63 protein-coding genes (2 of these 63 running past the window's edge) are annotated in these 57,671 nt (G+C 40.3%); 32 read left to right on the plus strand and 31 right to left on the minus strand.

Annotated features, from left to right (window positions below; all coding sequences use genetic code 11):
* The 4 genes in view from E4T92_RS00860 to coaBC are tightly spaced (at most 51 nt apart) and all read right to left on the minus strand, a layout consistent with a single transcriptional unit that may run on beyond the window.
* On the minus strand, positions 1 to 205 hold the 5' portion of the coding sequence (locus tag E4T92_RS00860; protein WP_077542858.1) for a YheU family protein. 14 nt of this gene lie to the left of the window's left edge; the window shows 205 of its 219 coding nt (coding positions 1–205); the start codon lies at positions 203 to 205; the stop codon falls past the left edge of the window.
* A 21-nt stretch (positions 206 to 226) separates the two neighbouring features.
* A complete protein-coding gene (gene slmA, locus E4T92_RS00865) occupies positions 227 to 883 on the minus strand; it encodes a nucleoid occlusion factor SlmA (RefSeq protein ID WP_135093050.1) in 657 nt (218 codons plus the stop codon).
* A 3-nt stretch (positions 884 to 886) separates the two neighbouring features.
* On the minus strand, positions 887 to 1,342 hold the full coding sequence (gene dut, locus E4T92_RS00870) for a dUTP diphosphatase (RefSeq protein ID WP_135093051.1): 456 nt from the start codon (positions 1,340 to 1,342) through the stop codon (positions 887 to 889).
* Positions 1,343 to 1,393: 51 nt separating this feature from the next.
* Positions 1,394 to 2,596 carry a bifunctional phosphopantothenoylcysteine decarboxylase/phosphopantothenate--cysteine ligase CoaBC gene (coaBC, locus tag E4T92_RS00875; protein WP_135093052.1) on the minus strand — a complete coding sequence of 401 codons (1,203 nt, stop codon included), beginning with the start codon at positions 2,594 to 2,596 and terminating at the stop codon, positions 1,394 to 1,396.
* Between the two features lie 178 nt (positions 2,597 to 2,774).
* Here coaBC and radC point away from each other — a divergent pair, with 178 nt between their 5' ends.
* The 13 genes from radC (at position 2,775) to E4T92_RS00940 (ending at position 14,634) form a co-directional block, all read left to right on the plus strand.
* Positions 2,775 to 3,437, plus strand: a complete 663-nt coding sequence (radC, locus tag E4T92_RS00880) for a DNA repair protein RadC (protein WP_135093053.1) — start codon at positions 2,775 to 2,777, stop codon at positions 3,435 to 3,437.
* Positions 3,438 to 3,649: 212 nt separating this feature from the next.
* Positions 3,650 to 3,886: a 50S ribosomal protein L28 gene (gene rpmB, locus E4T92_RS00885; protein WP_005542826.1), complete on the plus strand. Its 237-nt coding sequence runs from the start codon at positions 3,650 to 3,652 to the stop codon at positions 3,884 to 3,886.
* Positions 3,887 to 3,897: 11 nt separating this feature from the next.
* Entirely contained in the window at positions 3,898 to 4,068 is a 171-nt protein-coding gene (gene rpmG, locus E4T92_RS00890; RefSeq protein ID WP_005613503.1) for a 50S ribosomal protein L33, read from the plus strand.
* A gap of 71 nt (positions 4,069 to 4,139) precedes the next feature.
* A complete protein-coding gene (mutM, locus tag E4T92_RS00895; RefSeq protein ID WP_077542863.1) occupies positions 4,140 to 4,955 on the plus strand; it encodes a DNA-formamidopyrimidine glycosylase in 816 nt (271 codons plus the stop codon).
* A 168-nt stretch (positions 4,956 to 5,123) separates the two neighbouring features.
* Complete coding sequence (locus E4T92_RS00900; RefSeq protein ID WP_135093054.1) at positions 5,124 to 5,723, plus strand: hypothetical protein; 600 nt, start codon at positions 5,124 to 5,126, stop codon at positions 5,721 to 5,723.
* 269 nt (positions 5,724 to 5,992) lie between these two features.
* Positions 5,993 to 7,513 (plus strand): ammonia-forming nitrite reductase cytochrome c552 subunit, encoded by a 1,521-nt coding sequence (gene nrfA / locus E4T92_RS00905; protein WP_194199150.1) that lies wholly within the window; start codon positions 5,993 to 5,995, stop codon positions 7,511 to 7,513.
* Between the two features lie 68 nt (positions 7,514 to 7,581).
* Positions 7,582 to 8,220: a cytochrome c nitrite reductase pentaheme subunit gene (gene nrfB, locus E4T92_RS00910; protein WP_135093056.1), complete on the plus strand. Its 639-nt coding sequence runs from the start codon at positions 7,582 to 7,584 to the stop codon at positions 8,218 to 8,220.
* Positions 8,217 to 8,894 carry a cytochrome c nitrite reductase Fe-S protein gene (nrfC, locus tag E4T92_RS00915; protein ID WP_135093057.1) on the plus strand — a complete coding sequence of 226 codons (678 nt, stop codon included), beginning with the start codon at positions 8,217 to 8,219 and terminating at the stop codon, positions 8,892 to 8,894. The genes nrfB and nrfC overlap by 4 nt, the downstream gene beginning before the upstream one ends.
* Positions 8,891 to 9,856 carry a cytochrome c nitrite reductase subunit NrfD gene (gene nrfD, locus E4T92_RS00920; RefSeq protein ID WP_135093058.1) on the plus strand — a complete coding sequence of 322 codons (966 nt, stop codon included), beginning with the start codon at positions 8,891 to 8,893 and terminating at the stop codon, positions 9,854 to 9,856. The genes nrfC and nrfD overlap by 4 nt, the downstream gene beginning before the upstream one ends.
* Positions 9,857 to 9,942: 86 nt before the next feature.
* A complete protein-coding gene (nrfE, locus tag E4T92_RS00925; protein WP_135093059.1) occupies positions 9,943 to 11,847 on the plus strand; it encodes a heme lyase NrfEFG subunit NrfE in 1,905 nt (634 codons plus the stop codon).
* Positions 11,847 to 12,377, plus strand: a complete 531-nt coding sequence (locus E4T92_RS00930) for a DsbE family thiol:disulfide interchange protein (protein ID WP_135093060.1) — start codon at positions 11,847 to 11,849, stop codon at positions 12,375 to 12,377. Before nrfE ends, E4T92_RS00930 begins: the two co-directional genes overlap by 1 nt.
* Positions 12,374 to 13,429, plus strand: a complete 1,056-nt coding sequence (gene nrfF / locus E4T92_RS00935) for a heme lyase NrfEFG subunit NrfF (protein WP_135093061.1) — start codon at positions 12,374 to 12,376, stop codon at positions 13,427 to 13,429. The genes E4T92_RS00930 and nrfF overlap by 4 nt, the downstream gene beginning before the upstream one ends.
* On the plus strand, positions 13,426 to 14,634 hold the full coding sequence (locus E4T92_RS00940; RefSeq protein WP_135093062.1) for an NAD(P)/FAD-dependent oxidoreductase: 1,209 nt from the start codon (positions 13,426 to 13,428) through the stop codon (positions 14,632 to 14,634). The genes nrfF and E4T92_RS00940 overlap by 4 nt, the downstream gene beginning before the upstream one ends.
* A gap of 163 nt (positions 14,635 to 14,797) precedes the next feature.
* Here the strand turns inward: E4T92_RS00940 and era are convergent, their stop codons facing one another.
* The 7 genes from era to E4T92_RS00975 form a co-directional block, all read right to left on the minus strand.
* The gene (era, locus tag E4T92_RS00945; RefSeq protein WP_135093063.1) at positions 14,798 to 15,706 is read right to left on the minus strand and encodes a GTPase Era; all 909 of its coding nucleotides are present in this window, start codon (positions 15,704 to 15,706) and stop codon (positions 14,798 to 14,800) included.
* A complete protein-coding gene (gene rnc / locus E4T92_RS00950) occupies positions 15,703 to 16,386 on the minus strand; it encodes a ribonuclease III (protein ID WP_135093064.1) in 684 nt (227 codons plus the stop codon). Before rnc ends, era begins: the two co-directional genes overlap by 4 nt.
* Position 16,387: 1 nt before the next feature.
* Positions 16,388 to 17,437 (minus strand): signal peptidase I, encoded by a 1,050-nt coding sequence (lepB, locus tag E4T92_RS00955; protein WP_135093065.1) that lies wholly within the window; start codon positions 17,435 to 17,437, stop codon positions 16,388 to 16,390.
* Positions 17,438 to 17,445: 8 nt separating this feature from the next.
* A complete protein-coding gene (gene lepA, locus E4T92_RS00960) occupies positions 17,446 to 19,242 on the minus strand; it encodes a translation elongation factor 4 (protein ID WP_135093066.1) in 1,797 nt (598 codons plus the stop codon).
* A 234-nt stretch (positions 19,243 to 19,476) separates the two neighbouring features.
* Positions 19,477 to 19,764: a hypothetical protein gene (locus tag E4T92_RS00965; protein ID WP_077542875.1), complete on the minus strand. Its 288-nt coding sequence runs from the start codon at positions 19,762 to 19,764 to the stop codon at positions 19,477 to 19,479.
* Positions 19,764 to 19,997: a hypothetical protein gene (locus tag E4T92_RS00970; RefSeq protein WP_135093067.1), complete on the minus strand. Its 234-nt coding sequence runs from the start codon at positions 19,995 to 19,997 to the stop codon at positions 19,764 to 19,766. The genes E4T92_RS00965 and E4T92_RS00970 overlap by 1 nt, the downstream gene beginning before the upstream one ends.
* A gap of 3 nt (positions 19,998 to 20,000) precedes the next feature.
* A complete protein-coding gene (locus tag E4T92_RS00975; RefSeq protein WP_135093068.1) occupies positions 20,001 to 20,501 on the minus strand; it encodes a DUF805 domain-containing protein in 501 nt (166 codons plus the stop codon).
* Positions 20,502 to 20,631: 130 nt separating this feature from the next.
* On the opposite strand from E4T92_RS00975, the gene E4T92_RS00980 reads away from it, so the two are divergent.
* Positions 20,632 to 20,973 (plus strand): helix-turn-helix transcriptional regulator, encoded by a 342-nt coding sequence (locus tag E4T92_RS00980; protein ID WP_077542878.1) that lies wholly within the window; start codon positions 20,632 to 20,634, stop codon positions 20,971 to 20,973.
* Positions 20,974 to 21,021: 48 nt separating this feature from the next.
* Here E4T92_RS00980 and grcA read toward each other — a convergent pair whose 3' ends face one another.
* Positions 21,022 to 21,405 (minus strand): autonomous glycyl radical cofactor GrcA, encoded by a 384-nt coding sequence (gene grcA, locus E4T92_RS00985; protein ID WP_077542879.1) that lies wholly within the window; start codon positions 21,403 to 21,405, stop codon positions 21,022 to 21,024.
* A 266-nt stretch (positions 21,406 to 21,671) separates the two neighbouring features.
* Between grcA and ung the strand changes: the two genes are divergently transcribed.
* Positions 21,672 to 22,331, plus strand: a complete 660-nt coding sequence (gene ung / locus E4T92_RS00990; protein ID WP_077542880.1) for a uracil-DNA glycosylase — start codon at positions 21,672 to 21,674, stop codon at positions 22,329 to 22,331.
* A gap of 46 nt (positions 22,332 to 22,377) precedes the next feature.
* Here the strand turns inward: ung and tadA are convergent, their stop codons facing one another.
* The 6 genes from tadA to ampD all read right to left on the minus strand — a co-directional run bounded on the left by tadA (position 22,378) and on the right by ampD (position 27,029).
* Positions 22,378 to 22,881: a tRNA adenosine(34) deaminase TadA gene (gene tadA / locus E4T92_RS00995; RefSeq protein WP_347876294.1), complete on the minus strand. Its 504-nt coding sequence runs from the start codon at positions 22,879 to 22,881 to the stop codon at positions 22,378 to 22,380.
* 8 nt (positions 22,882 to 22,889) lie between these two features.
* Complete coding sequence (locus E4T92_RS01000; RefSeq protein ID WP_077542882.1) at positions 22,890 to 23,741, minus strand: thymidylate synthase; 852 nt, start codon at positions 23,739 to 23,741, stop codon at positions 22,890 to 22,892.
* 9 nt (positions 23,742 to 23,750) lie between these two features.
* On the minus strand, positions 23,751 to 24,557 hold the full coding sequence (gene lgt / locus E4T92_RS01005; protein WP_135093069.1) for a prolipoprotein diacylglyceryl transferase: 807 nt from the start codon (positions 24,555 to 24,557) through the stop codon (positions 23,751 to 23,753).
* A gap of 5 nt (positions 24,558 to 24,562) precedes the next feature.
* Positions 24,563 to 25,360 (minus strand): sulfite exporter TauE/SafE family protein, encoded by a 798-nt coding sequence (locus tag E4T92_RS01010; RefSeq protein WP_135093070.1) that lies wholly within the window; start codon positions 25,358 to 25,360, stop codon positions 24,563 to 24,565.
* A 3-nt stretch (positions 25,361 to 25,363) separates the two neighbouring features.
* Entirely contained in the window at positions 25,364 to 25,948 is a 585-nt protein-coding gene (gene rppH, locus E4T92_RS01015; RefSeq protein ID WP_077542885.1) for an RNA pyrophosphohydrolase, read from the minus strand.
* A gap of 511 nt (positions 25,949 to 26,459) precedes the next feature.
* Positions 26,460 to 27,029: a 1,6-anhydro-N-acetylmuramyl-L-alanine amidase AmpD gene (gene ampD, locus E4T92_RS01020; protein ID WP_135093071.1), complete on the minus strand. Its 570-nt coding sequence runs from the start codon at positions 27,027 to 27,029 to the stop codon at positions 26,460 to 26,462.
* A gap of 122 nt (positions 27,030 to 27,151) precedes the next feature.
* On the opposite strand from ampD, the gene E4T92_RS01025 reads away from it, so the two are divergent.
* The 7 genes from E4T92_RS01025 to E4T92_RS01055 are packed head-to-tail and all read left to right on the plus strand — an operon-like array spanning position 27,152 to position 31,980.
* Positions 27,152 to 27,589 carry a prepilin-type N-terminal cleavage/methylation domain-containing protein gene (locus E4T92_RS01025; protein ID WP_077542887.1) on the plus strand — a complete coding sequence of 146 codons (438 nt, stop codon included), beginning with the start codon at positions 27,152 to 27,154 and terminating at the stop codon, positions 27,587 to 27,589.
* Entirely contained in the window at positions 27,586 to 28,977 is a 1,392-nt protein-coding gene (locus tag E4T92_RS01030; protein ID WP_135093072.1) for a GspE/PulE family protein, read from the plus strand. The genes E4T92_RS01025 and E4T92_RS01030 overlap by 4 nt, the downstream gene beginning before the upstream one ends.
* Position 28,978: 1 nt before the next feature.
* Positions 28,979 to 30,202, plus strand: a complete 1,224-nt coding sequence (locus E4T92_RS01035) for a type II secretion system F family protein (RefSeq protein WP_135093073.1) — start codon at positions 28,979 to 28,981, stop codon at positions 30,200 to 30,202.
* A complete protein-coding gene (locus E4T92_RS01040) occupies positions 30,199 to 30,888 on the plus strand; it encodes an A24 family peptidase (RefSeq protein WP_135093074.1) in 690 nt (229 codons plus the stop codon). The genes E4T92_RS01035 and E4T92_RS01040 overlap by 4 nt, the downstream gene beginning before the upstream one ends.
* A 9-nt stretch (positions 30,889 to 30,897) precedes the next feature.
* Positions 30,898 to 31,518 carry a dephospho-CoA kinase gene (gene coaE, locus E4T92_RS01045; protein ID WP_135093075.1) on the plus strand — a complete coding sequence of 207 codons (621 nt, stop codon included), beginning with the start codon at positions 30,898 to 30,900 and terminating at the stop codon, positions 31,516 to 31,518.
* On the plus strand, positions 31,511 to 31,717 hold the full coding sequence (yacG, locus tag E4T92_RS01050; protein WP_135093076.1) for a DNA gyrase inhibitor YacG: 207 nt from the start codon (positions 31,511 to 31,513) through the stop codon (positions 31,715 to 31,717). The genes coaE and yacG overlap by 8 nt, the downstream gene beginning before the upstream one ends.
* Complete coding sequence (locus E4T92_RS01055) at positions 31,714 to 31,980, plus strand: GNAT family N-acetyltransferase (protein ID WP_135093077.1); 267 nt, start codon at positions 31,714 to 31,716, stop codon at positions 31,978 to 31,980. Before yacG ends, E4T92_RS01055 begins: the two co-directional genes overlap by 4 nt.
* Positions 31,981 to 32,005: 25 nt before the next feature.
* Here E4T92_RS01055 and pyrG read toward each other — a convergent pair whose 3' ends face one another.
* The 7 genes from pyrG to E4T92_RS01090 form a co-directional block, all read right to left on the minus strand.
* The gene (gene pyrG / locus E4T92_RS01060) at positions 32,006 to 33,640 is read right to left on the minus strand and encodes a glutamine hydrolyzing CTP synthase (RefSeq protein WP_135093078.1); all 1,635 of its coding nucleotides are present in this window, start codon (positions 33,638 to 33,640) and stop codon (positions 32,006 to 32,008) included.
* 225 nt (positions 33,641 to 33,865) lie between these two features.
* Complete coding sequence (gene fucP, locus E4T92_RS01065) at positions 33,866 to 35,155, minus strand: L-fucose:H+ symporter permease (protein ID WP_135093079.1); 1,290 nt, start codon at positions 35,153 to 35,155, stop codon at positions 33,866 to 33,868.
* Between the two features lie 45 nt (positions 35,156 to 35,200).
* Positions 35,201 to 35,848 carry an L-fuculose-phosphate aldolase gene (gene fucA / locus E4T92_RS01070; RefSeq protein ID WP_135093080.1) on the minus strand — a complete coding sequence of 216 codons (648 nt, stop codon included), beginning with the start codon at positions 35,846 to 35,848 and terminating at the stop codon, positions 35,201 to 35,203.
* 20 nt (positions 35,849 to 35,868) lie between these two features.
* Entirely contained in the window at positions 35,869 to 36,303 is a 435-nt protein-coding gene (gene fucU, locus E4T92_RS01075) for an L-fucose mutarotase (protein ID WP_135093081.1), read from the minus strand.
* Positions 36,304 to 36,314: 11 nt separating this feature from the next.
* Positions 36,315 to 37,748, minus strand: coding sequence for an L-fuculokinase (gene fucK / locus E4T92_RS01080; protein WP_135093082.1), 1,434 nt, complete (start codon positions 37,746 to 37,748; stop codon positions 36,315 to 36,317).
* A gap of 122 nt (positions 37,749 to 37,870) precedes the next feature.
* Entirely contained in the window at positions 37,871 to 39,640 is a 1,770-nt protein-coding gene (fucI, locus tag E4T92_RS01085; RefSeq protein WP_135093083.1) for an L-fucose isomerase, read from the minus strand.
* A 228-nt stretch (positions 39,641 to 39,868) separates the two neighbouring features.
* Positions 39,869 to 40,618: a DeoR/GlpR family DNA-binding transcription regulator gene (locus tag E4T92_RS01090; RefSeq protein ID WP_135093084.1), complete on the minus strand. Its 750-nt coding sequence runs from the start codon at positions 40,616 to 40,618 to the stop codon at positions 39,869 to 39,871.
* A 120-nt stretch (positions 40,619 to 40,738) separates the two neighbouring features.
* Between E4T92_RS01090 and glmU the strand changes: the two genes are divergently transcribed.
* Entirely contained in the window at positions 40,739 to 42,109 is a 1,371-nt protein-coding gene (glmU, locus tag E4T92_RS01095; RefSeq protein WP_135093085.1) for a bifunctional UDP-N-acetylglucosamine diphosphorylase/glucosamine-1-phosphate N-acetyltransferase GlmU, read from the plus strand.
* 34 nt (positions 42,110 to 42,143) lie between these two features.
* On the opposite strand, the gene accC is transcribed toward glmU, so the two are convergent.
* From accC to menB, 5 genes are all read right to left on the minus strand, one after another.
* The gene (gene accC / locus E4T92_RS01100) at positions 42,144 to 43,490 is read right to left on the minus strand and encodes an acetyl-CoA carboxylase biotin carboxylase subunit (RefSeq protein WP_135093086.1); all 1,347 of its coding nucleotides are present in this window, start codon (positions 43,488 to 43,490) and stop codon (positions 42,144 to 42,146) included.
* A 59-nt stretch (positions 43,491 to 43,549) separates the two neighbouring features.
* Positions 43,550 to 44,023: an acetyl-CoA carboxylase biotin carboxyl carrier protein gene (gene accB, locus E4T92_RS01105; RefSeq protein WP_135093087.1), complete on the minus strand. Its 474-nt coding sequence runs from the start codon at positions 44,021 to 44,023 to the stop codon at positions 43,550 to 43,552.
* Between the two features lie 282 nt (positions 44,024 to 44,305).
* Positions 44,306 to 44,758, minus strand: a complete 453-nt coding sequence (gene aroQ, locus E4T92_RS01110; protein ID WP_135093088.1) for a type II 3-dehydroquinate dehydratase — start codon at positions 44,756 to 44,758, stop codon at positions 44,306 to 44,308.
* A 57-nt stretch (positions 44,759 to 44,815) separates the two neighbouring features.
* Complete coding sequence (gene menC / locus E4T92_RS01115; protein WP_135093089.1) at positions 44,816 to 45,808, minus strand: o-succinylbenzoate synthase; 993 nt, start codon at positions 45,806 to 45,808, stop codon at positions 44,816 to 44,818.
* A gap of 54 nt (positions 45,809 to 45,862) precedes the next feature.
* Positions 45,863 to 46,720 carry a 1,4-dihydroxy-2-naphthoyl-CoA synthase gene (menB, locus tag E4T92_RS01120; protein WP_077542905.1) on the minus strand — a complete coding sequence of 286 codons (858 nt, stop codon included), beginning with the start codon at positions 46,718 to 46,720 and terminating at the stop codon, positions 45,863 to 45,865.
* A gap of 145 nt (positions 46,721 to 46,865) precedes the next feature.
* On the opposite strand from menB, the gene E4T92_RS01125 reads away from it, so the two are divergent.
* The 3 genes from E4T92_RS01125 to E4T92_RS01135 all read left to right on the plus strand — a co-directional run bounded on the left by E4T92_RS01125 (position 46,866) and on the right by E4T92_RS01135 (position 49,730).
* Positions 46,866 to 47,429 carry a DUF5358 domain-containing protein gene (locus E4T92_RS01125; protein ID WP_077542906.1) on the plus strand — a complete coding sequence of 188 codons (564 nt, stop codon included), beginning with the start codon at positions 46,866 to 46,868 and terminating at the stop codon, positions 47,427 to 47,429.
* 181 nt (positions 47,430 to 47,610) lie between these two features.
* Positions 47,611 to 49,269 carry a phospho-sugar mutase gene (locus E4T92_RS01130; protein WP_135093090.1) on the plus strand — a complete coding sequence of 553 codons (1,659 nt, stop codon included), beginning with the start codon at positions 47,611 to 47,613 and terminating at the stop codon, positions 49,267 to 49,269.
* Positions 49,270 to 49,400: 131 nt separating this feature from the next.
* On the plus strand, positions 49,401 to 49,730 hold the full coding sequence (locus tag E4T92_RS01135) for a multidrug efflux SMR transporter (RefSeq protein ID WP_135093091.1): 330 nt from the start codon (positions 49,401 to 49,403) through the stop codon (positions 49,728 to 49,730).
* A gap of 357 nt (positions 49,731 to 50,087) precedes the next feature.
* On the opposite strand, the gene E4T92_RS01140 is transcribed toward E4T92_RS01135, so the two are convergent.
* Entirely contained in the window at positions 50,088 to 51,140 is a 1,053-nt protein-coding gene (locus E4T92_RS01140; protein ID WP_135093092.1) for a TrmH family RNA methyltransferase, read from the minus strand.
* A gap of 147 nt (positions 51,141 to 51,287) precedes the next feature.
* Here E4T92_RS01140 and pssA point away from each other — a divergent pair, with 147 nt between their 5' ends.
* From pssA to secD, 6 genes are all read left to right on the plus strand, one after another.
* Positions 51,288 to 52,655, plus strand: coding sequence for a CDP-diacylglycerol--serine O-phosphatidyltransferase (pssA, locus tag E4T92_RS01145; protein WP_135093093.1), 1,368 nt, complete (start codon positions 51,288 to 51,290; stop codon positions 52,653 to 52,655).
* 90 nt (positions 52,656 to 52,745) lie between these two features.
* Positions 52,746 to 53,837: a tRNA preQ1(34) S-adenosylmethionine ribosyltransferase-isomerase QueA gene (gene queA, locus E4T92_RS01150; protein WP_135093244.1), complete on the plus strand. Its 1,092-nt coding sequence runs from the start codon at positions 52,746 to 52,748 to the stop codon at positions 53,835 to 53,837.
* 122 nt (positions 53,838 to 53,959) lie between these two features.
* A complete protein-coding gene (gene tgt / locus E4T92_RS01155; protein WP_135093094.1) occupies positions 53,960 to 55,099 on the plus strand; it encodes a tRNA guanosine(34) transglycosylase Tgt in 1,140 nt (379 codons plus the stop codon).
* Between the two features lie 204 nt (positions 55,100 to 55,303).
* A complete protein-coding gene (locus tag E4T92_RS01160; protein ID WP_135093095.1) occupies positions 55,304 to 56,311 on the plus strand; it encodes a YeiH family putative sulfate export transporter in 1,008 nt (335 codons plus the stop codon).
* Between the two features lie 341 nt (positions 56,312 to 56,652).
* Positions 56,653 to 56,946, plus strand: coding sequence for a preprotein translocase subunit YajC (gene yajC / locus E4T92_RS01165; protein WP_135093096.1), 294 nt, complete (start codon positions 56,653 to 56,655; stop codon positions 56,944 to 56,946).
* 24 nt (positions 56,947 to 56,970) lie between these two features.
* Positions 56,971 to 57,671 carry the 5' portion of a protein translocase subunit SecD gene (gene secD, locus E4T92_RS01170; RefSeq protein WP_135093097.1) on the plus strand. 1,150 nt of this gene lie beyond the right edge of the window, so only the first 701 of its 1,851 coding nucleotides appear in the window; its start codon is at positions 56,971 to 56,973; its stop codon lies off the right edge, out of view.

Here is a 57,671-nt window from a genome sequence, read left to right on the forward strand (position 1 = left end):
CCATTTTATCCTTTACGTCAATGGATTCATGCAATTCTGACCAAACAACAACCGCACTTCCATTGCGGATTTTCGTTAATAATTGCGCTTTTTTTTGTGCAAGGGAAAGTTCTTCAACACCGTAATCTGTTCCCTCCCGCAACACCACACTTTCAATAATGTTATCAAGAGTTGTCGGTTCTAAGTCTTGCCACGGAATAATCATATATTTCCTTTAGAAAGTCAATCAAGCAAATAAGGGTTCAATAAAACGCCATTGTTGCTCAAAAGATTGATTTGAAGTTGCACGGAAATTGGTACGCACATAGCGCATAAACTGCCCCTCACACAAGGTCACCAAATGCGCAGCGATAATACGAACATCCACCGTAAAACCTTTCCCTTCACGTAATTTACGCATTTGTAAAATATTCACAAACTGCATTTCAAGACGATCAAAAAACTGTGCAACACGTACTTGTAACTGAGTATCTTCAAACATAAGTGCATGCCCAGTTAAGATTCGGGTCAAGCCCGGATTCTTGCGAGCAAAATCTAAAATCATTTGTAAAATATCGTGTACACGATTCATCGTATTTGTTTCATTACGAATTGAAGCATTAATTCGACTTACTAGACTACTTTCAATATTTTCAATCAAAGCTTCAAACATTTTTGTTTTACTTGGGAAATAGCGATAAAGTGCGGCTTCCGATACGCCAACCTCTTTTGCCAAACGTGCGGTTGTCATACGTTCCATCCCATACTCGGAATGCAATAGATGCGTCAACACGGTCAGCACTTGCTGACGACGCTCTTTCACCGTTCGTTTCTCAATTTTAGGGGCTTTTATTTCTGGTGCGGTATCCTCAACACCGGATAAAGATAATTGTTCCTCAACCATAAATTACTGTTTACCTGAATGACCAAAACCACCCGAACCACGCTCAGTTTCTGTAAACTCACTGACGATGTTAAACTCCGCTTGAACCACAGGAACAAATACTAACTGAGCAATACGATCACCAACCTCAACTTTAAAAGGTTCAGAGCCACGATTCCACATTGAAACCATTAATGGTCCTTGATAATCCGAATCAATCAATCCGACCAAATTTCCTAGTACAATACCATGTTTATGCCCTAACCCCGAACGAGGTAAAATCATAGCAGCAAGAGTTGGATCAGCAATATAAATGGATAAACCTGTTGGAATAAGTTTTGTTTCTCCAGGTTGAATCTCAAAAGTTTCATCAATCAACGCTCTCAGATCTAACCCTGCAGAACCTTCCGTTGCATAAGTAGGCAATGGAAAATCCTGACCAAGCCGTTGATCTATAATTTTCACATCAATTTTTTTCATTTCATACTCCATTTTAGCACGCGCTTACTACGTAAAAGTGCGGTAAGAAAATTATCGTGTTTTTCGATATTGTTCAATAATCTCATTCACCAGATCCGTTGCGAGCTCTTTTTTGGATTTTAAAGAAAGCAACTTTTCCCCACTTTTCCAGAAGAGGTGTAACATATTTTCCTCAGCATTAAACACTTGTCCACCCGAGACATCATTAGCACAGATCATATCTAAATTTTTACGTTGTAATTTATCTTTTGCATAATCATCAACGTTTTGTGTTTCAGCGGCAAATCCCACAGTGAAAGGGCGACTTTCTTTTAAATGCCCTACCTCCGCAATAATATCGGGATTTTTAATCAGTTTGAGCGAGATTTCATCATCAGATTTTTTTATTTTCTGTTCACCAATAGTTACAACACGATAATCTGCGACAGCAGCACAACCAATAAAAATTTGATTTTTGACCGCACTTTTAAGGGAAACTTGCCACATATCTTGAGCTGAAACCACATCAATACGATTGACGTTTTTTGGCGTTTCAAGATTAACAGGGCCGGCAATTAGCGTCACTGTTGCCCCCCGTTGAACAAAGGCTTCCGCAATAGCAAAGCCCATTTTTCCTGAACTATGATTAGAAATATAACGCACCGGATCTATGGCTTCCCGGGTCGGGCCTGCGGTGATCGCCACATTTAGCCCTTGTAAATCTTGCTGTTGTGTGAAGAAATCCAAAAGTGCGGTAAATATTTCTTGAGGTTCTGACATCCGCCCGGCACCAATATCACCACAAGCCTGAAAGCCGCTATTTGGCCCAATAAGCCTAATGCCTCTCGCTAAAAGTGCAGTCAAATTTTGTTGGGTTATTGGTTGGCTATACATTTGCTGATTCATTGCAGGTGAAAGAAGAATGGGAGAGGTAGTTGCCAGACAGAGGGTAGAAAGTAAATCATTCGCCATACCTACCGTAAGACGAGCAATGAAATCAGCACTTGCCGGCGCAATCACCACAGCATCAGCCCATTTCGCCAGTTCAATATGCCCCATAGCTAATTCTGCTTGTGGTTCTAACAAAGATTGTGACACAGCATTGCCGGAAATCGCCTGTAAAGTCAGTGGAGTGACAAATTCTGCTGCCGCAGGCGTTAATACAACACGGACTTCTGCCTCCGCTTTACGTAATAAACGAATAAATTCAATGGTTTTATATGCAGCAATGCCACCGGTTATCCCCACAACAATACGTTTTCCATTTAAATTCATTTTCTCTCCACGTAACCCGTTGTTAGTACCTATCCACAATCACACATTTTACTTCAATTTAACAAAATAAAAAATTTTATTTTTACGATCTTTTCCGCAGATTTCACCTACTCCATTCGCTTCACATTCAAAGTGCGGTCAAAATTCAAAAAGATTTTAATTAACCTTAGAGAAAAAAATGGAATCGACAAAACTCATGCCAAGAGAAAAATTGTTGAAACACGGCGCTAAAGCTCTAGCTGATCATGAACTCTTAGCGATCTTTTTACGTACCGGCACAAAAGGTTGCCCCGTCATACAACTCTCTGAACAAGTTCTTCAACATTTTGGTTCACTCCACACATTACTTTCCGCAGATCAAAGGTCTTTTTGTGCAATGAAAGGTTTGGGCATCACCCAATTTATTCAACTCCAAGCAACCACAGAAATGACCAGACGTTACCTCAAACAAGAAATGTTCAATTCTCACATTTTTCATGATCCCGAAACCGTCAAGCTCTACCTACGAACAGAACTTCAATACGAAGAGCGAGAAATTTTTATGGTGCTATTTCTCGATAACCAGCATCGACTCATCAAAAAAGAGCGATTATTTCTTGGAACAATTAATGTCTCAAGCGTATATCCTCGTGAAATCATCAAAGAAGCCCTTTATTGCAATGCTGCAGCACTTATTTTGGCACATAATCACCCATCGGGTATCGCAGAACCCAGCTATTCCGATCAAAGCATCACGCAGAAAATCCGTGAATCAGCGGAATTAATGGAAATTCGTATTCTTGATCATTTTATCGTTGGGAAAAACGATTGCTATTCCTTTGCAGAGCATAATTTGCTTTAATTCTCATGGAAACCACCTATTTTTTATCAGCATCCTTAGGAAAATCGTATTTATGCTTGAGAAATGGAAATAAAGTCAGTATAATCTGCGACCTTTAATATAGTAAGCGGGTCGGATTTGCGCGACCTGACGAGGCAGCAAATCTAGTTAAACTAGGTTTAGAACAATCCGAAACGTAAGCTCGAGCTTATATTTAATTATTGGAGATTATTATGTCTAGAGTTTGTCAAGTAACAGGCAAGCGTCCAGCTGTGGGTAACAATCGCTCACATGCAATGAATGCGACACGTCGTCGTTTTCTTCCAAACCTTCACACTCACCGCTTTTGGGTTGAAAGTGAAAACCGTTTCGTAACTTTACGCTTAACAGCAAAAGGTATGCGTATTATTGATAAAAAAGGCATTGATGCAGTGTTAGCTGAAATCCGTGCTCGTGGCGAAAAAATCTAAGGAGCTAAAACATGGCAGCGAAAGGCGCACGTGAAAAAATCCGTTTAGTTTCTACTGCAGAGACCGGGCACTTCTACACCACAGATAAAAACAAACGTAATATGCCTGAAAAAATGGAAATCAAAAAATTTGATCCCGTAGTACGTAAACACGTTATCTACAAAGAAGCAAAAATCAAATAATTTTGCCGATTTGAAAAAGCCCGAGGTTGCTCGGGTTTTTTTGTACATAAAATCTCATTGAGCGCTCAATTATGCCCGAATTACCAGAAGTCGAAACTGCTCTGCGCGGTATCAATCCTTATCTGAAAAACTTTACTATTGAAAAAATTATCGTTCGTCAACCTCAACTACGTTGGGCAGTTTCTCCTGAGCTGATGGCTCTGTCAAATGTTAAAATTATCGATCTCACACGTCGTGCAAAATACCTCGTTATTCATACAGAACAAGGCTATATCATCGGGCATTTAGGGATGTCCGGATCCGTCAGAGTCGTCCCACACGACAGTCCTATTGATAAACATGATCATGTGGATATTGTCATGAGTAATGGTAAATTATTACGCTATAACGATCCCCGCCGTTTTGGCGCATGGTTATGGACAGAAAACCTCAATGAATTTCATCTCTTTTTAAAACTAGGACCAGAGCCACTTTCTACTGAATTTAATGCAGAATATCTATTCAAAAAATCCCGCAAAAAAACAACCGCACTTAAAACATTTCTAATGGATAATGCAGTAGTCGTTGGCGTGGGTAACATTTATGCTAATGAAAGCCTGTTCTTGTGTGGTTTGCATCCTCTAAAACTCGCCGGAAACCTCACCCGAAAACAATGCGAACTTATCGTCTCTACAATCAAAGAGGTCCTAATCAAAGCAATTGAGCAAGGCGGTACAACTCTCAAAGATTTTTTACAACCCGATGGTCGCCCCGGTTATTTTGCTCAAGAATTATTAGTATATGGTAACAAAGACAAACCTTGTCCAAAGTGCGGTACAAAAATTGAAAGTTTAGTCATCGCACAACGCAACAGCTACATTTGTCCACATTGCCAGAAAAAAAGATAAGCGAAATTTACTCATTTTAAAGCCTGTTTAAATCGGGCTTTCAATCTCTAATTTTCACAAATATCTTCGACTGTCAAAATCAAATAAGAGAACTAAAGTTTCTTTTATGTTATTTCATACGAAATAATAGAACCCAACGAAGACTCAATTCAAATTGATTAGATATTATTGGTCTATCCCCATGAAATTTTAGCCTATATTCATTTGCCCTTTTCGAATTTACCCAAGCGTCATCCTTATCTGTTCGCCAACCCTTCTATTCAAAAAGCCACGGCAGGTTTATTTCCTCACAGCAGTAATTTGAAAGTAGGGATTGTATGGTGTGGAGACCCAACACACGAAAATGATGCCTATCGTTCTATTCATAACTTAAATTATATTGAAACCTTATTTAAAATGACTGGAATTGATTGGTATTGCGTACAAAAAGCGTGTAATGAACAAGAAATACAACTGTTAGAAAAATACAATATTCCACATGTGGCTAAAAATGCGAAAAATTTTGAGGAAACCGCAGCGATGCTTTTACATCTTGACTGCCTCGTCTCAGTAGATACTTCCGTTGTTCATGTGGCAGGGGCGATGGGTATCCCAAGTTTACTAATGTTGCCTTATATTGTCGACTGGCGTTGGGGGCTGGTTGAATCAACTAATCTTTGGTATCCAACGGTTGAACTCTTCCGTTGCACCGCACCGTTAGCGGTCTGGGATAAAGTGATCGGACAAATACAACAAGCATTAATTAAACGCATAAATTGGAAACAATAAATTAATTAACCGCACTTTGAATAAAAAAATCAAAGTGCGGTTAAACCTTTATTTCTCCCTATATTGATTCACACTAACTCTTTCGGTGTATTTTCATTTTTTCCTTTGATCTAAAGCAACTTTTTCATAAATAGCCCTAGAAAATCACCATACTTTTGCTATTGTTATTTTCGAACTGGAGTATCTTTTTTAATAAGATCAATAGCTTATTAATAATAATTTGCATTTGAATTATTTGTCTTTTCCTACTTTGTTATGGAGTGTTTATCGTGAATAAATTAAGAAAAAGTCTTATTTTAGCTGTCTCTTTCACAGCATTAGGCGCTTACCATTCAGCAATGGCTGAAATGGTTTATAAACCGGTTGAGCAGCCTGTTGAAGCCCCAAACCCAAATTTAAAAATCAAAGCGGTGAGTGAAAAATTCGCAGAAAAGTATCCAAAGCAATACCAGTCTTGGAAAGCAACAGAGAAGGGCGACAAAATCATTTATGCTGATGAAGAAGATCCACGTTTAATCGTATTATGGGGCGGTTATGCATTTGCTAAAGAGTATAACGCACCTCGTGGGCATGCTTATGCGATTACAGACGTGCGTAATATTTTGCGTACCGGTGCACCAAAAACCGCCAATGAAGGACCTCAACCAATGGCTTGCTGGACATGTAAAGGTCCCGATGTACCACGTTTGATCGCTGAGTGGGGAGAAAAAGACTACTTCAATGCAAAATGGGCAAAAGGCGGACCTGAAATCGTCAATTCTATTGGTTGTGCTGACTGCCACGATACAACATCAAAAGATTTTGCAGAAGGCAAACCGGCATTACGTATTGCCCGCCCACATGTTTTACGTGCCTTAGACCATCTTAACAATGCCTTACAAGCTAAAGCAAAAGCTGAAGGAAAAACACAATCTGATCTTAGTTTTAATACCGCAGCACGTACTGAAAAACGTGCAGAAATCTGTGCAAACTGTCACGTTGAATACTACTTTGCAGGTGATATCAAACAAGTGACCTTCCCTTGGAATAATGGTCAAACAGCTGATGATATTGAAAAATACTACGATGATATTGGTTTCAGCGATTGGACTCACTCCCTTTCTAAAGCACCAATGTTAAAAGCACAACACCCTGACTTTGAAATTTGGTCTTTGGGAATGCACGGTAAAAATGGCGTAACCTGTGTGGATTGTCATATGCCAAAAGTACAGGATGCGGATGGTAAAGTTTATACGGATCACCAAATCCAAAATCCATTTGATGCCTTCGATTCAACTTGTGCAAACTGTCATGATCAAAGTAAAGAAAAATTAAAAGAGATCGTGGCTTCACGTAAAAAAGACGTGAAAGATGTGATGGGGCGCTTAGAAGATCAAGTGGTGAAAGCTCACTTTGAAGCCAAAGCAGCTTGGGATGCAGGTGCAAGTAAAGAAGAAATGGAGCCTGCATTAATGGATATCCGTCATGCCCAATGGCGTTGGGATTATACCGCTGCAAGTCACGGTGGTCATATGCACGCTCCTGATGTGATGCTTCGTGTACTAGGCTCTGGTCTAGATAAAGCCGCAGATGCACGTGCTAAACTGGCTGCCATCTTGACAAAACATGGCGTAAAAACGCCGGTGGAGATCCCTGATATTTCTACGGCTGAGAAAGCTTGGAAAGTAATGGGAATTGATATTGAAAAAGAACGTCAAGCAAAAGAAGAATTCTTAAAAACAGTTGTACCTCAATGGGAAAAAGAAGCAAAAGCCAACGGCAAATTAGCTGAAGATACCGCAACAAAATAGTAAGAAAAGTTACCGCACTTTTGTGTTAAAAGTGCGGTCGTTTTCCACAATAAATTTGAGGTTCCAAAATGAATTTAACTTCTTTCCTTCGCAATATGGCAAAAGCCACAGCATTTCTTGCCTTTGCCGTAACAACACCGATGATTGCACACGCGCAAGCGGATTCAACGCTGAGTTATGAACCGCAATTAGATAATCAACGTGACCCAAACCAATATTGTGCAAAATGCCACAAGTTTGACAAAGTTGATAACAACCAAACCTTAGATCAATCCGGCGGTGAACTACACTTTGGGAAATTCCATGGTGCGCACTTAAACCAAAAAAATCCAAACAACGGCAAGCCGATCACCTGTGTAAGCTGTCACGGTAATATCACTGAAAACCACCGTCGTGGGGCGAAAGACGTCATGCGATTTGAAGGGGATATTTTTGGTGAGAAAAAACCGATGTATTCCGTGCAAGAACAAAATCAAGTTTGTTTTGCCTGCCACCAACCGGATAAACTTCGTGAAAAATTGTGGGCGCACGATGTACATGCGATGAAATTGCCTTGTGCCAGCTGTCACACACTTCATCCAAAAGAAGATGCAATGAAAGGCATTCAACCAAAACAACGAGTTAAACTTTGTGTTGACTGTCATGGTGAACAACAAAAACGCCAAGCCGAACAAGAAAAATCAACCGAACAAAAGGATAAACGATGACAACTTGCTCACGCCGAAACTTTGTTTCCGGCATGGGGGCTGTGATCCTTATGACGGGAACACCTTTAACTTCTTTAGCAAAAGAAGACAAGGCGGATAAACCCAAACGTTATGCAATGATACATGATGAAACGGCTTGCATTGGCTGTACAGCCTGTATGGATGCTTGCCGTGATGTCAACCAAGTGCCGCAAGGCGTATCTCGTTTAGAGATTTTGCGTAGCGAACCTTATGGTGAATTTCCAAACCAGAAATATGAGTTTTTCCGCCAATCTTGCCAACATTGTAGCAATGCGCCTTGCGTGGCGGTTTGTCCAACCGGTGCCTCATTTATTGATAAAGAGACGGGCATTGTCGATGTGCATAAAGATTTATGCGTAGGCTGCCAATATTGTATTGCGGTCTGTCCGTATCGTGTGCGTTTTATTCATCCGGAACATTTAACCGCAGATAAATGCAACTTCTGTCGTGATACCAATTTAGCCAAGGGTAAACAGCCCGCCTGTGTAGAAGCTTGTCCGACAAAAGCGTTAACCTTTGGCGATATGAACGACCCGACCAGTGAAGTCGCCCGTAAAGTAAAAGAAAAACCGGTTTATCGCACAAAAGTGGAATTGGGGACACAACCAAATCTCTACCATATTCCATTCCAACATGGGGAGCCTAGAAGATGACGTTAGATTATCCTGTTCCGTTCCACACCCCCAATTTAGTGTGGGATTCAACCATTGCGATCTATTTGTTTTTACTTGGGATCTCATCCGGTGCGGTACAATTAGCTATTGCATTTAAACGTAGTCATAAATTGGAAAACCCAAGCCAAAACTGGATCATTCGTGCTGGAGTAATTTTAGGCTCAGTACCAACATTAATCGGTTTAACCCTGCTAATTTTCCACTTGGCACGCCCTTGGACATTCTGGAAATTGATGTTTAATTATCAATTCAATTCTGTTATGTCCATGGGGGTGATGCTCTTCCAAATTTATATGCTGTTCTTGGTGTTATGGGGTGTAGTGATATTCAAAAATGAAATTGAAGCACTCATTCACCGTTTTATACCAAAACTAAAATTTGTGATGAAATTAATTGGTATTGCCGAACGGCTAATTAGCCCCATAGAAGTGATTTTATTCGTTCTTGCCGCGGTGTTAGGTGCCTATACCGGTTTCCTACTGTCCGCCTTAATCAGCTACCCAATGTTAAATAACCCTGTTTTACCGGCATTATTCTTAGCATCAGGCACGTCATCGGGAATTGCAGCCACATTCTTAATCATTCTGATAGCCGGTAAATTGAAAGGTGATTCTCACGAATCTCACTTCATTCACAAATTTGAAGTGCCGATTATGGTGACTGAGCTTGGCTTATTAGTGTGTTTCTTTGTGGGATTACATTTTGGCGGCGGACAAAAAACAGTTGCACTGCACAATGCACTTTCCGGATTTTGGGGAATGATATTCTGGATTGGCGTATTCCTTATCGGAATTTTAATACCATTAATTGCCAATATGTTTGCCTCCGATCGATTCAAATATAATCGCACTTTCATTATTTGGGTGTCGATTTTCGACTTGATCGGGGTTCTCTGCTTACGCTACTTTATTTTGTATGCAGGACAATTAACCGTCGCTTAGAGAAGTTGTTTTATGGAGAAAGGCGTATTAATATGCGCCTTTCTTTTTTGAAACCCGATTTTTATCCACTGAAAAACAAATTTATTATGCTTCCAGAACTTGGTTTCCTTTCCCTTTTAATCGCAACTATCAGTGCGCTGTTTCTTGCATTGTTCCCACAAGTCGGTTTATTCAAAAAAAATCCCACTTTAATCAATTCTGCTTGGTGGTTAAGCTACATTTTCACTATAACAACTACGTTTTCTCTCGGTATTCTCGCTTATTCTTTCGCAATTGATGATTTCACCCTTGAATACGTGGCAGCCCATTCCAATTCCCAGCTCCCGACTTTTTTCAAAGTCGCAGCCACTTGGGGAGGACACGAAGGTTCTATGTTATTCTGGTTATTTTCATTGAGTTTATGGCTTACTGCTTTTGCTTTTTTTAACCGAAAAAATGACCGCACTTTTTCCTCTCAAAGCTTATCTTTACTGGGGGTGATTTGTTTTGGCTTTGCCGTATTTATTTTGTTTTATTCCAATCCCTTCGGACGCATTTTCCCCGCCCCAATAGAAGGGCGTGATCTCAACCCAATGTTGCAAGATATCGGATTAATTTTCCATCCACCGTTGCTTTATGTCGGCTACGTGGGTTTTGCTGTGAATTTTGCCATAAGCCTAAGCGCGCTCATTCATCATCTCCCCGTCCAACAAATCGCCGATAAAATGCGAAGTTGGGTCTTATTTTCATGGCTATTTTTAACCCTAGGTATCGTGCTGGGTGCATGGTGGGCATATTATGAACTAGGCTGGGGTGGCTGGTGGTTTTGGGATCCGGTGGAAAATGCCTCGCTGATGCCTTGGCTACTCGGACTTGCTTTACTACATAGCTTAGTCATTGCGGAAAAACAAGGCGTATTCCCTTATTGGACAACCTTATTTTCTCTCCTCACTTTTGCCTTCAGTGTACTCGGCACCTTTATTGTTCGCTCAGGAGCACTCACCTCCGTTCATGCTTTTGCTGTAGATAATACCCGTGGTTATGCATTACTACTCATCTTTTTTTTGCTCACCTTATTTGCTTTTGGGTTATTCGCACTACGCTCAAATACTCAACAAAGTGCGGTCAAATTTCAGCTTATTTCAAAAGCAGGAGGAATTTTATTACTCAATATTTTATTAACCATCGCCACGGTTTCCACCTTTTTAGGTACGTTCTACCCCATGCTATTTCAAGCGATGGATTGGGGATCTATTTCTGTCGGCAGCCCTTATTTCAATAGCATTTTCTTACCCATTTTGACGGTCATGTTAATGGCTATGGTTATCTCTCTCTCATTACGCTGGTCGAAGTTTGAGCAATCTTCTTTTATACGCCGTTTATTATTGATTATCCCTGCCGGAGGCATTGCCTTATTGATGATTTGGCAACAAATTCATCATAATGAATCCCTCCGTTTCCATGGATTCGCCTTCCTTTTACTCACGCTTGCCATCTGGCTTTTCCTTGCGACCTTATGGCAAAATTGGCGAAAAATCCGCCTTGCACAACTCGGTATGATTCTAGCCCATTGCGGTGTGGCAATGGCTACGATGGGGGCAGTGATGAGCAGCTATTTTGGCAGTGAAATCGGTGTTCGCCTTGCGCCACAACAAAGCCAAAAACTCGGGCAATATGAATTTCATTACCGCCAATTCTCTAATGAAATCGGGCCAAATTTCACCACAGAAGTCGCATTTTTTGATGTCACAGAAAAGGGTGAAGCTTACGCTAATATCATACCTGAACGCCGTTATTATGACGTCCGCACCATGACGATGAGCGAAGTCGGTTTAAGTAGCGGATTTTGGGGTGATCTCTATATTGTGATGGGCGATGCTCTCGGAAAAGGGGAATTTACTTTCCGTCTGCATTACAAGCCACTTATTCGTTGGCTTTGGGCAGGGGGAATTTTAATGGCATTAGGTGCCCTTTGTAGCACATTCGCTTTACGCCGAAAACAGGAAAGATAATGAAGAAAAAATGGCTCTTTTTTACACCACTCTTGATGCTTTTAGGTGTATGTATCCTATTAATTGCCGGGTTGAACCAAGATCCGAAAAAGATTGCTTCTGCACTAATAGATAAACCTATACCGGAATTTTATCAGGCAAACTTATTTGAACCGACTCAAACCCTTAGCCTAAAAGATTTCCCTAAAACGCCATTTTTATTGAATGTTTGGGGTAGTTGGTGTGGCTACTGCAAAGAAGAACATCCGCTATTAATGGATATCGCCAAAACCATTCCGATCATCGGCATTGATTATCGGGATAACCCACAAAACGGGCGTGAAATGCTCAAAAGAATGGGCAATCCTTTCCTTTTGACTATTGATGACAGCCAAGGTGAGCTTGCCATGAAGCTCGGCGTAGATGGTGCACCGGAAACTTATTTAGTCGATGCTCACGGTATTATTCGTTATCGTCACTCTGGGCTACTTGATCGAGAAACCTGGAAAAATGTTTTTATTCCCCAAATTCAACAATTAATGAAAAAATGAAAATCTTTTTAACCGCACTTTTATTCGCTTTTAGCTTATTTTCACAAGCAGAAATGGTGGATACGTATCAATTTAACAGCTCGGCGGATCGCACCCGTGCCGTAGAGCTGGCAAAATCTTTGCGTTGCCCTCAGTGTCAAAATCAAAACTTGGTAGAATCCAATTCCCCCATTGCCTATGACCTACGCATTGAAGTTTATAATATGGTGAACGAAGGCAAAAGCAATCAGCAAATTATTGATACAATGACCGCACGTTTCGGTGATTTTGTGAATTATAAGCCTCCTTTTCAATGGAATACCGCATTGTTGTGGCTATTACCCATTGGGTTACTCATTTTAGCCGCCGGATTAGTTTGGCATTCTCACCAAAAAATACTTCAGCTCAAGGATAACGCCTCCCTTTCCACATTCAACGATCTTGAGCCAAACGAGCCACTCACACATACTTCCCAAAAGAGCAATAGAAAAATCGCTCTCAGTATTTTTGCGTTACTCATTGCTATTCCGCTTGGTTATTATTTATCTCTTGACCGCTTTTCACGCCTACAAGAAGGCGAGCAAGCGATGATTTCCCAACATAACAAGCAAATTGAAATGGCAGACTTTCACAAAAAAGAAGATGTAATTACGAAAATTCAGGATAAATTGCGGGCAGATCCGAATAATACCGAAGCTTGGATTCAACTGGGCGAGGCTTATGTACAAAACAATGAATTTGCTCATGCCCTCATCGCCTATACAAACGCAGAAAAATTAGTAGGTAGTAAACCGAATATTTTAGGCTTAAAAGCAACCGCACTTTATTATCGGGCAGGGCAACAACTTATCCCTGAAGTCCAACAACTTTTAAGTCAAGCTCTCACCCAAGATCCCAAAGAAATTTCCAGTCTCTCTTTGCTTGCGACGATTGAGCTTGAACAGCGTAATTATTCTCAAGCAAAAGATTATTTACAACAATTGCTAGATAGTGGTAATGCGGCGGTTGATCGCCGTATGGTGATTCAACGAATGAAAATGTTAGAATTTTTAGACAAAGGACAGGCACAGTGAAGCATTATTTTGAAACGCTCATTATCGGTGCAGGTGCGGCCGGCTTATTTTGTGCCTCACAATTAGGAAAATTAGGCAAAGAAGTCGCTATACTGGATAACGGTAAAAAAATCGGACGAAAAATTTTAATGTCCGGCGGTGGTTTTTGCAATTTTACCAATCTTGATGTCACCCCGGCTCACTATCTCTCGCAAAATCCTCATTTTGTCAAATCAGCCCTTGCCCGTTATACCAACTGGGATTTTATCTCAATGGTTGCAGAATACGGTATTGCTTATCATGAAAAAGAACTCGGGCAACTTTTTTGTGATGAAGGGGCGGAAAAAATCATAGAGATGTTGGCAACGGAATGTAAAAAACACCAAGTAAAGATACACTTACGCAATGAAATATCGCAGATTGAACAGGTTGAGAATAATGAAACAGTACGCTTTCAGGTGACAGCAAATGCTATCCAATGGGAATGCAAAAACTTAATCATTGCCACGGGAGGGCTTTCAATGCCCGGACTTGGCGCGACCCCTTTGGGGTATCAGATTGCTGAACAATTTGGCATTCCTGTCATTCCACCACGCGCAAGCCTTGTCCCCTTCACTTATCGAGAAACTGACAAATTTTTGACCGCACTTTCAGGCATTAGCCTACCTGTAACCCTCACGGCAAAAAGTGAAAAATCCTTTCACAATCAGTTACTTTTCACCCATAGGGGGATTTCAGGCCCTGCAGTATTACAAATATCTAATTATTGGCAGCCTAATGAAAGCGTAGAAATTGATTTGTTACCAACACATAATTTGGAAGATGAAATCCACCAAATGAAACAAGACTCACCAAAACTGATGTTAAAAACCGTGCTGACACGTTTACTTCCCAAAAAACTAGTGGAACTTTGGATCGAACAAGGTTTTATTCAAGATGAAGTAATTGCTAACCTCAGTAAAGTGCGGTTAAAAAATCTGCTGGATTTAGTACATCATTGGCAATTTATACCTAATGGCACAGAGGGGTATCGCACAGCTGAAGTCACTATGGGTGGAGTGGACACACATCATATTTCTTCTAAAACCATGGAAAGTCAGCAAATAAAAGGCTTATATTTTATCGGCGAAGTATTAGATGTTGCCGGCTGGCTTGGCGGTTACAATTTCCAATGGGCGTGGAGTTCGGCTTATGCTTGTGCCTCTGGAATAGGGGAAAAAATGTAGGGACACACTGCGTGTGTCCGGTATAAAATAAAAATCATCTCAATATGTTATAAACGGACACACACAATGTGTCCCTACAAATAACGCCTAAATCATGTTTCAGTCACTGCGACATAATACCGGCTTTCTACATCATAAAACTGGCTGAAAATAAACCGCACTTTTATTCGTCCATATAGCCTAAGCTACGTAATGCACGTTCATCATCCGCCCAGCCGGATTTCACTTTCACCCATAATTCAAGATGAACTTTATTATCAAATAGGCGCTCCATATCCGCACGGGCTTCCATACCGATGGTTTTAATTTTTTGCCCCTGTGCGCCAATCACCATTTTCTTTTGTCCTTCACGTTCAACCAAAATCAATCCATTGATTTCATAAGTGCCGCGTTCATTGAGTTTAAATTGTTCAATTTCAACAGTGACCGAATAAGGCAGCTCTTCGCCGGTAAAACGCATCAATTTTTCACGGATAATTTCCGATGCCATAAAACGTTGCGAGCGATCTGTGACATAATCTTCAGGAAAATGATGCACACCTTCACGTAAAGCTGAACGTACAATTTTTTCCAGTTCGTGAACATTATTACCACGTTGTGCAGAAATCGGTACGATATGGGCAAAATCAAATTTACCGCTTAATTCAGTGATAAACGGCAATAAATCATCTTTATTTTTGATGTTATCTACCTTATTAATCGCCAATACTACCGGTGCTTTCGCGTTGCGAAGTTTGTTTAACACCATTTCATCATCAGCATTCCAATGGGTGCCGTCCACCACAAAAATAATAAGATCCACATCGCCGATAGCACTACTTGCCGCACGGTTCATTAAACGATTGATAGCACGTTTTTCTTCAATATGAAGCCCCGGGGTATCCACATAAATTTCTTGATAAGCCCCTTCTGTTTTGATCCCCACAATACGGTGACGGGTGGTTTGGGCTTTACGTGAGGTAATGGAGATTTTCTGCCCTAAAATTTTATTTAAGAGCGTTGATTTCCCGACATTCGGGCGACCTACAATGGCAATAAAGCCGCAATAGGTTTTGTCAAATTGTTCTGTCATTTGATGTCCAGTTCTTTTAAAATTTGTTCTGCTGCGGCCTGTTCTGCTTTACGGCGACTTGAGCCTTTCGCCACAAAAGTGCGGCCAATTTTAGCCATATTTTTCACTTTGCATTCAACGGTGAAAGTTTGGCAATGGGGTTCACCTTGAATATTAATGACTTCATAACTTGGTAACGCCAGCCCTTTACCTTGTAAATATTCTTGTAGGCGAGTTTTCGGGTCTTTTTGATTGTCACCTGGTTTGATTTCTGCCAACAGAGTTTTATACCAAGTTTGGATCACTTGTGTTGTGAGAACAATGCCTTGATCCAACGACATGGCACCAATAATTGCTTCCACGCAGTCCGCAAGGATTGATTCACGGCGAAAACCACCACTTTTCAACTCACCGGAACCAAGCGACATATATTCCCCCAGTTCAAACTGACGAGCTAACACTGCTAATGTTTTTTCTCTCACTAAAGTCGCACGCATACGGCTCAATTCACCTTCATTACAACGGGGAAATTGATGATACAAGGCTTCGGCAATGGTGAAATTGAGGATGGAATCGCCCAGAAACTCGAGGCGTTCATTGTGTTTTATGGCAGCACTCCGATGGGTGAGTGCCAATTTTAAGAGCGAACTATCCTTAAATTGGTAACCGATTTTTCGCTCTAATCTAGCTAAATGATTCATCTTATTTAATTGCTGTAAAGAAACGTTCAAAACGCAAGCCTGTCGGCCATTCGTTTGGTTCTTTTTCCAGACTCATCCAAATATAAGTGGCTTTACCGACAATATTTTTTTCCGGTACAAATCCCCAAAAACGACTGTCATCACTGTGATCGCGATTATCACCCATGACAAAATATTGCCCTTCCGGTACGACCCATTCTGCCGTCGGATTGCCCTCTTGCGGATAAAACTCAGGACCGCTATAACGGCGATACGGGCTAATCAACACGTTGTGTACCACATCACCTTTTTCTGTCAATTCCAGTTCATTCGGAAATGCCGGATTCATTGGATTTTGACTATATTCAAACGCTTTACTTTCACAATTTACTTCGCAAGGTTTGCCTTCTTTACCATACACAATCTTCAATGTTTTTTGATCCATATCGAAAATGACACGGTCTCCGCCTTGCCCGACAATACGCTTTATGTAATCGACACCGGACATATTATTTTTTGAGGTTAAGGCTAAATTTTCCGCATAGGCGGCTCGGGTAGCCCCTAATCCTGTGCGGAGTAAGGCTTGTTCCGGCGCTTTAAATACGATGACATCACCACGTTGTGGTTTCTCCCCTTCAATAATCGTATTTTGGAAAATCGGGTCTTTGACACCATAGGCATATTTATTCACCACGAGAAAATCGCCAACACGTAACGTGGATTCCATCGATCCTGAAGGAATTTGGAAGGGTTCAAACAAAAAAGAACGCACAAGAAAAACAACAGCTAATACAGGAAACAGTGAAGACAAAAACTCCGCACCTTCCGAAATGGGTTCAATTTTGGCTTTTTCCTCATCACTCAGAGCTTGACCTGAACGTTGTTCCGCACGGAGGATTTGACGATAGCGTTTAGGCGCAACAACAAAACGATGATAGCACCATAACACACCGGAAAGTACGGTCAAAATCAACAATAGAATGCTAAACGTATTGGGCAATTGGAAATAATCCAACGCTTTCCAAATACCAAAGCCTACCGCTAAAAAAATCACGAAAAATAAATTAGACATACTGTTCCTTATTTATCCTTACCTACATGTAAAATCGCCAAAAATGCCTCTTGCGGTACTTCTACATTACCCAGGGATTTCATTCGTTTTTTCCCTTCTTTTTGTTTCTGTAAAAGTTTTTTCTTACGACTCACATCACCACCATAACATTTCGCTAACACGTTTTTACGTAATTGTTTCACCGTTGAGCGTGCAATAATGTGGTTACCGATAGCAGCTTGAATGGCAATATCAAATTGTTGACGAGGGATCAACTCACGCATTTTTTCCACTAATTCACGACCACGATACTGGGCGTTATCTTTATGCACAATTAAGGCTAAGGCATCCACACGTTCACCATTGATCATAATATCGACACGCACCATATCCGCGGCTTGGAAACGTTTAAACCCATAATCCAGCGAAGCATAACCGCGAGAGGTGGATTTTAGACGGTCGAAGAAATCCAGTACCACTTCACCCATTGGAATTTCATAAGTCAATGCAATTTGATTACCGTGATAGACCATATTGGTTTGTACGCCACGTTTTTCCACACAGAGCGTAATCACATTTCCTAAGTATTCTTGCGGCACGAGCATATTACATTCTGCAATCGGTTCACGAATTTCGGAAATATTATTAAGCGGCGGTAGTTTAGCCGGACTATCCACATACACTACTTCGCCATTAGTCATTTCAACTTCATAAATTACTGTTGGTGCAGTGGTGATTAAATCAAGATCATACTCCCGTTCTAAGCGTTCTTGAATGATCTCCATATGGAGAAGTCCCAAGAAACCACAACGGAAACCGAAACCAAGTGCGGTTGAATTTTCCGGTTCATAGAATAATGAGGCATCATTGAGGCTTAATTTACCTAAGGCATCACGAAATGCCTCATAATCGTCCGAACTAACGGGGAACAAGCCCGCATAAACTTGTGGTTTAACTTTCTTAAAGCCCGGTAAAACATGGCTTGCCGGATGGTGTTGATGGGTTAAGGTATCGCCTACCGGCGCCCCTAAAATATCTTTAATCGCACAAACGACCCAGCCTACTTCGCCACAGTTTAATACCGTGGTATCCTCTTGTTTTGGCGTGAAAATACCAAGGCGATCTACGTTATAAGCCTGCCCTGTAGACATCACTTTAATTTTATCGCCTTTGCGTAGCGTACCGTTTTTAATCCTAACTAAAGACACCACGCCCAAATAATTGTCGAACCAAGAATCAATGATTAAGGCTTGTAATGGTGCGTCAGGATCGCCTTCCGGTGCAGGAATTTTTGCCACAATTTCTTCTAATACATCTTCAATGCCCTGTCCGGTTTTCGCCGAGCAACGCACCGCTTCCATCGCATCAATACCCACAATATCTTCTATTTCTTCTGCTACACGTTCAGGATCTGCCGCAGGCAAGTCAATTTTGTTTAAAATTGGTACGACTTCAAGATCCATTTCAATTGCCGTGTAACAGTTTGCTAAAGTTTGTGCCTCAACACCTTGCCCCGCATCCACCACCAATAATGCCCCTTCACAAGCGGCAAGGGAACGTGATACTTCATAGGAAAAATCCACATGTCCCGGTGTATCAATAAAGTTTAATTGATAGGTTTCGCCATCTTTGGCTTTGTAATTTAAGGTAACACTTTGAGCCTTAATAGTGATGCCACGTTCACGTTCAAGATCCATTGAATCCAACACCTGTGCTTCCATTTCACGATCGGAAAGCCCGCCACAAGTTTGAATCAAACGGTCTGACAGCGTTGATTTACCATGGTCAATGTGAGCAATAATAGAAAAGTTACGAATATTCTTCATAAAAGATAATGTTCTCAAAAATCAACAAATTTAACTGGCGGATTGTACCTGAAAAGCGAAGGAATCGCTAGGAAAGAAAGGAAAGTGCGGTGGATTTTTCGCGATTTTTCTTGATGAATGCGGTCTATCTGGGGATAAAAATGAAATGAGCCAAATTTTAATTATTTGGCTCAACATACATTGCAAATGTAAAAATCAGATCGCTATTTTGGTGAAATATTTTTCAAACAAAACTTAACTAAGTTTGATAGCTTTCCCTTCAAAATCAACATATTCAATCGTTAGTTCTGTAAATTGACCTGAAACTAGTGCTTCTAACTCTTGCTTTATTGCCATTTCATATTGAGAATGATCGGCTAACTCAATAACTCTTGAAAAAAATAGATCTTTTTCATTTTGAGCTTCTAAGTATTTATAGCCATTCTCAACTAACTTATTTACAAAAGCCCCAATATCCACACCTTTATTTGGACGAATGATAATTTTAGTTTCTGTTATGTGAGATGATGTAAATCTACTCATTAGCTTCTTCTCCACTTATTTCTTTCCGGATCAACCTCAATAGACATAGGACAAAACCCTTTTACAACAATAGAAACTTTAAAACCACCTAAAGTTTCATAATAACAGCGAGTATAGAACACATCCCCCGTGTCTGACTCTCCAATATTAGTGGCATACTCCCAATCTGCTAGAGCTACGCTAGAAGCTACGACCCCAAATACTAAAAGCATTAATTTTCCTAACTTACGCATATGTTACTCCTGTTTTTGTGTGATGTTGTGTTTTTTCCAAAACGGAATAGGCTCTGCTCCGAATTGATTTTCCCCTTTTGTTCCTTTTATAAAAACAAGTGAAGTAAGACAAATGAGCGAAATGAATCCTAAAAGTAACGTATATTCGCTTCTAGCAAAAGAGAGGAACACTACGATAATCTCAAGGAGAGCAATAGTTATCCCTAATCCACTATTTCCAAAAGATTTATCATAATCATGTATACGTCTTACAATATGCGAATATTTAAAAATTGTGACCAAAACAACTAAAACTAGCACAATAGCAGCGAAAAAAATAATCTCATACACACTAAAATTTTTTATAGTAGAAGGAGAATTCAATCCTTGTAGAAAAACATAAGCTAATGTGTTGAACACGAAGAGTGAAATTATGAAAAAAAGTAAAAAAATCGCAAAGTGCAATCTTCCAATACGTCCTTTAAAGCCAAATAAAAAATTCCAAGTTTTTTTCAATTTATTCATTTTTAACCTCTAGAGCAGAAAATATAACATAAACGAATTTTCAATTGGCATTATATTCATTTATAAGCCTTCTTACAAGCATAAAAATCACTATAAATATGCAGTTATTGAATATTTATAGTGTAAAGATATGGCAAAATTTGTTCCAAGCAAGATAGATCAATTAGTTGGTCAGCGAATCCAGAAAAAACGTAAGGAGCTTGGTCTTACCGCTGAAAAACTTTCTGAATATGTGGATATTTCTCAACCCCAACTTTCTCGCTATGAACGTGGTACAAACAAAATCAATTTGACACATCTCGTTGCGATTGCTGCTTTTTTAAAAACACCAATGAGCTATTTCTTTGCCGATTGTATGGATAACTTAGAATGGAATCAGGATGAATTAGATAGGACTTGGTTAGGATTAAGCCACTCTCAGAAAAGTATTGTGGTTCAGTTAGTAAAAGAGTTTAATAAAACATCAAGCTAAAAGAACAAAACCCCGATAAAATCGGGGCTTTTCTTATTTGATATAAAATTATAAACTTTCAGTGAAAGTACGGGTGATTACATCACGCTGTTGTTCAGGCGTTAAAGAGTTAAAACGTACGGCATAACCGGAAACACGGATGGTTAATTGTGGATATTTATCCGGATTGTTTACCGCATCTTCTAGAGTTTCACGACGTAGCACGTTTACGTTTAAATGTTGACCACCTTCAACTTTTACGGTTGGTGCGACATTTACCGGTAATTCACGATATTCGATTTGACCAAGTTCGCTCACTGCAACCACTTGATCTTCGGAAAATTCACCTTTCGCACATAAGCAACGTGCTTCATTGGTTTCACTGTCTAATAACCAGAATGAGTTAAGTAAATTGTCATTCGCTGCTTGAGTAATTTGAATACCTTTAATCATAATAGCCTCCTAATTGGCATCTGTATAATCATAAAAACTGTGCAAATTTTATCAAAAATTTTGAATACTTCAAATTCTTTTGATAAAGAACAAGTTATTTTTTATAGCTATTTTTAAAATTTTGATGTAAATCAAAATATCAATCAATCAATCCTCTAATATTATATTTTTATTAACAAAAATATTACATTTCAAATAAATCAATCCTACCTAGGCAATCATATTTCATTTATAATATTACCAATTAACTTTTAATAGGATTCATTATGAAAACTTGGACTGATGTTATCGGTAAAGAAAAAGAGCAACCCTATTTTCAGCACACATTAAAACAAGTTCACCTTGCTAGACAAAATGGAAAAACGATTTATCCACCGCAGGAAGATGTATTTAATGCCTTTAAATACACGGCATTTGAAGATGTCAAAGTGGTGATTTTAGGACAAGATCCTTATCACGGACCAAATCAAGCACATGGACTTGCCTTTTCAGTGAAACCTGACGTCCCCATTCCTCCTTCCTTATTAAATATCTACAAAGAATTAAGCCAAGATATCCCTGATTTTCAAATACCTGACAATGGCTATTTAGTGAAATGGGCGGAACAAGGTGTATTATTACTCAATACTGTTTTGACCGTTGAGCGTGGATACGCCCATTCGCACGCTAATTTAGGCTGGGAAACCTTTACTGACCGTGTCATCGCTGCACTCAATGAGCAGCGTGAAAATTTAGTTTTTTTACTTTGGGGAAGCCATGCGCAGAAAAAAGGCAGCATAATTGACCGCTCCCGCCATTGTGTTTTAACCGCTCCCCACCCTTCTCCTCTCTCTGCCCACCGTGGTTTTTTCGGATGTAAACATTTTTCCAAAACTAATCAATATTTAAGTGATAAAGGCATGACAGAGATCAATTGGCAACTTTAAATTTTGACTAACTAGAAATCCATCCTTGGCTGGAGACTATTTATTTTTAGTACAGATCTTTAGAGGAGTTTATTTTCTCTTGTTTCTTTTGCTGACGACGTTTTTTAAAAAAAGCGCTCAACTTTTCACTACATTCTTGTGCAAGTATGCCACCAGTGATTTCGACCTTATGGTTCATCTGATAATCATCAAAAAAGTGAAAACGGGAACCCACCGCACCGGTTTTATAATCAGACGCACCAAACACCAAACGCTGAATTCGGCTGTGTAAAATCGCACCGGCACACATGGTGCAGGGTTCGAGAGTAACATAAAGAGTGGTATTAAGTAGGCGATAGTTTTGTACTTTTTTTGCAGCATTACGTAATGCCACAATTTCAGCATGGGCAGTCGGGTCATTCTCGGTAATAGAAAAATTCCAACCTTCTCCAAGAATATTTCCCTCGCTATCGACAAGGACTGCACCAACAGGAATTTCACCCAAGCATTCGGCTTTATCCGCCAAACTCAGGGCATAGCGCATAAATTTCTCATCAAAATCTGACCGCACTTTCCCCCCTACACTGAGAAAGGATATTTAATCGGCTCATGAGATTGATAGCCACTCACCCTAAAATCGTCCATCGTGACCCAAGTTTCCAAATCTTCAAGAGTTTTGATATCAGGGTTAATTTCCAATTTCGGCAGTGGTAAAGGTTCGCGTTTTAATTGTACATCACGCATTAATTCCAGTTGATCTTCATAAATATGTGCATTAATAATTTTATGAAAGGCTTTGCCTGCTTTTTTTCCGGTAATTTGTGCCATTAACGCAAGAAAAGTAAAAACTTGAATCTGATTGAAATTTAATCCTAAAGGAACATCGCAAGAGCGTTGGTAACTAGTGAGATGCAAAGTCTCCCCCACAAGGGAGAAGGTATGCGTGTGCATACAAGGACGTAAACAGCCAAGATCAATTTCACCGGGGTTAAAAAAGGTCATGATTTCACCACGGTCATCAATGCCTTGAGTGAGATTGTTTACTATTTTACGAAGTTGATCCACCGTTTCGCCATTCGGTTTACGCCATGCTCTGCCTTGAACACCATAAACACGTCCCATATCGTCTGTGCCTTTACGATGTGGATTAGCAAGCCATGCGGTATTTTCATTGGCATTGGCATCCCAAGTTTTGGTGCCGAGTTTACGAAAATCTGCCGCATTATCATAACCACGAATATAGCCTAAAAACTCTGCAATGGCAGCCTTCCAATAGCTTTTTCTCGTGGTGATAAGGGGAAATTGGTTATTTGCTACATCATATTCCAAATCAGCGTTAATCACCGTTAAGCAACGCTTGCCCGTGCGCTCATTAGCAATCCATTCCCCTTCCTTAATAATACGGCGGCAAAGATCGAGATATTGTTTCATAAAAATTCCTTAATTTTTTACCGCACTTTTGCGTGTGTAAGCCCAACACATAATCAATGCACCACCGATAATCATTGGTAAACACAAGGCTTGACCACGGGTCATTATGCCAAGGAAAGATTCCACTTCCGGCTCACGCACATATTCCACAATAAAGCGGAATACACCGTAACCCACTAAGAATAAACCGGCGACAGCCCCCATAGGACGTGTTTTTTTAATAAAAAGATTTAGCAATGTGAAGAGAACAAAACCTTCTAAAAATGCCTCATAAAGTTGCGAAGGATGACGAGGTAATAAAAGAGGATCGTTTGGAAAAATCATCGCCCAAGGTACATCGGTTTCACGCCCCCAAAGTTCAAGGTTAATAAAGTTGCCAATACGGCCTAATCCTAAACCAAAGGGAATTAATGGTGCCATAAAATCTGCTGTTTGCCAGAAATGACGTTTTTGTGAATAGGATGTCCAAATCATCGCAATAATTACACCAATTAATCCACCATGGAAAGACATTCCCCCTTCCCATACGCGGAATAAATAGGTCGGTTCCTGTAAGAATCGGTCAAAATTATAGAAAAATACGTCACCAATACGCCCACCTAAAAATACCCCCATAAAACTATTGAAAAGTAGGGTATCCACTTGTTCAACCGTCCAACCGCTATTGGGTTTATTGGCACGCCGCACAGCAAGCCAGCGTGCAAAGACGAAACCAAGTAGATACATTAAACCATACCAGCGTAAACCGATATTGCTGTCACCAAGGGTAAAAATACTCGGATCAAAATGGGGAAGGTGCAAATACTGATTCATAATTTTCCTTATTTGAGAAACATATTAATAGCAATCACAATTAATAATAATGCAAAACCTTTTTTTAGGGTTGATACAGGCAATTTCGCTGTGGCAGTTGCCCCTAATTTAGATGTAAAAAATGATGTTGCAGTAATACTAAAAACGGCAGGCAAATAAATATAACCGAGAGAATAGTCCGGCATGGCGGTATTCCCCCAGCCACTCACCATAAAACTCAACATACCGGATATACCAAGCAACATTCCACAAAAGGCAGAAGAACCGATTGCTTTTTTAATATCAATTCCACGTGAATTTAGAAATGGCACAATAAAACCGCCTCCCCCGATACCCGCAACACTGGATGCCATACCAATTAAAATTCCGCCAATAACGGATGATTTTGTGGTCAATGTTTTTGTCGCTTCAACAGGTTGAGGCTTAATGGAAACGATCATTTTCACGGCTAAATAAACAACAAGACAGGCAAATAGCTTTGCCGTAATATCACGATCTAACTTGCCAATAAATAAACCGGAGATAAAGACCGTCATCATAATCACAGGAGCTAAAATTTTTACGGCATCCCACACAATATTACCTAATTGATGATGGCGTTGTGCAGAAGAAAACCCTGTAATCACAATCGTGGCAAAGGATGTCCCTAATGCGGTTGACATTAATAAGGGTTCTGGCACACCAACTATAGGTAACAAATAAACTAATGCAGGTACCACAATTAAACCGCCCCCAATGCCAAATAGCCCGGCGAGAAATCCGACAACACTGCCAACCAGCAAACTAATGATAATAAAAGTCAGCATAGCTTATCCCCTTTTATGGAATGGACGTTTTAGAGGTTTTGAATAATTCAACTTATGAGAGGAGGTGAATTTTAGATCCCGTTCCTGAAAATGTTCAGACGACCTATCTTTATCGTGAGAAAATAGAAAGGAAGAAAATTCTTTCATGGCCCGACGATAGACTTCTTTTTTAAAAGACACAACTTGGCGTACCGGATACCAAAAACTCACCCAACGCCAACCATCAAACTCTGGCGATTTTGTGGCTTTCATATTGATCTTTTTTTCATCAGAAACCAATTGTAATAAAAACCAACGCTGTTTTTGCCCTATACACATGGGTTTACTATCATAACGTAATAAACGTTTTGGCAATTTATAACGCAGCCAATGTTTTGAGACGTATAAAATGCGTACATCTTTCGGCTGCAATCCCACTTCTTCATACAATTCTCGATACATTGCTTGCTCGGCACTTTCGTTATCATTAATGCCACCTTGGGGAAATTGCCAAGAATTTTGCCCACAGCGTTTCGCCCAAAGAACTTGATTTTTTTGGTTACAAATCACAATCCCTACATTTGGACGATAGCCATCAAAATCGACCACTCTACGCTCTACCTTAAATTTTATGTATAAAAATAATCTGCGGATTGTTTCACAAATTGCCGTTTTTATCAACCGAAGGGGCGGAGATTTGAGACGGTTCAGCAAACAAGGATCTGTGGATAAAGTTGTGATTAACCAAGGAATAATCCTTAATAAAATTGTGTAAAAACATATAAGGATCCTTTTTCTCCTTTATTTCATCAAATATTGATGATTTTTCACCCGACCTGATCTTTACCAAAAAGAAACCGCACTTTATTTCGACAAAGTGCGGTTGAAAAATATTCATTATAAAAAGAACATCATAAAAAATGCTAAGTCTCGATCAACCTTATGAGTTATTCAATATTTCTGTGGATAAAATTGTGGTTGGAAAAACCAATAATATTGGATAACTTCACCCACATTGACAATTAAAATCTCATAAAGATATTAAATCCTTATAATTCAATAAGTTAAATAAAAACCAGCGCAATAATTATTATATGTATCACATCACAAAATGGCGTGTCTATTTTTTAAGCGAAGATTTAACCTCCTTTAAATAACGATCCCAATCAAAATATTGACCGGGATCGATCTTCCTCCCCGGTGAAATATCTGAATGTCCAACAATACGCTCTTGAGTAATCTTTGGATAAGCCGCCATAATACATTTTGTCAGTGCTATCAACGCTTGATATTGCGCCTCAGTAAAAGGCTGTTCATTACTCCCCTCAAGCTCGATGCCAATGGAAAAATCATTACATCTTTCTCGCCCTTCAAAGCAGGAAACACCGGCATGCCATGCCCGATCATTAAAATTCACATATTGTGTAATCACACCATGACGATCGATCAAACAGTGGGACGATACCCGCATTTGATGAATTTCCTCAAAATAGGGATGAAGTTTGGGATCTAACTTACCTTGAAAAAAATCGTCAATATATCCTCCCCCAAACTGTTCCGGCGGTAAACTAATATAATGAATGACCAACAACGAAATATCATCTAAATCCAAACGTTCATCAAAATGAGGAGAAGATATTTGCCGGCAATCAGTCAGCCAACCTTGCTCAATACATTTCTGTTTTTTCATGATTTTTTCCTATTTTTACGATCAGGCTCGCACAAAAAGAGCGGTCAAATTTACAAAGTTTTTTTCCTTCCACACAATGCTCTAGCCAATATTGGCTTAACCTACATTTATAAGGAAAACCAATGAAAATCATCTCTCAATCTAAACTGAAAAAAGGATTCACACTCATTGAATTAATGATCGTGATTGCGATCATTGCCATTCTTGCAACTATCGCCATTCCTTCTTACCAGAATTATACCAAAAAGGCGGCAATGTCCGAATTACTGCAAGCCTCCGCACCTTTTAAATCTGACGTAGAACTTTGTGTTTATGGAACAGGAGCAACCAGCAATTGCAGCGGAGGTTCAAATGGTGTTGCCGCTAACATCACCACGGCAAAGGGCTACGTAAAAAGTATTAATACAAATGCCGGTGCCATTACTGTTATCGGTAACGGGACATTAGATGGGGTAGAATATACGCTTACAGCAAGTGGCGATAGTACCAGAGGCGTAACTTGGTCAACCACCTGTACAGGCGATGCAACTTTATTTCCAGCCGGATTTTGTTCAAGATGACGGACTATGCCTCTCTTCATGCGCATCGAGCGATGGCACAAAATGGCGAGATTTTTATCATCTCGCCCGCTTTATGGGAACGTAATCAACAGCAACAATCCCTTTTCTTACGCTACTTTGCTCTGCCTCTAAAGGAAGACAACAACCGATTATGGCTTGGTGTTGATTCACTTTCCAATCTTTCTGCTTGTGAAACTATTGCCTTTATCAGTGGAAAATTGGTAGAACCCATTTTACTTGATACCGCTCAACTCAAGGATCTTTTACAAAAACTTGCCCCACAAACCATGCAAGTGGAAGAGCAAGTGACTTTCTATCATCAGGAACAAGAGAATCACGAAAAAAATGATGATGAACCTGTTATTCAGCTACTAAATCGAATTTTTGAATCAGCATTAGAAAAAAATGCGTCCGATATTCACTTAGAAACCTTACAGAATTATTTCCAAGTGCGATTTAGAATTGACGGTGTTTTACAACCTCAATCCCCACTTAGCAAAAATTTAGCGAATCGATTAATTTCCCGATTAAAACTTCTTGCAAAACTAGATATCAGTGAAACCCGCTTACCACAGGACGGACGCTTTCAATTTAAAACAACCTTTTCTGATATTCTTGACTTTCGCCTTTCAACACTACCAACACATTGGGGAGAAAAAGTAGTGCTTCGAGCACAACAAAATAAACCGGTAGAATTAAGTTTTGCACAACTGGGAATGACGAAATCACAACAACAGGCATTTCAGCAGGCACTCTGTCAGCCTCAAGGTTTGATTCTGGTTACAGGTCCAACAGGTAGTGGAAAAAGTATCTCGCTTTATACCGCACTTCAATGGCTCAACACGCCTGATAAGCACATTATGACTGCAGAGGACCCCATCGAAATAGAATTAGAGGGGATTATCCAAAGCCAAATAAACCCTCAAATCGGATTAGATTTTAGTCGCCTACTACGTTCATTTTTACGACAAGATCCCGACATTATTATGCTTGGTGAAATTCGAGATGAAGAAAGTGCGGCAATGGCACTACGTGCTGCTCAAACCGGCCATTTAGTGCTTTCAACATTGCATACCAATGATGCCTTTTCAGCAATTTCACGTTTGCAACAATTGGGAATCCAACAACATGAAATCGAAAGTTCTTTATTGTTGGTGATTGCGCAGCGGCTTGTACGAAAATGTTGCCAAAAGTGCGGTCAATTTCGCACAGATTCCTGTGATTGTCATCAAGGTTATCGTGGTCGAATTGGTGTTTATCAATTCTTACATCGACAACAAAATGGCTATCAAACGGATTTTGATAACCTTCATCAAAGTGGGCTGGAAAAAGTCAAGCAAGGAATTACCGATAAAGAAGAAATTTATCGTGTTTTAGGTATGGAATAATATGACAAAGAAACTTTTTTACTTCCAAGGACAAAATGCCTTAAATCAAATACAAAAAGGCTCGATCATTGCTGAGTCTGCCCAACAAGCCCAATTCCAATTAATGAATCGTGGCCTTACCAATATTAAATTAAAACGGAATTGGCAACTCAATAGTAAACCGAAAAATACGGAAATTAGTACATTATTGAATCAACTTGCCACTCTTCTACAATCGGCTATTCCTCTCAAAAATAGTTTACAAATTTTACAGCAGAATTGTACTCAACTTTCATTAAATTCTTGGCTAGAAAAACTTTTACACGCCATTGAATCAGGATTATCCTTTTCTCAAAGTATTGAGCAACAAGGAAAATATCTTACTCAGCAAGAAATTCAACTAATTCAAGTGGGTGAAATGACAGGAAAACTGGCAATTGTCTGTGGAAAAATTGCCACACATCGTCAAAAATCCCTCGCATTACAACGTAAATTACAAAAAATTATGCTTTATCCTTCCATGGTATTAGGAATTTCTTTGTTGCTTACCCTTGCACTTTTACTTTTTATCGTGCCACAATTTGCCGAAATGTATCAAGGTAATCACGCCGAGTTACCACCTTTAACGTCTCTGTTGCTTAGTACATCTCATTTTCTTAAAGAAGACATGGGGATCGTTATATGTCTTACGCTAGTCTCCATTCTGCTTTATCAACTAAAATTAAAACATTTAGTATGGTTTCAGCAGCAAAAAGCACGAATAATCTCTACCCTACCTATTTTTGGCAACATTCAGTATCTCTCCCGTTTGGTAAATTTTAGCCAAAGTTTGAATATTATGCTGCACTCCGGTGTTCCACTTAACCAAGCGTTAAATAGTTTTCTACCGCACATACACACTTGGCAAAAAAGCTCAAAAACCACCATAAATGATCACATTCTTGATACTGAAGTGCGCTCAATTTTACAATGGGTTTCACAAGGCTATTGCTTTTCAGAGAGCGTCAGTAGCCATCTTTTTCCGATGGAAGCCCAACAAATGCTCCAAATTGGTGAAAAAAGTGGCAAACTTGCCTTGATGCTACAATATATTTCCGAAAGCTATCAAGAAAAACTCAACCATCAAATTGATCTCCTTTCCCAAATGCTAGAGCCCTTAATGATGGTGATTATTGGTAGCCTCATCGGTATCATTATGATGGGAATGTATTTACCCATTTTTAATATGGGCTCAGTCGTACAATGATTTTATTTTCTTCCTTTTTACTTGGTGGAATATTCGGTATTCTCTTATGGTTTTATATTTCAGGTTTTATTGAACGTTTACAAACGGATATTTACAACACATATATTGAAGTATTCCCCCAACATCCTCCTGTATTCCGGCCAAGTTCTGCCGCTATTCAAGGTAAAAAGTGCGGTCATATTTCCAAGTATTTTTTCTTTTGTGGAATACTCTTCACTTGTTTAATCAAATTGACCGAAAATCCCCTTTTGGCTTTATGGCTTGGTTGCACAATCATTTTGCTTTGGGCAATAGCCTATCTCGATTGGCAATATCAACTCATTTCTCCCTCGCCTTGCCTCTGGTTAACCGCCCTAGGGTTAATCGGTGCATCTCAATCTCTTTCTCCCTTAACATTAGAAGAAAGCCTACAAAGTTCGGTCGGTTTTTTCCTTATTTTTTATGGCATTTATTGGATTTCTAAATGGTATTATAAAAAAGAAGCTTTCGGGCAAGGGGATTATTGGCTTGCCCTTGCGCTTGGTACTTACCTACCTTTAGTATATCTACCATTTTTTCTGCTAACTGCCTGCTCATTAGGTATTCTATTTGCCCTCATTTACCAAAAAAGAAACGCATTTTTACCTTTTGCACCTTTCCTCTGTTTCTCAACTTTTGTAGTATGGGTATTCAATTATTATTCATAAAGGATTGCCATGACTTATATTGTAGGGCTCACCGGTGGTATCGGTAGCGGAAAAAGTACCATTACCCATTTATTCTCAGATCTTGGCGTTCCCATCGTAGATGCCGATATCATCGCACGCGAAGTGGTAAAAAAAGGCTCGCCTTTACTTGAACAAATTGTCGAGCATTTTGGCGAGGCTGTTTTACTAGAAAATGGAGAGCTCAACCGATCCGCATTACGTCAACAGGTATTTGCTAACGAAGCGGAAAAAAATTGGCTCAATGGCTTGCTTCACCCGGCGATTAGAGAAGCGATGTTGGAACAACTTTCCGCCCAAACCGCTCCCTATACGCTTTTCGTTGTACCGCTTCTTATTGAAAATAACCTTACTGAGCTTTGCCAGAGAATACTCGTCATTGATGTCACCCCGCAAACACAGCTGACTCGTGCGATGAAAAGAGATCAAAATAATCTTGAGCAAACTCAACGGATTATGAATGCACAAGTAAGCAGAACAGAACGTTTAAAATGGGCTACGGAGATTATTAACAATGATAAAGATCTCGCTGAAAATCTACCGCACTTAAAACAAAAAGTGCTAGAATTGCACCGTTTTTATTTACAACAAGCGGAAGCAATTCATGTCTGAAGAAATCATTGAAGTACCTTGTCCAATTTGTCGGAAAGCGGTTATTTGGACCACTCAAAGTCCGTTTCGCCCTTTTTGCAGCAAGCGTTGCCAACTCATCGATCTTGGTGAATGGGCAGCAGAAGAAAAAGCTATCCCAAGTGATACTGCTGATTTTGCAACAGACCCTAATTTAAGCGAAGAATGGAGATCAAAATGAAAATTCATCACCAAGAATCTCATCAACAAGGTGAGTTTTTTATTTTAAATGAACAGGGTGAAAAAATTGCCAAGCTCACTTACTTCTACGAAACAGAAAAGAAAATTAACGCCAATCACACCTTTGTATCAAACCAGCTTCGAGGGCAAGGAATCGCAGATAAACTTTATCAAGCCTTAGTCACCTTTATCACTGAAAAACAGCTAGAACTCCATCCAACCTGTAGCTATATCGAAAAAAAATGGGCTAGGCGCTCATCCTAACCCAATATGATCCTCAAAATACTATTTAAGCTGATTTTTTGTGATTTTCGTAAGCCGCTTTAACAAAACCGGCAAATAGCGGGTGTCCATCACGTGGTGTGGAGGTAAATTCCGGATGGAATTGGCATGCCACAAACCAAGGGTGATTTGGCACTTCAATGATTTCCACTAGCTTTTTATCCGCAGATAAACCTGTTACTTTTAATCCGGCTTTTTCAATTTGCGGAAGTAAGACGTTATTCACTTCATAACGATGACGATGACGTTCTTCAATGGTTTCTGCGCCATATAATTCACGTGCACGGCTACCCTCTACCAAATGACATTGTTGCGCCCCTAAACGCATAGTACCGCCAAGATCAGATTTGTCGGAACGCACTTCCGTATTGCCTTCGGCATCTTGCCATTCCGTGATTAATGCTACTACCGGCTGTTCGCAATCACGATCAAATTCTGAAGAATTTGCCTTGGTTAGCCCCGCCACATTACGTGCGTATTCAATCAGTGCAATTTGCATCCCTAAACAAATACCGAGGTAAGGAATGTTGTTCTCACGTGCGTATTGCGCCGTACGAATTTTCCCCTCTACGCCACGATAGCCAAAGCCACCCGGAACCAAAATACCATCGATACCTTTGAGCACTTCTACGCCTTTGGTTTCTACATCTTGTGAATCAATGTATTTAATGTTCACCGATAAACGATTGGTCAAGCCCGCGTGTTTTAACGCTTCATTCACTGATTTATAGGCATCCGGCAATTCCGTATATTTACCCACCATACCAATCGTGACTTCGCCCACCGGATTAGCTTGTTTATAAAGTACTTGTTCCCATTCGGAAAGATCCGCTTCCGGACAATTTAAACGGAAACGATCACAGACAAAGCTATCCAAACCTTGCGATTTCAGTAATGCCGGAATTTGATAGATCGAATTCACGTCTTTTAACGAAATCACCGCACGTTCCGGTACATTACAAAATAACGCAATTTTCGCCCGTTCATTTGGCGGAATCATACGATCGGAGCGGCAAATTAATACATCCGGCTGAATCCCGATAGACAATAATTCTTTTACTGAATGCTGGGTTGGTTTGGTTTTTACCTCACCGGCGGTCGGGATATAAGGAACAAGGGTTAAATGCATAAATAACGTATGCTCACGCCCCACTTGTACGGCAAGTTGGCGTAACGCCTCCAAAAATGGTAAGGATTCAATGTCCCCGACTGTTCCGCCCACTTCCACGATAACCACATCATGCCCTTGTGCGCCGGCAATCACGCGATCTTTAATTTCATTGGTAATATGCGGAATCACTTGAATGGTCGCACCGAGATAATCACCACGGCGTTCTTTACGCAACACTTCCGAATAAATTTTACCGGTGGTGAAATTATTGCGTTTTGTCATTTTTGTGCGGATAAAACGCTCATAATGACCTAAATCCAAATCGGTTTCCGCACCGTCTTGTGTCACAAACACTTCCCCGTGTTGGGTCGGGCTCATCGTTCCTGGATCCACGTTAATATAGGGATCAAGTTTCATAATCGTAACGTTTAAACCACGTGCTTCTAAAATTGCCGCCAATGATGCCGCCGCAATGCCTTTACCTAACGATGACACAACACCGCCGGTGACGAAAATATAATTTGTAGCCATAGGGAACCTAATTCTTTGTTGGGATATAAATGATTATAGCTAATCATCTTGCTAGACATTTCACAAAAGTGCGGTCAGAAATTGAAGAAGATTAGCTATCAAAGACGGGACGATAGTTTACCTGATTTATTGCTCTAACTCAACGGGAATACGGGAATTAAACGTTAGGATTGTCGATAAACTTATAAAAAAATGACCGCACTTAAAGTGCGGTCAAATTTATGATTAGCTAAGAATTTTCCAAGATCTAAATCCGTAGATAGCAATTACTACAAAGCAGACAAGCGGTAGAATAAAGGAGAAGTTCACTGCAGGTAGTCCCATGACTTCACCTTGGTCGATAATCATGCCTTGCAGTGGCGGCATTAATGCGCCACCGACAATCGCCATCACTAAGCCTGCGGCACCGATTGTGGATTCTTCTTTTAAGCCGTTGAGCGCAATACCATAAATAGTTGGGAACATCAGTGACATAAAACCGGAGGTTAAAATTAAGCAATACAATCCCCAGATACCATCAATAAAAATCACGCCAAGAATGCTAAAGAAACCACCGATAGCAAAGAGCATTAACATAAATTCGGATCTGAGATATTTCATTAAACTGGTACTAATGAAACGACTAGCGATAAAAATCCCCATCGCAATAATATTGAAATTTTGCCCTTCCGCTTTAGTAAAACCTAAACGTTCCGCATATTGAACAATAAACGTCCAACACATAATTTGCACACCGACATAAAAGACTTGCGCAATAACGCCCTCACGATATTTTGCTTTTTGTACCAAGCGACTAACGGCTTCTTTAAAGGTAATACGACAATCGCCCTCTTCAACTCTTACTTTCGGCATTTTATAGAGACTGATAATAACCAGCACCGCAATCACCACAAAGCCTAACATAATGTATGGGTTACGAATTTCAGCGAGATCATGTGTACGAATCCCCATTTTTTCCGCTTCTGACAACGTATGGAAAATCAAATTACCGGCAGCATCGCGTTTATCAGACTCAAGATTAGTTAACACCAATTGAGAAGCCACAAACATACCGGTGATTGAACCTAACGGATTAAAAGATTGAGCAAAATTCAAGCGACGAGTTGCCGTTTGCGGATCGCCCATCGCGAGAATATAAGGGTTTGCCGTCGTTTCCAAGAAAGCCAGACCAAAGGTTAAAATATAAAGTGAGATCAAGAAAAAATTAAACTCTTCATATTTTGCCGCCGGCCAGAATAAAAAAGCACCGATAGCATAGAGAATAAGCCCTAGCATAATTCCTGCTTTGTAGCTGTAACGACTGGCGAATATCGCTGCAGGAATCGCCATTGTGCCGTAACCGCCATAAAATGCAAATTGCACCAAAGCCGCTTCGGAAGCCGGAATTTCCATCACGGTTTGAAATACGGCGACCATCGGGTTGGTAATATCATTCGCAAATCCCCATAACGCAAATAAGCTCGTGATTAAAATAAAGGGGACAATAAATTTCTTTTCTAACACCTTGGCACTCATAATATTTTCCTTCTATTAATTAGTAGAGAGAAACATAAAGAATCGCTATTCTTCAATGCGTAATCCATACGTATGGAATTTTCCTAATACCACCTGCATTTGCTCAGGACTTAAAAGTGGAATCTCCAACCCAGTGGCAAGTAATTTCAAATACCAAGAAGCTAACACCTCGACTTCTTGAGCTAGCCACAAAGCCTTATCAAGGTTTTCCCCACAGGCAATTAAGCCATGGTGAGCCAGCAAAATTGCCTTACTTTTTTTGATACCCTCCGATACGTAAGAGGCAAGTTCTTGCGTACCAAATGTTGCATAAGGAACACAAGGAATGTGGTCAGTTCCCCCTACTGCCACCATATAATGAATAGCCGGAATCGGTTTTTCGAGAATGGATAAACCGGCACAATGAAGAGAATGATTATGGACGACCGCATTGGCTTCAGTGCGTGCTTGATAGACAGCCAAATGAAATTGCCATTCGCTGGAAGGCAGTTTTCCCTCCTCGTGTGTACCGTTGTTATCAACATACACGATGTTTTCCGGTGTGATTAAATGATATGGCATACCGGTGGGAGTAATCAGCATACCGTCTTTATAGCGTACGCTTACATTCCCTGCGGTACCTTGGTTTAAACCTAATCGGGTCATTTCAAGGCAAGTATCAATAATTTTTTGTGAAAGTGCTTTTCTATTCATTTTTAGTAACCTCTAACTTGTTATAAAACGGGTGTAACCCCTTTTTTGATAATAATGTTGCCGTATTTGGCTGTTTCTCCTGTGATAACGATGGCATAGGCTTGTTTTGCATGCTGATAGAAATCAAAGCGATCGATACGGGTGAGATTCGGCACAAAACCGACCACACTTTGAATTGCCGATAAATAGCGTTTTTCCACATCAGGATCCAACGTATCGCCTTGCACTGCCTGCATCATGACAAGCGGTGCCTCAACATAAGCATCAAACTCAAATAACGGTGCGATTCCTTGTAATAAGGTGGCAACTGAAATCCCATCAGCACGCACTACATTGCGATGAAGCGAATGGGCGGGAAAATGCGCATCAGCAAGCACGAGTTCATCGCCATGCCCCATTTCGGCTAGAATTTCGAGTAATTTCGGGGAAATTGCCGGATGAATACCTTTTAACATGAGATTTGCTCCTATTGGTTTGCAAAATTAAACTGAGGATAAATACGTTTGCGTTGTGGCTGCATGGCTTTTTGAGCGGTTTCCGGACTATCGTAAATACCAACTCCCACAAAGGTAAACATCGCTGCTCCTAGCACTGTGCTTTCCGTAACATCAACCACATCAATGGGTAAACCCAAAACATCAGCACGGATTTGGTTCCAAAGTGGATTTTTAGAACCGCCCCCGACACAGATCAAACTTTCGGCTTTGAAATGACTGACTTGCTGTAATACGTTCAATCCCTGTTTGAGTTGATTTGCCATGTAGTGGAGTGCGGCACGATAGATTTCGCCACGCGTAGCAAACATGGAAAGTCCTGCAATGTTGCCTTTACCTGATTGGCTAAAAACGCCTTGAAAATCGACCGCACTTTTGATGTCGTTTTCACCTGCCTCATAACCTTCTTGAATCATCTTGGCGTAATATTGGTCTGTGCCATAGACATCGGCGAACAATAATTTACCCAACCACTCCATAATGCCCGAGCCGACCCATTGCACCGCCGGATTAAAGCAATTCGGTTGAACGTCAAATTCCGTCGTTAATCCTTGCGAAATAAAATTAAATTGCGGTTTTGCATATGGCGTACGCACCATTAAAATTTCCCACGTACCGGAACTCAGCACGGGTTGATTTAATGCTGCTCCGGAACCGAATACGGCAAATTGAGTATCATGTCCGCAAGCAATCACCGGAATGCAATTTATCCCCCAACGGGCAGCAAGTGAGTGGGTGAGTTCTCCCACTTTTTCACCGGCATGACGCATGGGTGGAAAATGATTTGGGGTTAATCCAAGCAACTGCAAAATGCCTTCGTCCCAATCACCGCTAGCAAGATTCGTCATCATAGAGGTGCCTGCCATAGTGTGATCGGTTGTCCATTCGCCGGTTAAACGTTGAGTTATCATGGAAGAAATGAACACAAACTTATCCATTTTTTGGAAAATCTCCGGTTCATATTCTTTTAACCAAAGCAATTTAAATAAGGTATTAAAACTGTATTGCCCGATACCATTGCGTTGATAGAGATCTTCAATATCAAGTAACCGTGGTAGGGCTTCCATCACCGGAAGTGTGCGTGGGCATTTCCAAGAGATAATCGGATAAAGCTGTTGCCCCTCATGATCAAATGGCGCGCCATCCACACCAAATGTGGTAACAGAAATGCCAACAATATCGTTTAGATCAATATATTGTTGTTTTAATTGGTTGATCGTGTAATCGACACAATCGGATAACTTTTGCCAGATTTCTTCAAAGTCCCAAATATGATAATCAGCGAATTTGACATCAGGTTGGGTATTGTTCGCAATATGATGGGATGCCAAAATTTCGCCTTTATCACTCATCGCAATAGTACGTAAATTGGTCGCACCGCAATCAAAAATCAGTACGATAGGCATAAGCCCTCCCTAAAATTGAGAAAAAAGTGCGGTTGAAAAAATAAATGAATTTTTGACCGCACTTCAATGTGGGTTCTGATGGAATGGGTGGCAGGCGTTGCAAAGCTCGTGCCAATCATCACTTATTTATAAAGTGGCCCGAAGTTTTTACAAGCGCGATAATCCTGACCTTCTTTATCTTGGCCAAAACCATTCCAAGCACTTGGACGGAATATATTGCCGTCTTCAACATTGTGCATACAAACCGGAATGCGTAACATTGAGGCGAGGGTGATGAGATCTGAACCAATATGTCCATAAGTGGCGACACAATGGTTCGCTCCCCAATTTGCCATGACGGAATACACATCTGTGAATGCGCCTTTGCCTGTTAGGCGAGGAACAAACCACGTTGTCGGCCAAGTTTCATTCGTGCGTTTGTTGAGGATATCGTGGACTTGTTCCGGTAAATCAATTGACCAACCTTCAGCAATTTGCAATACCGGCCCTAATCCTTTGATCAGGTTAATACGATGCATGGTGAACGGCATGCCGCCTTTAGTTAAAAATTGGGAAGATAAACCACCGCCACGGAAATATTCATGTACCGCCGGACACCAACGGGTATGCTCCAAACAACGTTTGCCGTCTTCTTCGGTTACTTCCCAAGCCGGTTTAATCGTGGGTTTGCCATTTCCATCTTGATGTTGCCCAGTTCCATCAAGTGCGGCAGAACCGGAGTTAATTAAATGAATAAAACCGCTTTCCGGTTTCCAACCGGTCACACGTTCAACGGATTCCGGACTCCAGTAAGTACGTACGTCAGCGAAAATTTGTGCTTGACCGGTTAGTTGATGTCCGAACAGCATACATACCGCATTCAAACTGTCATTTTCAGTCGCAAGAATATAGGGTGGACGAACGCCATTCCAATCATAAGTAGAGTTCAACATCGCTTCCATAAAATCACCGTTTGGCAAATGATCCGTCCAATGACGTTGACCTTGGAAACCGGCTGCAATCGCGTTATGACCTAGTGCTTCTTCCGCATAATTTAATTTCGCTAATTTCGGATTCCCTACCATCAAATCACGAGTAATGATGGTCATTTTCACCACATTTTCCCAAAGTTCGGCACGTTCTTCTGCGCTGCGTTGGTTTTCAGGGCTGTTTACATCAATGCCCTCTTTGCAATATTGTTTTACCCAAGAAAGTGCGAGATCCACTTCTTCTTGATCATAAATTTTGCGATCTAAACGACGTTTGATTTCTGTCATATCCACATATTCATTACGCATACCGAGGTATTCTTGGAAAAATTGTTGGTTCACAATGGAGCCGGCGATCCCCATAGAGACAGAACCAATAGACAAATAAGATTTACCGCGAATGGCTGCGACGGTGAGACCGGCACGGGCAAAACGTAAGAGTTTTTCTTTTACATCCTCCGGAATTTCTGTGTCATCTGCTTCTTGAACTTCTGTCCCATAAATTGAGAATGCCGGTAAACCTAATTGGGAATGACCTGCAAGTGCAGCAGCAAGATAAACAGCCCCCGGGCGTTCAGTGCCATTAAATCCCCAAATGGCTTTTGGCATATGCGGATCCATATCAATAGTCTCGGAACCGTAGCACCAGCAAGGTGTGACAGTAATGGTTAATCCTACATTTTCACGTTTAAATTTATCCGCACAAGCCGCAGCTTCCGCAACGCCACCGATACAGGTATCGGCAATCACACAAGTGACAAAAGCACCGTCAGTATGGCGGATATGTGTTTGTAATAAGTCTGCAACAGATGTTGCCATACGCATGGTTTGATCTTCTAACGATTCACGTACGCCCATACGACGACCGTCAATGGTTGGACGAATACCGATTTTAATACGATTGGTTTGGGTAAAAGATGTCATAATAGAGTCTCTCCTATCATTTTTAACATTCATATTGAAATCTCGGATAAGCGGTTTATCTGCTTAACTTGAAATTATTTTTGAATAAAAAAATGAAAGAAAATAGGAGAAAAATGAAGTTGATTTCAAATTTGTGAAAGGGATCACAATAATTGGGTATTTTTTCGGGAAAATAATGCCCGATTATTGCTTATATTTTTAGCAAACGGTAAATTCGGTCATTATTTATTATAAAACGGTCAAAATATCATTTTTTTCACAATATGCCTGAAGTGTTTCGGACAAATCGGAATCAGTAAAAAGAGTATTAATTTCACTCAATTCAGTTAATTGGATAAGGCTTTTTTTCTCAAATTTGGAATGATCCGCCAAAAGATAAGCATGCTCTGATGCTTCCATCATTTTACGCTTTACAGACGCATTTAACTCGTTGGACTCCCAAATGTTTCCTTGATTATCAATCCCGGAACAAGAAAAAATAGAAAAGTTAATATGGAGGCGTTGTAATAAATATTCTGATAACGGCCCATAAAATGCTTCATATTTTGATGAATAAACCCCACCGGTTACAATGGTTTTAATGTTGGGCTTATTAACCAATGCGTTGATATTCAGCATAGAATTAGTTACCACCGTGCAAGGAATATCCGGCATTAAATGCGCAAAATACCAACTTGTAGAACTTGCATCTAATCCAATCACCGCATTTTCATAAAGTAATTCAAGCGCATTTTTAGCAATATAGCGTTTTTCGGTTGCATTAATATATCGCCGAGTCTGAAAAAAAGAGCCAAGATCAGTCGTTTTATTACTTATCGCCCCGCCATGGGTACGATAAAGCAATCCTTGTTTTTCAAGCCGATTAAGATCACGTCGGATAGTTTCAACAGATATGTCGCACTTTTCAGCCAGTTCAATCACACTCGCCTTTCCTTGCTGATTAATCCATTGCAAAATAATGTCATCTCTATTACGCATATTCACCCCAAATCGCTCAAAATCGTCTCATTATAGAGTTTTTTAGAAAAAATAAACAACTTATCATCTTTTCCTTTCTACGCTAAAATATTTCGACTTTTTGATCACAAGAGAGAATTTATGACAAATAAAACATTAAGTGCGGTCATTTTGGCGGCAGGAAAAGGTACGCGTATGTATTCCGATTTACCAAAAGTGCTACACACCGTGGCCGGTAAACCGATGGTCAAACACGTGATTGATACGGCAAATTCATTAGGGTCTGAAAACGTACATTTAATTTACGGACATGGCGGTGAATTAATGCGTGAACGCCTTGCCAATGAAAACGTCAATTGGGTATTGCAAACCGAACAACTTGGCACAGCACACGCCGTGCAACAGGCCGCACCGTTTTTTAAAGACGATGAAAATATTGTGGTGCTTTATGGCGATGCACCGCTCATTACCAAAGAAACCCTAGAAAAACTGATCGCAGCAAAACCTGAAAACGGCATTGCCTTATTAACCGTGAAATTGGACAACCCAACAGGTTACGGGCGTATTATTCGTGAAAATGGGAATGTGGTTGCCATTGTGGAACAAAAAGATGCCAATCCCGAACAATTAAACATTCAGGAAGTGAATACCGGTGTAATGGTTTCCGATGGGGCAAGTTTCAAAAAATGGCTCGCACGTGTCGGCAATAATAATGCACAAGGCGAATACTATTTAACGGATTTAATTGCACTCGCAAACCAAGACGGTTATCAAGTTGTTGCCGTTCAAGCGATGGATAGAATGGAAGTAGAAGGGGCGAATAACCGTTTACAGCTAGCCGCACTTGAACGTTACTATCAACATAAACAAGCCGAACGCTTATTGTTAGAAGGTGTGATGTTATTTGATCCGACCCGTTTCGATTTGCGAGGATCGCTAGAACACGGTAAAGACGTGGAAATTGATGTAAATGTGATTATTGAAGGCAAAGTGCGGTTAGGAAATCGGGTAAAAATTGGTGCCGGTTGTCTATTAAAAAATGTAGTGATCGGAGATGATGTGGAAGTGAAACCTTATTCCGTATTGGAAGATGCAACCATTGGCGAAAAAGCGGCAATCGGTCCTTTTTCCCGTTTACGTCCCGGCGCGGAACTTGCTGCAGAAACTCACGTCGGTAACTTTGTGGAAATCAAAAAATCCGTTGTTGGTAAAGGTTCAAAAGTGAACCATTTAACCTATGTGGGCGACAGTGAAATCGGCTCAAATTGTAATATTGGCGCAGGGGTGATCACCTGTAATTATGACGGCGCGAATAAATTTAAAACCATTATCGGTGATAATGTTTTCGTGGGGTCAGATACACAATTAGTGGCGCCTGTTACGGTTGAAGATGGTGCAACAATTGGGGCAGGTTCAACCATCACACGTAATGTCGCAAAAGATGAGTTAGTAATTACACGTGTGCCACAACGTCATATTCAGAACTGGCAACGCCCGGTGAAAAAGAAATAACAAAAAGGCTCACTTTCGTGAGCCATTTTTTTAATTAATCATGCAACCCTAATTTTTTCTCAAGGTAATGAATATTTGTTCCACCTTTTTGGAAGTTTTCATCTTCCAAAATCATCTCATGTAATGGAATGTTGGTTTTAATGCCTTCAATAATCGTTTCAGATAGTGCGTTTTGCATACGGCGAATCGCCACATCTCTCGTATCGCCATAGGTAATGAGTTTTGCTATCATGGAATCATAATGCGGAGGCACTGTATAACCGCCATACACATGGGAATCCCAACGCACGCCAAAACCGCCCGGTGAATGTAAATGGTTGACTTTGCCCGGTGATGGTAAGAAAGATTTTGGATCTTCCGCATTAATACGGCACTCAATGGCATGACCTTTCACTTTAATATCTTCTTGTTTGAAAGAAAGTGGTAAGCCTGCTGCAATGCGTAGCTGTTCTTTAACCAAATCCACACCGGTAATCATTTCTGTTACCGGATGTTCTACTTGGATACGGGTATTCATTTCAATGAAATAAAATTCCCCATTTTCATATAAGAACTCAAATGTACCCGCACCACGATAACCAATTTCTACACAAGCATTGGCACAACGGGAACCAATATCACGGCGAAGTTCTTCAGTGATTCCCGGAGCCGGTGCCTCTTCCACGACTTTTTGATGACGACGTTGCATTGAACAATCACGTTCTGCCAAATATACTGCATTACCGTGCGTATCCGCCAATACTTGAATTTCCACATGACGTGGATTTTCTAAGTATTTCTCCATATAAACCATATCATTATTAAAGGCTGCTTTTGCTTCCGCTTTTGTCATCGCAATAGATTCTTCTAACGCGTCTTCACTACGGACTACACGCATACCGCGACCGCCACCACCGCCTGATGCTTTGATAATAATTGGATAGCCAATACCTTTTGCGATTTCTTTATTTTTCTTAATATCGTTACCAACAGGTCCATCGGAACCCGGTACACAAGGCACGCCGGCTTTTTTCATCGCTTTAATCGCAGAAACTTTATCGCCCATTAAACGAATCACATCCGCAGTCGGACCAATAAAAGTGAAGCCGGAACGCTCTACTTGCTCGGCAAAATCTGCATTTTCAGATAAAAAACCATATCCGGGATGAATAGCATCAGCACCTGTTACCTCTGCGGCTGCAATAATTGCGGGAATATTTAGATAACTTTTAGCTGAAGGCGCAGGACCAATACAGACGGTTTCATCAGCCAGTAAAACATGTTTTAGCTCACGATCTGCGGTGGAATGTACCGCAACAGTTTTAATCCCTAATTCTTTACACGCACGTAAAATGCGTAATGCAATTTCACCACGGTTGGCAATGACAACTTTTTCTAACATAAGACATTCCATTTGTTAAAAAATGGCGAGTAAACCCGCCATTTGGATAATTGAGAAGATTATTCGATAACGATTAATGGTTCGTCAAATTCAACCGGTTCGCCATCATTGACTAAGATTGCTTTTACCACACCTGCTTTATCTGCTTCAATACGGTTCATCATCTTCATCGCTTCAACGATACAAAGGGCATCACCCACTTTTACGGTTTGTCCCACTTCAACAAAGGCTTTCGCATCCGGACTCGGGCTACGATAGAATGTGCCTACCATTGGAGAACGAACCCGATGTCCGCTTACTTCTTCTGTTGCAGATGGAGCAGCTGGTGTCGGAGTAACTGCCGGTGTCACAATCGGAGTTGGAGTAACCGGCGGAACAGGCACAACAGGTGCGATATGTTGCGTAGCTATCGGAGCAACCGCTGGAGCAGCACGGCTAATGCGAACTGTGCCTTCCTCTTCCTGAACTTCTAATTCGGTGATACCGGATTCCTCAACTAATTCAATAAGTTTTTTGATTTTACGAATGTCCATACGTTCTTCCTAAAATAATGAAATTTTTAACCGCACTTTCATTACAATGCCGGGTATTATGTTGCAAATGCACAAAAACAGAAATTTCAATATGTTATAAGCAGGCACACTCAGTATATCCCTACAAGTATCTGAAAAATGAGCCTTATGCAACTGCCATATAATATTGGAAACATATAAAAGTGCGGTCAGTTATAAACCGATTTTTAATCGCGCAAAGGTTACCTTAAATTGATCTAAATTGCGACAAAATTCTATTAATTTCGGTAAAAATACCGCATTTTATGACTTTCTTGCTAAAAAATCTAAGGCGAATAAAAAGGCAAACTCATAACCTTTGGCTCCTAATCCACAAATCACACCCTCTGCTACATCGCTGAAATAAGAATGATGACGAAATGATTCACGCTTGTGTACGTTAGATAAATGAATTTCAACAAAAGGGATTGAAACCGATAATAATGCATCACGTAACGCCACACTGGTATGGGTATAGGCTGCCGGATTGATTAAGATAAAATCCACTTTTTGAAAACTTTGGTGGATTTTATCAATCAACTTTTCTTCACTATTGGCTTGGAAACAGGTTAATTCAACATTATGCTGCTCTGCCAATACCTTTAGATTCGATTCAATCGTTGCAAGTGATAAACAACCATAGTGCTTTGGCTCACGGGCGCCTAACATATTTAAGTTCGGGCCGTTTAGTAACAAAATTCGGGATTTTTGCGACATTTTCTCTTCCTTTTAAGATTGTGCATTATACGGATTTTTCGACAATCTCTGGTCGAATCAGATAATCTTTGTAATCAACTCAGAATCCAAATCAAGAAGCGGTAATGTTGAGCCTTTCCATGGGCGCAACACTTGATAATCCATTAAGTCCAACGTATCTAACCCCGGTGTCATATTCGGTGTGTATTGTCGGGCAATACGGGCAAGTTGGGTTAAACCAAGGCTACTTTCAATACTTGAGCTAATCACCGATTTTAATCCTAAAGTATGCGCCTGTTTGATTAATTCAATACAATGTTCAAGGGAACCAATTAATGTCGGTTTAATCACAATAGCTGACAAATTAGGTTCTTTTTTAAGCTGAAAATTTGGTTCCCGTAAAGATTCATCCCAAGCAATCGAAATCCCGGTTTGGGCGGCAAATTCACGACTTAATTCAGGTGTTTTGCAAGGCTCTTCCAAAAATTGAATTCGGGAACGATGTGGCGCTTTAACTTTCGCCGCAAACAATAAGGCTTTTTCAAGCGACCAACGGCGATTAGCATCAAGGCGTAATTGTAGATCGGGGATCGCCTCTAAAAACATATCCGCAATCAATCCGTCTCGGTTGGCTTCATACATACCCACTTTGATTTTTGCCACCTTCTCGCCGGAAAGATGAGCTAATGACTCATAAAGCTCATCGGGATCACCATAACACAGGGGGGCAGTATGATAGTTTCCTTCCGTATTGAGTTTGCCCTTGAGTTCAGCCAATGCACAGCTCAAGCCAAAGGCTACGGAGGGATAAAGCCCATCAAACGATAACTTTTCATCACGACTACGTGCCATATCCCAATTGGCAAGCCATTGTATCGCTTGGTTTTCCGCCATTTCTAAGGATTCCGCACTAACCCCCGGTAATGGCGCAATTTCTCCCCAGCCTTCATTATCTTGACACTGGATATGCACGAGTAAACCTTCACGGCGTTTTAGAAAGCGATCCCGCAAAATAAGTTGGCTATCAACGGGAATGGAATAACGATAAAGATGATATTGTCGGATTGTCATAAATTTTACTTACAAAAAGTGCGGTTGAAATTAACCGCACTTTTGGTTGAATAATTAAGGATTACGTCTGAATTTGCTGAAATCCGGCGCACGTTTTTCATTGAAAGCATTGCGACCTTCTTGACCTTCTTCCGTCATATAGAACAACATGGTCGCATTCCCCGCCAATTCTTGAAGACCGGCTTGACCATCACAATCCGCATTTAATGCCGCTTTCAGACAACGCAATGCAATCGGGCTGTTACGTAACATCTCACGACACCAACGCACGGTTTCTTTTTCTAACTCGGCATAAGGAACGACAGTATTCACCAAGCCCATATCTAAGGCTTCCTGAGCATTGTATTGACGACATAAGAACCAAATCTCACGGGCTTTTTTCTGACCGACTAAACGTGCCATATAACTTGCGCCCCAACCACCATCAAAAGATCCCACTTTCGGCCCTGTTTGACCAAAAATAGCATTATCTGCAGCAATGGTTAAATCACATAACATATGTAATACATGACCGCCGCCAATGGCGTAACCTGCCACCATTGCCACCACCGGTTTTGGACAAGTACGAATATCCCGTTGGAAATCCAACACATTTAAATGATGTACACCACTCTCATCTTTGTAGCCGCCGTAATCCCCACGAATTTTTTGATCGCCCCCCGAGCAGAAGGCTTTTTCGCCTTCACCGGTTAATACAATCACACCGATTTTTTCATCAAAACGGGCATTAGAAAACGCATGAATCATTTCTTTAACGGTTTGCGGACGGAAGGCATTACGCACTTCAGGGCGGTTAATGGTGATTTTTGCGATACCGTCAGTGGATTTATGATAACGAATATCAGTATAGCCTTCGCTATGATCGACCCACTCAACGGGCGCATAAAGTACATCATCTTTTGGATTTTGCATGAATATTCCTTTTAATTAACGAAAAGTGCGGTCATTATAGCGGAAGTTTTTCCAATCGGGAAAATGAAAATTTATTTCAATCTTTATCTATTCTATGCTTATTGCTAAAATTTCGACCATATCAATTCATCTCAGGCAACCCAATATGAAACGTATTTTTACACTCGGTATAACACTATTGCTCTGTGCTTGCAGCCTCTCCGATTCATCTCAATCAGCTATTCCGGCAGAATTTGCCGGCGCAGATTATCAACTTTCAGATAAAAATGCGAAACAATGGGCAATTGCCAGTAAACAAGCGGAACAATGTATTTATCCGAATCTCACCCGTATTCAGCAACAACATTTTGCAAAAGAGGATAGCTATATCCACTCTCAATATGTCTTTTTCTATCCATTGGAAAACATTATTGGTGAAGATTATGTGAAGATCATTCAAAATGATGAAAAATCAATGAATTACGCCACTTATCAATTCAAAAAATTCCGCACAATCGTTGGGAATGCAGAACCAATGGATAATCAACAATGTCGGATTTTACGCACCCAAGCACGTGACGATTTAGATGTGGTGAAGGGGCAATATAAAAACGGTATGGTGGATAATTCAAAGATTGAAGAAAACACGACAAATGGCGATGGTGTGGCCACCAATCAAAATAAATTCTTTTTTGACATCATAAAATGGGGGTCAGCGCTGTTACTATAATCTCAAACCGAGCAATCTAAATCTATTTCACCCTAAGTAAGAATCACATACTGTTTTGATGCAATCGATTATATGAATAAAAAATGTTACACAGATCAAATTTTCAATAAATAAGCCTTGAACTTTAATCGTTTTCCGCTAGTCTATCTGCGTATTTCTTTAAACTTAAGAAGGTGAAATTATGGCAACTCTTTTTGATGTAGCACAAAATTGGTTAAACCAAGATCCTGATGCAGAAACTCGTGCAGAATTGACCGCACTTTTAGAGGCAGCAAAAGCTGGCGACACAAAAGCAGAAACAGAATTACGGGCTCGTTTTGACGGTCGTTTACAATTTGGCACTGCCGGTTTACGTGGTCCTTTACAAGCCGGCTCTATGGGGATGAACCGCGTTTTAGTGGCTCAAGCTGCCGGTGGTTTAGCGGACTTTCTGAAAGGCTATGACAAACAACCTTCTATTGTGATTGGTTATGATGGTCGCAAGAATTCCGATGTTTTCGCACGCGATACCGCAGAAATTATGGCTGGTGCGGGGATAAAAGCCTACTTATTACCACGCAAATTACCAACGCCCGTGTTAGCCTATGCCATTCAATATTTTGACACCACTGCAGGTGTAATGGTTACTGCAAGTCACAACCCACCTGAAGATAACGGTTACAAAGTCTATTTAGGCAAGGCCAACGGTGGCGGTCAAATCGTCTCCCCTGCCGATCAACAAATTGCCGTATTAATCGACAAAGTCGCCGCCGGTAATATTCAAGATTTACCGCGTAGCAATGATTATGTTGTGTTAAATGATGAAGTGGTGGACGCTTATATCGCTAAAACGGCCTCACTTGCTAAAGAGCCACAATGTGACATCAACTATGTTTATACCGCCATGCACGGTGTGGGCTATGAAGTGCTAAGTAAAACCCTAGCCAAAGCCGGTTTACCACAACCTCACATCGTTGCCGAACAAGTATGGCCGGACGGTACTTTCCCAACGGTGAATTTCCCAAATCCTGAAGAGAAAGGCGCATTGGATCTTGCGATTAAAGTAGCGAAAGAAAATAATGCAGAATTTATTATTGCAAACGACCCTGATGCCGACCGTTTAGCCGTTGCCGTACCGGATACACAAGGAAATTGGAAAGCCTTACACGGCAATGTGGTAGGCTGTTTCTTAGGCTGGTATTTAGCCAAACAATATCATGCACAGGGCAAACAAGGCATATTGGCATGCTCTTTGGTCTCTTCCCCTGCACTTGCCGAGATCGCCAAAAAATATGGTTTCCAATCGGAAGAAACCCTAACCGGTTTCAAATATATCGGCAAAGTGCAAGGCTTGCTGTTCGGTTTTGAAGAAGCGCTCGGTTATTTAGTAGATCCTGATAAAGTCCGTGATAAAGACGGCATTTCAGCAGCGATTATGTTCTTAGATCTTGTCCGTAACTTGAAAAAACAAGGTAAAACCTTAGCGGATTATGCTGATGAATTCACCAAAGAATTTGGTGCTTATGTGAGCGGACAAATTTCTATTCGCGTCAGCGATCTTAGTGAAATCAGCAAATTAATGACCGCACTTCGCAATACCCCACCAAGCGTTATCGGTGGCGTGAACGTCGCGCAATTTATCGACCACACCAAAACAGATCGACAAAGTGATATTCTCGTATTTGTGCTGGAAAACGGATCACGTTTAATTGCCCGTCCTTCAGGTACCGAACCAAAAATTAAGTTCTACTTAGACGCACGTGGCACAGATCCGAAAAATGCAGAACAAGTGCTTGCTGATTTTGATGAAGGTGTACGAAACATTCTTCGTCAAGATGCTTATGGCAAACAAGATTGCTAGGTTATAAACATTAACCAATTGCTAGGTTATAAACATTAACCAAGTGAAGGAGACGCGTATTTGCGTCTCTTTTTATTTTTAACTCCCCCCTTCTATGAAGGTAGATTTTTACTCGGAATAAGGAATCATCAATGAACCCTTGGATTTTACTCACCATTTCCATCTGCTTAGAAATTGCTGCAACAAATTTATTAAAAGTGAGTGATGGTTTTACTAAACCGATTCCAACCATTTGCTCGCTCACCCTCTATGGCATTTCTTTTTATTTTGTTTCAATTATTTTTCGATCTTTACCCGTAGGTTTGGTTTATGCCATTTGGTCTGGTGTTGGGATTGTCCTTACCGCAGTCGTTGCTTATTTTGCATTCGGACAAAAAATAGATATGGCGGGGATAATTGGAATCGGGCTAATTATTGCTGGTGTATTGGTCATTAATCTCTTCTCAGCAATTTCCCATTAGAAAAAATGAGGGAATATTTCGGTATTATGTAACAGTTGCACAAATCTGGGGGTAGCTTGTAGGGACACACTGCGTGTGTCCGCTTATAACATATTGAAATAACCTGATTTTATAACGGACACACGCAGTGTGTTCCTACATATCGTTGAAATTTCTATTTTTGTGCATTGGCTACATAATACCACGCCATTCCTTGGGGCTTTCATTGAAGAATAACCACATCACCTCACTACCTTCAAAGTTGATATAAAAGATAGGGAATCCTTTAATAGCGATATTTATTTAATTGTTCAAAAGAAAATCCAGTAGTTCTATTAGGTTTGAAAACAATTAGAAAAACAACCGCACTTTGCTTCTCTATTTTGCAAAATACCATTTCGCTAACAAAATTCCACTATTGACAGCAATATTTAATCCGTTTTTCAAGGGACTATTTAAAGATAAACGAACATGAATATCTTTCTTCTCATACAAGTCTGTTGTGCTTGTTTCACTGAGTAAAAATACCACTTTCCGATTAAATTGCACCTGATCTAGGGGAATCCCTTCTTTTCCTTGTGCAATGTGCACCACTTGATAACCTGCTTGACGAAGTTGTTGCAATGCAGATTCGGTATCCAAACATTCCAATAAACGGATATGTTCCGCGCCGCCTTCTGCAACACGCATAGCCGCCGCAGAATATAGCTTGTCTGCATTATTAGTTACCACATTTTTCACACCATAAAATGCACAGGTACGCAATACGCCACCAATATTTTGCGCATTATTTACTTTATCCAACAATACTAAAACATCCTCTGTATGAGGAATATCCAAATAGCCTTGTAAAGTAAAAGGACGTTGTTTTTTTACCAACATACAAATACCACCGTGATGTTCGGTGCCACTCACAAGGGATAATTCTTCATGATCTACAATATGATAAACCTTTTTATTTGTCGCTAAATAGCTCAATATTTCACCCATTTTATGGGACATTTGTACGGTTGCCCAAATACGTACAATGTTCTCCGGACGCTGGGCAAACAATTCTAGGCAGGCATTTTCACCATAGACTTTCATTTCTTCCGCACGATTTTTCTTAATTTTTTCCGGAGCCCGTGGTGAAAGGGCACCGCTTTTCTTTTCTTTGGGTTTATAGGCTACACCGGTGCTTTTTACTAATACCTTTACACAGCCTTTCGCTCCGCCACTTTTATTTAAAGAAAGCTCGGCAATCTTTGGTTCACGCACGGCCTGTTGAAAACGAGGTTCGTTTTTTCCTTCACTATGTTTTTTCTCAAAGTGCGGTCGATTTTCACGATATTTTTGCTCATGAAAACGTGGAGAAACATCCCGTTCAGAATGTTGTTCTTGAAAAGATTTACGGGAATTTGTTTGAAAAGTCGGTTTGCGGGAATTGTTCATAAGGAGATTCTCAAGAAAAATTGGATAATAATTCGCCAAAAAAAGCGGAAATTTGTGAGCATTATAGCGAAAAAAAACCTTTTTTCTATTAATCCTCAAAGGAAATATTGTAAACTAGCCCATCCCTAGAAATTGCAGAGACAGATTATGTTAATCAATAAATTAAAACGTACTGAGCAAACTCTCCAAAATCTGCCCTTTTTGTCTTTAGAAAAAGCACAGGTTGAGTTTTTGTTTAGTCCGATTGAATTTAAAACTCAACTTATTGAATTAATTAGAAATGCAAGAAAACGCATTTATGTAACCGCACTTTACTGGCAAAAAGATGAAGCAGGGCAAGAAATTCTTGATGAAATTTATCGTATAAAACAGGAACACCCTGAATTAGATGTCAAAATCCTTGTAGATTGGCATCGGGGGCAACGTAATTTATTGGGGGCAGAGAAATCTGCCACGAATGCTGATTGGTATGTGGAACAGCGTCAAACTTATCAGCTTTCGGATGACCCGAATATGTTTTTTGGTGTGCCGATTAATACTCGTGAAGTGTTCGGTGTTTTGCATATCAAAGGGTTTATTTTTGATGATACGGTGCTTTACAGTGGTGCGAGTATCAACAACGTGTATTTACAACAAGACGATAAATATCGCTACGATCGCTATCAAAAAATTACAAATACCGCATTAGCTGACTCAATGGTCAATTTTATTAATGATTATTTATTGGACATGAGTGCCATTCATCCTCTTGATATCGCAAACCGCCCTCGTACCAAAGAAATTCGTTCGGCTATTCGTGCTTATCGTAAAAATTTAGCCAATCATGCGGAATACAGTTTAGAGAGTGCGGTTGGTTTTTCCGATGTTTTAAGTGTTTCGCCATTATTTGGTTTAGGCGCGTCAGGCAATGAATTAAACCAAATCATTGAAGATTTATTTTCACAAGTGCAGGAAAATTTAGTGGTTTGTACACCTTATTTTAATTTTCCTCGTACTTTACAAAATAAAATTACTACATTATTGGAAACAGGGAAGAAAATCGAAATTATCGTAGGCGACAAAGTGGCAAACGATTTTTATATTCCACCGGAACAACCTTTCAAAATGGCGGGTGCCTTACCTTATTTATATGAAAGTAATCTCCGCCATTTTTGTGAAAAATTCCAACAAGATATTGAACAGGGTCGCTTAACGATTCGCTTATGGAAAGACGGTGATAACACTTACCACTTAAAAGGGGTGTGGGTGGATAATCGCTACATTTTACTGACAGGTAATAATTTAAATCCACGTGCTTGGCGTTTAGATGCGGAAAATGGGTTGTTGATTCACGATCCGAAACAAGAATTACGTGATCAAGTTGAGAAAGAATTAAATCATATTCGTCAGCATACCACCGTATTGAGCCATTATGCCGAATTGGAAGAATTGTCTCAGTACCCTGAACCGGTTCAAAAATTACTGAAAAAGTTTGCCCGAGTTAAAGCGGATAAATTAGTAAAAATGATTCTTTAGTAGGAAAAGGGGAAATCGTGAATATTTCCCCTTGAGCTTCCCAATTATTCTAACTAGACTACCCCATCTTTTTATCAACCCAATATGATTATGCGTGTTTCTGATTTCCACTTTGATTTACCCGATGAACTTATCGCTCGTTATCCTAAAGCAGATCGTTCTTCCTGCCGCCTTCTCACATTAAATGGTGAAAATGGTGAAATATCTCACCGCACTTTCACCGATGTATTAGATCTCATTGATGAAGGTGATTTGTTAATTTTTAACAACACCCGTGTTATCCCTGCACGAATGTTCGGTCGCAAAGCCAGTGGTGGAAAAATTGAAGTGCTGGTTGAACGTATGCTAGATGAACACCGCTTTCTCGCTCACATTCGCTCCTCAAAATCGCCTAAGGAAGGCACCGAATTATTTTTAGGGGAAAATAAACTGGGCGAAAATAAAGGTATTCAAGCAGTGATGACTGCACGTCACGATACACTTTTTGAAGTCGAATTAACCGATAAATCCACCTCACTTTTAACGGTGTTGCAACAAATAGGCCATATGCCGTTACCGCCTTATATTGATCGCCCCGATGAGGAGGCGGATCAAGAATGTTATCAAACAGTTTATAGCAAAGTACCGGGGGCAGTGGCAGCACCGACAGCCGGTTTGCATTTTGATGATGAACTATTGGCAAAGCTTCAAGCCAAAGGCGTCAATTTTGAATTTGTCACTCTCCATGTGGGCGCAGGCACATTCCAACCGGTTCGAGTGGAAAATATTGAAGAGCACATTATGCATGCGGAATATGTAGAGCTTTCACAGGAAGTCTGCAATGCCATTATTGACACCAAAAAAGCCGGAAAACGTGTGATTGCTGTAGGAACAACCTCCGTTCGTTCCATTGAAACCGCCGCTTTATCCGCAGAGGAAAACGGCAATCCGGATTTGATCGAGCCTTATTTTTCCGATACCTCAATTTTTATCTATCCCGGTAAAAAATTCCGTGTAGTGGATGCGTTAATCACCAATTTCCATTTACCGGAAAGTACCCTCATTATGCTGGTTTCGGCCTTTTCCGGTTTTAATCACACGATGAATGCTTACAAAAGTGCGGTCGAAAATCGCTACCGTTTTTTCAGTTACGGCGATGCCATGTTTATTACGAAAAATACCCAGGTGAAGGGATTGGAATAAGTGGTTTGACTTAAATAAAGGCAACACCTACAATACCCGACCACCCAAAGAATGAAGCCTGTTTGCGCAAACAGGCTTTTTTACTGATATCTTCGAACTGTTTATTCGTTGAGGAAATAAAAATGAAATATGAATTAGACAAAACAAGCGGTAACGCACGCCGTGGTCGGTTAGTATTTGAACGCCCACAGGGGACGTTTAAAGTAGAAACACCTGCATTTATGCCGGTGGGCACCTATGGCACGGTAAAAGGCATGACACCCGAAGAAGTACGTGCAACCGGTGCTGAAATTTTACTTGGCAATACCTTCCATTTATGGCTACGCCCCGGACAGGAAGTGATGCGTAAACACGGTGATTTGCACGATTTTATGCAATGGCATCGTCCTATTTTGACGGATAGCGGTGGTTTCCAAGTATTTAGCCTTGGTAAATTACGCAAAATCACAGAGGAAGGCGTAAAATTCCAAAACCCGATTAATGGTGAACGAATCTTCCTTTCGCCGGAAAAATCTATGGAAATTCAATACGATCTTGGTTCGGATATCGTGATGATTTTCGATGAATGTACCCCTTATCCGGCAACCTTTGACTATGCCAAAAAATCCATGGAAATGTCTCTTCGCTGGGCAAAACGCAGTCGTGATCGCTTTGATGAGCTTGGCAATAAAAATGCGCTTTTCGGTATCATTCAAGGGGGCGTATTTGAAGAATTGCGTAAAATATCTTTGGAAGGCTTAGTTAATATCGGCTTTGATGGTTATGCGGTAGGCGGCTTGGCCGTTGGCGAACCAAAAGAAGATATGCACCGCATTTTGGAATACATCTGCCCACAAATTCCTACCGACAAACCGCGTTATTTAATGGGCGTGGGCAAACCTGAAGATTTGGTTGAAGGCGTGCGCCGTGGCATTGATATGTTTGATTGCGTCATGCCAACCCGCAATGCCCGTAACGGTCACCTATTCGTCACAGACGGTATTGTAAAAATTCGTAATGCGAAATACCGTGATGACACCACTCCGCTTGATCCTCATTGTGATTGCTACACCTGTAAAAATTACACGAAAGCCTATTTATATCATTTAGATAAATGTGGCGAGATTTTAGGCGCACGTTTAAATACCATTCATAATTTGCGTTATTACCAGCGCCTCATGGCAGAAATTCGTCAGGCTATTGAAGAAGATCGCTTTGATGATTTTGTGGCCGAGTTCTATGCGAGAATAGGGAAACCTGTGCCACCCTTGCAAAAGGGATAATGGGCGAAAAATGAGTAAAAAAGTGCGGTTGATTTTTAAAAAGTTTTCTAAAAAATGAAAAAATCAGACCGCACTTTTTATCTTGTGAGCCGGGGTAGGGATTTATCGCTCTCAAGATGCGATTCTCTTCTCTATACAATAGCCCCCTCTGACTAAAATCACTATAATATCCGGTGTATGCTTTTAATCTAAAGAGAAAAGAATATGAAAAATTTAAACGTGATTTTCGGTTTACTTTTGATATCGGTGATTACGGCAATTGCTGTTTTAATTGGAAATAATTCGTTAGTAGAGAGACTTAATATCAGCGCATTAACGTTGGCGATTGTCATTGGTATTCTATGCGGCAATACGTTTTATCCTAAAATCGAACACGTTTCCCATCTCGGCGTGGCTTTTGCTAAAGGAAAATTGCTACGCCTCGGTATTATTTTGTACGGTTTTAGAATTACTTTACAAGATATCGGGCAAGTGGGAGTGAATGCCGTATTAGCCGATGCTATTATGTTGATATTGACATTTTTGATCACCTGCTGGATTGGCATTAAGATCTTAAAACTTGATAAACAAATCGTTTTTCTTACCGGTGCCGGATGTAGCATTTGTGGTGCGGCGGCAATTATTGCGAGTGAACCTGTTGTAAAAGCTCCCTCTTATAAAGTGTCTGTTGCTGTTGCTTTAATCGTGATTTTCGGCACTGTTTCTATGTTTTTATACCCCTTTCTTTACCCTCTTTTAATTGACTACATTAACCCATATCAATTTGGTATTTATATTGGCTCTTCCGTGCACGAAGTTGCCCAAGTTTATGCGGCAGGGAGCAATATTAATCCCGTTGTCGCTGATATTGCAGTGGTGTCAAAAATGATACGGGTGATGATGCTTGCGCCTTTCTTACTTATCTTATCTTATTTTCTACACAAAGATGAGAAACAAAAACACGCTATTTCTATACCTTATTTTGCCTTGATATTTATTCTCGTTGCTGTGTTTAACTCTTTTAATTTATTACCGGCTGAATGGGTGAATCTACTGGTTCAAATTGATACCATTCTATTAATGGCGGCTATGGCAGGGCTCGGATTAACTACGAATATAAGCACAGTGAAACAAGCCGGGTTAAAGCCACTTTTATTGGGGGCATTCGTCTTTATATGGCTAGTTATTGGGGGATTTGGAATAAACTTACTGCTTTATCATTTATTGGGCTGATTTTTCCAAGATTATGTAGTAGCTGCATAAAGTCAGTTTTTCTTCGCTTATTAGAGATACACTCAGTGTATCCGACATTTTATTGAAATTTCGTTTTTTACATCAGCGACATAATACTGGATTTTTCTCTCTAAAAAGTAGTGAAAGTGTTGATATTAAGCGGATTTGAGATAGCCTTTCAGATCTAAGCATGAAAGATATTGAAATGTACAAATAAGGTAATTGAGAGGGACGATATTTAGTAAATTACATAAGGGGGTTAATATACTTTTCACATTTTGTGCGATTTGTGATATTTTATCGCCCAATTTTCAACTTTAATTTTATAAGGAAAACATCAAATGGAAGCTCAAAGTCCAATGTCCACGTTAGTCATTTTCGTGATTTTCGGTTTAATTTTTTACTTTATGATTTATCGTCCACAAGCGAAACGTAATAAAGAACATAAAAAATTAATGTCTGAATTAACCAAAGGCTCAGAAGTATTAACTACCGGTGGTCTAATGGGGAAAATTACCAAAGTGATTGAAGACAATAACAGCGTGGTAATTGCGTTAAATGAAACAACAGAAATCACGATTAACCGCAACTATATTGTAACTATCCTTCCAAAGGGCTCTGTTAAAACGCTTTAATCTTTTATTCCTAAAGGGACAACTATGCTAAATCGTTACCCATTGTGGAAGAATCTAATGGTGATCCTTGTGGTCGCCATTGGTATTTTATACTCTCTTCCAAATATTTATGGTGAAGATCCTGCGGTACAAATTTCAGGTACTCGAGGACAACAAGCCTCAACTGTGACATTAGGACAAGTTCAAGAAGTCTTAAAGGCCAATAATCTTTCAACAAAATCTATTGTTCTTGAACAAGGCTCTATTTTAGCCCGTTTCAACAATACGGATGATCAGCTCCTTGCTAAAGATAAAATTGCCGAAAAACTCGGTAATAATTACACCACAGCATTAAATCTTGCACCGGCAACACCTACTTGGTTAAGCAGTGTTGGAGCAAACCCGATGAAATGGGGCTTGGATTTGCGTGGTGGGGTACGTTTTTTAATGGAAGTGGATATGAATTCTGCGCTTGCGAAACGTCAAGAGCAATTGCAAGACACGCTACGCAATGAACTTCGTAAGGAAAAAATTCAATACACTGGGATTAGAAATGCTGAAAATTTTGGTACAACCGTAACCCTTGCTAATCCGGAACAACTTTCAAAAGCGTCACGTATTATTCGTCAATCTCATCCGACATTAGAAGTCACAAATGCGGAGAACGATACGTTAAATTTATCGCTTTCCACAACCGCACTTAATGAAGCTCGTGATTTAGCGATTGAGCAAAACTTAACAATTCT

It is taken from the genome of Pasteurella sp. WM03, from assembly GCF_004570945.1.
GTDB lineage: Bacteria > Pseudomonadota > Gammaproteobacteria > Enterobacterales > Pasteurellaceae > Rodentibacter.

Bases quoted from the DNA above. Each gene is read 5' to 3' on its own strand.
- E4T92_RS01090 (WP_135093084.1), bottom strand. From the start codon at position 40,618: ATGCGTAATAGAGATGACATTATTTTGCAATGGATTAATCAGCAAGGA.
- menB (WP_077542905.1), bottom strand. From the start codon at position 46,720: ATGCAAAATCCAAAAGATGATGTACTTTATGCGCCCGTTGAGTGGGTC.
- fucK (WP_135093082.1), bottom strand. From the start codon at position 37,748: ATGCCTATCGTACTGATTTTTGATTGCGGTGCGACCAATTTACGTACT.
- accB (WP_135093087.1), bottom strand. From the start codon at position 44,023: ATGGACATTCGTAAAATCAAAAAACTTATTGAATTAGTTGAGGAATCC.
- lepB (WP_135093065.1), bottom strand. From the start codon at position 17,437: ATGTCTAATTTATTTTTCGTGATTTTTTTAGCGGTAGGCTTTGGTATT.
- radC (WP_135093053.1), top strand. From the start codon at position 2,775: ATGGAATCGACAAAACTCATGCCAAGAGAAAAATTGTTGAAACACGGC.
- E4T92_RS01140 (WP_135093092.1), bottom strand. From the start codon at position 51,140: ATGAACAATTCCCGCAAACCGACTTTTCAAACAAATTCCCGTAAATCT.
- E4T92_RS00965 (WP_077542875.1), bottom strand. From the start codon at position 19,764: ATGAGTAGATTTACATCATCTCACATAACAGAAACTAAAATTATCATT.
- glmU (WP_135093085.1), top strand. From the start codon at position 40,739: ATGACAAATAAAACATTAAGTGCGGTCATTTTGGCGGCAGGAAAAGGT.
- ung (WP_077542880.1), top strand. From the start codon at position 21,672: ATGAAAACTTGGACTGATGTTATCGGTAAAGAAAAAGAGCAACCCTAT.
- rnc (WP_135093064.1), bottom strand. From the start codon at position 16,386: ATGAATCATTTAGCTAGATTAGAGCGAAAAATCGGTTACCAATTTAAG.
- nrfE (WP_135093059.1), top strand. From the start codon at position 9,943: ATGCTTCCAGAACTTGGTTTCCTTTCCCTTTTAATCGCAACTATCAGT.
- nrfD (WP_135093058.1), top strand. From the start codon at position 8,891: ATGACGTTAGATTATCCTGTTCCGTTCCACACCCCCAATTTAGTGTGG.
- menC (WP_135093089.1), bottom strand. From the start codon at position 45,808: ATGACAATCCGACAATATCATCTTTATCGTTATTCCATTCCCGTTGAT.
- nrfB (WP_135093056.1), top strand. From the start codon at position 7,582: ATGAATTTAACTTCTTTCCTTCGCAATATGGCAAAAGCCACAGCATTT.
- slmA (WP_135093050.1), bottom strand. From the start codon at position 883: ATGGTTGAGGAACAATTATCTTTATCCGGTGTTGAGGATACCGCACCA.
- dut (WP_135093051.1), bottom strand. From the start codon at position 1,342: ATGAAAAAAATTGATGTGAAAATTATAGATCAACGGCTTGGTCAGGAT.
- era (WP_135093063.1), bottom strand. From the start codon at position 15,706: ATGACAGAACAATTTGACAAAACCTATTGCGGCTTTATTGCCATTGTA.
- E4T92_RS01135 (WP_135093091.1), top strand. From the start codon at position 49,401: ATGAACCCTTGGATTTTACTCACCATTTCCATCTGCTTAGAAATTGCT.
- E4T92_RS00970 (WP_135093067.1), bottom strand. From the start codon at position 19,997: ATGCGTAAGTTAGGAAAATTAATGCTTTTAGTATTTGGGGTCGTAGCT.
- ampD (WP_135093071.1), bottom strand. From the start codon at position 27,029: ATGAAAAAACAGAAATGTATTGAGCAAGGTTGGCTGACTGATTGCCGG.
- queA (WP_135093244.1), top strand. From the start codon at position 52,746: ATGCGTGTTTCTGATTTCCACTTTGATTTACCCGATGAACTTATCGCT.
- E4T92_RS01040 (WP_135093074.1), top strand. From the start codon at position 30,199: ATGATTTTATTTTCTTCCTTTTTACTTGGTGGAATATTCGGTATTCTC.
- E4T92_RS00980 (WP_077542878.1), top strand. From the start codon at position 20,632: ATGGCAAAATTTGTTCCAAGCAAGATAGATCAATTAGTTGGTCAGCGA.
- grcA (WP_077542879.1), bottom strand. From the start codon at position 21,405: ATGATTAAAGGTATTCAAATTACTCAAGCAGCGAATGACAATTTACTT.
- E4T92_RS01130 (WP_135093090.1), top strand. From the start codon at position 47,611: ATGGCAACTCTTTTTGATGTAGCACAAAATTGGTTAAACCAAGATCCT.
- pssA (WP_135093093.1), top strand. From the start codon at position 51,288: ATGTTAATCAATAAATTAAAACGTACTGAGCAAACTCTCCAAAATCTG.
- accC (WP_135093086.1), bottom strand. From the start codon at position 43,490: ATGTTAGAAAAAGTTGTCATTGCCAACCGTGGTGAAATTGCATTACGC.
- E4T92_RS01035 (WP_135093073.1), top strand. From the start codon at position 28,979: ATGACAAAGAAACTTTTTTACTTCCAAGGACAAAATGCCTTAAATCAA.
- E4T92_RS00975 (WP_135093068.1), bottom strand. From the start codon at position 20,501: ATGAATAAATTGAAAAAAACTTGGAATTTTTTATTTGGCTTTAAAGGA.
- mutM (WP_077542863.1), top strand. From the start codon at position 4,140: ATGCCCGAATTACCAGAAGTCGAAACTGCTCTGCGCGGTATCAATCCT.
- E4T92_RS01000 (WP_077542882.1), bottom strand. From the start codon at position 23,741: ATGAAACAATATCTCGATCTTTGCCGCCGTATTATTAAGGAAGGGGAA.
- E4T92_RS01160 (WP_135093095.1), top strand. From the start codon at position 55,304: ATGAAAAATTTAAACGTGATTTTCGGTTTACTTTTGATATCGGTGATT.
- fucU (WP_135093081.1), bottom strand. From the start codon at position 36,303: ATGTTAAAAGGTATTCATCCGGCAATTTCCCCGAAATTACTCGAAATT.
- rpmG (WP_005613503.1), top strand. From the start codon at position 3,898: ATGGCAGCGAAAGGCGCACGTGAAAAAATCCGTTTAGTTTCTACTGCA.
- nrfC (WP_135093057.1), top strand. From the start codon at position 8,217: ATGACAACTTGCTCACGCCGAAACTTTGTTTCCGGCATGGGGGCTGTG.
- pyrG (WP_135093078.1), bottom strand. From the start codon at position 33,640: ATGGCTACAAATTATATTTTCGTCACCGGCGGTGTTGTGTCATCGTTA.
- fucA (WP_135093080.1), bottom strand. From the start codon at position 35,848: ATGAATAGAAAAGCACTTTCACAAAAAATTATTGATACTTGCCTTGAA.
- coaE (WP_135093075.1), top strand. From the start codon at position 30,898: ATGACTTATATTGTAGGGCTCACCGGTGGTATCGGTAGCGGAAAAAGT.
- E4T92_RS01030 (WP_135093072.1), top strand. From the start codon at position 27,586: ATGACGGACTATGCCTCTCTTCATGCGCATCGAGCGATGGCACAAAAT.
- tgt (WP_135093094.1), top strand. From the start codon at position 53,960: ATGAAATATGAATTAGACAAAACAAGCGGTAACGCACGCCGTGGTCGG.
- lepA (WP_135093066.1), bottom strand. From the start codon at position 19,242: ATGAAGAATATTCGTAACTTTTCTATTATTGCTCACATTGACCATGGT.
- coaBC (WP_135093052.1), bottom strand. From the start codon at position 2,596: ATGAATTTAAATGGAAAACGTATTGTTGTGGGGATAACCGGTGGCATT.
- rpmB (WP_005542826.1), top strand. From the start codon at position 3,650: ATGTCTAGAGTTTGTCAAGTAACAGGCAAGCGTCCAGCTGTGGGTAAC.
- E4T92_RS00930 (WP_135093060.1), top strand. From the start codon at position 11,847: ATGAAGAAAAAATGGCTCTTTTTTACACCACTCTTGATGCTTTTAGGT.
- fucI (WP_135093083.1), bottom strand. From the start codon at position 39,640: ATGACATCTTTTACCCAAACCAATCGTATTAAAATCGGTATTCGTCCA.
- yajC (WP_135093096.1), top strand. From the start codon at position 56,653: ATGGAAGCTCAAAGTCCAATGTCCACGTTAGTCATTTTCGTGATTTTC.
- nrfF (WP_135093061.1), top strand. From the start codon at position 12,374: ATGAAAATCTTTTTAACCGCACTTTTATTCGCTTTTAGCTTATTTTCA.
- E4T92_RS01125 (WP_077542906.1), top strand. From the start codon at position 46,866: ATGAAACGTATTTTTACACTCGGTATAACACTATTGCTCTGTGCTTGC.
- E4T92_RS01025 (WP_077542887.1), top strand. From the start codon at position 27,152: ATGAAAATCATCTCTCAATCTAAACTGAAAAAAGGATTCACACTCATT.
- E4T92_RS01010 (WP_135093070.1), bottom strand. From the start codon at position 25,360: ATGCTGACTTTTATTATCATTAGTTTGCTGGTTGGCAGTGTTGTCGGA.
- aroQ (WP_135093088.1), bottom strand. From the start codon at position 44,758: ATGTCGCAAAAATCCCGAATTTTGTTACTAAACGGCCCGAACTTAAAT.
- fucP (WP_135093079.1), bottom strand. From the start codon at position 35,155: ATGAGTGCCAAGGTGTTAGAAAAGAAATTTATTGTCCCCTTTATTTTA.
- E4T92_RS01055 (WP_135093077.1), top strand. From the start codon at position 31,714: ATGAAAATTCATCACCAAGAATCTCATCAACAAGGTGAGTTTTTTATT.
- yacG (WP_135093076.1), top strand. From the start codon at position 31,511: ATGTCTGAAGAAATCATTGAAGTACCTTGTCCAATTTGTCGGAAAGCG.